This window comes from Nonomuraea sp. NPDC049684 (assembly GCF_044465345.1).
Classification (GTDB): Bacteria; Actinomycetota; Actinomycetes; order Streptosporangiales; family Streptosporangiaceae; genus Nonomuraea.
Genome location: NZ_JBITLO010000024.1, coordinates 113115 through 167261, shown reverse-complemented (window position 1 = coordinate 167261; position 54147 = coordinate 113115). Strand labels below are relative to the sequence as shown.

Below are 54147 nucleotides of genomic sequence, written 5' to 3'. Positions count from 1 at the left end.
GGAGGTGGTGGCGGCGGCTGCATGGCCGGCCACTGTTGCTGCTGCTGTTGCCCGTGATACTGCGGATAACTCGGCCCCGTTGTCACTTTTGCCCCGAGAGTGCTGGGAAACCCCGAAAGAGGGGAATCGTACCAGTGGCCACATCGCGCGTCTTCGGGGTGGTCGGGTTCTTTGTGGAGTGGTGAGTAGGTGAAGATGATTTCCGGCGACTCGTAGCGCGGTGTTGCCATTTTTCGTGATAATTCACCGCATGATCGCGGGCAGCGTGAGGACGCTTCCACGGCTGGCCATCGCGCTCGCCCTCCTGCCACCCCTGCTCGCCCCGGACACCGCCGCCGGGACGGCGGCACTGACGCCCCACGCGCCGCCGAGGCCGGGGAGCGCGCACGTGGCGCAGGGGCCCGCGAGCACGCATGTGGTGCAGGGGCCCGGGAGCACGCATGTGGCCCCGGAGCCGGTGACCGGGCGCGCCGCGCCCGGCCCGGTACGCATGCCGCACCGCCTCGGCCCCCCGGCGATCACCGGGAAGGCCCCGGCCGAGCAACCGAAGGCTGAGCAACCGAAGGCCGTGAAACCGAAGGCCGTGAAACCCGTCCCGACGAAGAAGATCACCGAGCGGCTCGACCGGTTCCTGGCGGGCCGGCCGGGCCCGGTCACGGCCATGGTCAAGGATCTGACGACCGGCCGCGTCTACCGCTACCACCCGGGCGAACGGCTGATCACCGCCAGCACGGCCAAGGTCCAGATCCTGATGGCGCTGCTGCTCGGGACGCCGTGGCGCGAGCTGCCCGAGTCCGTCAGGCACGACGCCGAGCTCATGATCCGCTACAGCGACAACCACGCGGCCGACCGCCTGTGGTTGCGGATCGGCGGCGCGGCGGGCTTCACCGGGGCCGGCAGGAGGTTCGGGCTCAAGCACACCAGGGGCGTCCCGGGAGACTGCGTCGACCTCTACTGCTGGGGAATTACCGAGACGTCGGTGGACGACCAGGTCCGCCTGATGAAGGCGCTGGTGTCCGGGAAGAGCCCGCTGAAGGTGAAGGAGCGCGCGCGGGTGCTCAGGCTGATGGGCGCGGTCGTTCGCGGCCAGGACTGGGGCGTCTCCGCCGCGGCCTGCGCGGGCGAGCGCGTGCGGCTGAAGAACGGCTGGCTGAAGCGCGTCTCCAACGGGCGCTGGGCCACGGTCAGCGTGGGGCTGATCCGGGGCCGCGGCCACGACTACGCGGTCGCCGTCCTCACCGAGGGCAGCGCCGAGGTGGGGGACGGCATCGCGACCGTCGAGGGCGTCGCCGCGCGGATCATGCGGGACTTCCGGAAGTGCCGGGCGTGACCAGCCGGTAGCCGACGCCGCGCACGGTCTGGATGAGCTGGTCGTCGTTGTCGCCGAGGCGCGCGCGCAGCCGTTTGACGTGCACGGCGATCGTGTTCGTCGAGGTGGTCGCGGCGGCGTGCCACACGTGCCGCATGATCTGCTCGCGGGTGACCGTGCGGTCGGCGTTGCGCATCAGGTACTGCAGCAGCTCGAACTCGCGCAGCGGGAGGTGCACGACGCGGCCCTCGACGCGTACCTGGTAGGCCTGGACGTCCAGTTCGACGCCGCCGACGGCCAGCACCTTGCGGGACTCGGGCGAGGCCGCCTGGATGAACGGCAGCAGTTCCGGCACCCGGTACGGCCGGGCCACGCAGGCCGCCGCCCCCGCCGCGAGCGCGCGTACGGCCTGCTCGGCGTTCCCCTCGCCGACGCCGAGCAGGACGGGCACGGCTCGCGCGAGCCGTACCGCGCGGACGAAGTCGACCGCGTCGATGACCGGGAGCGTGGCCGACACGAGCACCACGTCGGGCTGCAGCGCCCCCGCCTGGAGCAGCCCTTGGGCGCCGTCCGGCGCGCCGGTGACGGCCACGCCCTCGCGTTCCAGCGCCGTGGCCAGGTCATCCACCACGGCGTCGTCGGGGTCGGCGATGAGCAGTACGGGCTTGGTCCGCGTGTCCCCGTTCATCGTGGATGCCGCCTGCTGTGGGGTCATCAGCCGAAGCGTCCCGTGATGTAGTCCTCTGTTGCCTTCTCCGAAGGATTGGTGAACATGCGGGAGGTCTCGTCCATCTCGATGACCTTGCCGGGCTTGCCCTGGGCGGCCAGGTTGAAGAACGCGGTCCGGTCGCTGACCCGGGCGGCCTGCTGCATGTTGTGGGTCACGATCACGATCGTGAACTCTTCCTTGAGCTGGGCCATCAGGTCCTCGATGGCCAGCGTCGAGATCGGGTCGAGCGCCGAGCACGGCTCGTCCATGAGCAGGACCTGCGGCTTGACCGCGATCGCGCGGGCGATGCACAGACGCTGCTGCTGACCGCCGGACAGGCCGGCGCCGGGCTTGTTCAGCCGGTCCTTGACCTCGTTCCAGAGGTTGGCGCCCTTCAGCGACTCCTCCACGATGCCGTCGAGGGTGGACTTGCCGACCCGGCCGTTGAGGCGGAGCCCGGCGGCCACGTTCTCGTAGATCGACATCGTGGGGAACGGGTTGGGGCGCTGGAAGACCATGCCGACCATACGCCGGACCGAGACCGGCTCGACGGTGGGGGCGTACAGGTCTTCTCCGTCGAGCATGACCTTGCCCTCGACGCGGGCGCCGGGGATCACCTCGTGCATGCGGTTGAGCGTGCGCAGGAACGTCGACTTGCCGCATCCGGACGGGCCGATGAACGCGGTGATCGAGCGCGGCTCGATGGTCATCGACACGTCCTCGATCGCCTTGTGCGACCCGTAGTACGCGTCGAGGCCCGAGACCTGGATCTGCTTGGACATTGTGGCGGTTACCCCCTATCGGCCCCTGGCGGGCCTGCGCCACCAGGCGATCAGGCGCGCCACCAGGTTGAGCAGCATGACGATCAGGATCAGCGTGAGGGCTCCGGCCCAGGCGCGGTCGATGGCGGTGTCGTTGGGACGGGCCGCCTGGTCGAAGACGAAGAGCGGAAGGCCCATCTGCGGCCCGCTGAACGGATCGTTGTTGATGGAGTCGGTGAAGAACACCGTGAGCAGCAGCGGCGCGGTCTCGCCGGCCACGCGGGCGACGGCCAGCATGACGCCGGTGACGATGCCGGTGAACGCGGTCGGCAGCACGACCTTCAGGATCGTGCGCCACTTGGCCACGCCCAGCGCGTACGAGGCTTCGCGCAGGTCGTTGGGGACGAGCCGGAGCATCTCCTCGGCCGATCTGACCACGGTCGGCATCATCAGGATCGACAGCGCCAGCGCGCCGGCGAAGCCGGAGAACGGGTTGCCCAGGAAGAGCACCCAGAAGGCGAGGATGAACAGGCCGGAAACGACTGAAGGGACGCCGGTCATGACGTCCACGAAGAAGCTGATGGCCCGGCTCAGGCGGCCGCCGTGGCCGTACTCGACCAGGTAGATGGCGGTGAACAGGCCGATCGGGACCGAGATGAGCGAGGCCAGCAGGACCTGCTCCAACGTGCCGATGATGGCGTGGTAGGCGCCGCCGCCGACGTCGCGGGCGCCGATGTTCCGCATCGAGTGGGTGAGGAACTCCATGTCGAAGCGGGCCAGGCCGTTCGAGATCACCAGCCAGAGGACCGACACGAGCGGCACCACGGCCAGCGCGAACGCCAGGTAGACCAGCCCCTGGACGAACCTGTCCTTGATCCGGCGGCCGGTCGAGATGTGCTGGATGGTCATGCCCCCACCGCCCTGAACTCCTTGCGCCGGTTGATCACCATGCGTGCGCCCATGTTGACCAGCAGCGTGATGACGAACAGCACCAGACCGGAGGCGATCAGCGCGCCCCGGCCGACCTGCGTGGCCTCGCCGAAGCCGTTGGCGATGTTGGCCGCGATGCTGTTGGCGTGCGGGGTGAGGATCTCGAAGCTGATGTCGAAGGTGGCGGGGAAGATCAGCGCGACCGCGATGGTCTCGCCCATCGCGCGGCCGAGGCCGAGCATGGCGGCGCTGATGACGCCGGGCCGGCCGAACGGCAGCACGGCCATCCTGATCATCTCCCAGCGGGTGGCGCCGAGCGCCAGGGCCGCCTCCTCGTTCATCTTCGGGGCCTGGAGGAAGACCTCGCGCGAGATGGCCGCGATGATCGGCAGGATCATGATCGCCAGGACGATGCCGCCGGCGAGCATGGTCTTGCCGCCGATGGCCCCCTCGCCGGAGAACAGCGGGAACCAGCCGAGGTGCTCGTTGAGCCACTGCGACGGCGTGCGCAGCAGCGGCACCAGGAACGTCACGCCCCACAGGCCGTAGACGACGCTGGGCACGGCGGCCAGCAGGTCGACCAGGTAGCCGAGCGGCCCGGCCAGGCGGCGGGGCGCGTAGTGGGAGATGAACAGCGCCACGCCCACCGCGATGGGGGTGGCGATGACCAGCGCGATCGCCGAGCTGAGGACGGTGCCGAAGGCCAGCGCGCCGATGCCGAAGACCTGGCTGCCGTTGGGCTCCCAGATCAGGTCGGTGAAGAAGTTGCCCTTGTTCGCCTGCAGGGCCGGCACGGCCTCGCTGATGAGGAAGACGGCGATGGCCGCCATGATCCCCAGCAGCAGGACGCCGGCGCCGGTGGAGACGAACTTGAAGGGGCCTTCACCATGGCTGCGCCGCGAGGCGGACCGGCGCGTGGCCGGCCCGCCCCCACGGGTACGAACGTTGGTCGTCATGTGCTGCTAGGAGATCGCGCCGACGGCGGTGCGGACCTTGGTGAGCAGCTCGCCCGCGAGCGGGGCGTAGCCGAGGTCCTTCAGCGCGGCCTGGCCCTCGTCGCTGGAGGTGTAGGTGAGGAACTCCTTGACGAGCTTGGCCTGCTCGGGCGCGAGGCCCTTCTCGCAGGTGATCTCGTACGTCACCAGCACGATCGGGTACGCGCCCGCCGTCTTGGTGGCGTAGTCGATGCTCAGCTTGAGGTCGTTGCCGGTGCCGGTGATCTCGGCGGTCTCGACCGTCTTGGCCGCGCTGTCGGCGGTCAGCTCGACGAACTCGCCGGAGCCGTTGGCCACCTTGGCCTTGCTGAGCTGGGAGTTCTCGGCGAAGGAGAGCTCGACGTAGCCGATGGAGCCCTCGGTGCTCTTGACGCTGGCCGCGACCTGGTCCGAGCCCTTGGCGCCCTGGCCCTTGGCCTCGGCGGGCCACGCCTTGGCGGGCTCGTACGGCCAGCCGGCGGTCGCCTTGAGGAACTTGGTGAAGTTGTCGCTGGTGCCCGACTCGTCCGAGCGGTGGAAGGCCGAGATCGGCGTGGACGGGAGCTTGGCGTCGGGGTTGTCGGCCTTGATGGCCGCGTCGTCCCACTTGGTGATCTTGCTGTCGAAGATGCCGCCGATGGTCTTGGGCGACAGCTGCAGGCCGTCCACGCCGGGGAGGTTGTAGACCACCGCGACCGGGCCGGTCACCATCGGGATGTTGATGGCCTTGCCGGTCTTGCACCGGGCGTCGGCCTGGGCGGGCTCGCCCTTGTCGTCCTTGAGAGCGGAGTCCGAACCCGCGAAGTCGACCGTGCCCGCGATGAACGACTGCACACCGGCACCCGAACCGCTCGGCTGGTAGTTCAGGCTCACGCCCGAGTTCTTGGCCTGGAAGTCCTTCTTCCACTGGTCGATCGCGTTGGCCTGGGCCGACGAGCCGGCGGCGTTGATGGTGCCGCTCAGGCCGTTGTCGTTGCCCGCGGCGGGAGCGCTGGCGGAGCTGGTGCCGTCCGTGCCCCCGGAGCTGTTGTTGTCTGTGCCGCACGCAGCGAGCGAGAGCGCGCCGACGACGGCGACGGCGGCGAGCCGGCCTGCATACTTCACGGTTGGGTTCCCCTCACTTGGTCCTTAGTCGTCCATGAAGTTATTCAGGCAAAGTGACTCAGACCCCCCAACAAGGGTGAACGTTCGGTGAACGCGCCTGGTCGTCTCCATCAATTTGACCAGCGAAGATGGGATACATGAGCTATCGCGTGTGTCTCGTGTGCATGGGCAACATCTGCCGTTCCCCGATGGCGGAGGTGGTGCTCCGCCGGACCCTGGAGGAGCGCGGGCTCGGCGGCCGGGTCGTCGTCGAGAGCGCGGGCACCGGCGGCTGGCACGCCGGCAATCCGATGGACGAGCGGGCGCTGGGCATCCTGGCCGAGCACGGTTACGACGGCGCCGCCCACCGCGCCAGGCAGTTCACGCGGGACTGGTTCGACCGCTACGACCTGGTGCTGGCGATGGACCGGGACAACGCGGCCAACCTGCGCCGCCTGGCGCCCGCCGGCGTCGAGGTGCGCCTGTTCCGCTCGTTCGACCCCGGCGCGCCGGACGGCGCCGAGGTGCCCGACCCCTATTACGGTGGCCGCGAGGGTTTCGAGGAGGTGCTGACCATGCTGGAGACGGCCTCCAAGGGCGTGGCCGCGCACATCGCCGATGAGATCGACTGAGGACCTCGGCTCCTCCCACGGCCGGCGGCTGCAGCGCGGCGTGCTGGCGGACGGGCGGCAGGTGTTCGCCAAGATCGGTCCCGCCTCCGGCGTGTTCGCCTCCGAGGCCGCCGGGTTGCGCTGGCTGGGCGAGGCGATCACCGTGCCCGAGGTCGTGGAGGCCGGTCCCGACCGGCTGGTGCTGTCATGGGTGCCGCAGGAGGCGCCCACCGCCGAGGCGGCCCTGCGGTTCGGCCGTGACCTGGCCCGTCTGCACCGCGCCGGGGCGGCCGGGTTCGGCGCGCCGTGGCCCGGGTTCATCGCCGAGCTGCCCATGGACAACTCGCCCGACGGCGACTGGCCGTCCTTCTACGCCTCCCGGCGGGTGCTGCCGTTCCTGCGCCGGGCGCGGCTGCCGGCCGCGGACGTGACGCTGGTCGAGCGGGCCGTGGCGCGGTTCGCCGAGGTGGCCGGGCCGCCGGAGCCGCCCGCCCGCCTCCATGGGGATCTGTGGAGCGGGAACGTGTTGTGGTCGGGCGGCACCGGGGTGCTCGTCGATCCGGCGGCCCACGGCGGGCACCGGGAGACGGATCTGGCCATGCTCGCCCTGTTCGGGCTGCCGTACCTGGATCGGGTGATGGGGGCGTACCAGGAGGAGTTCCCGCTCGCGGCGGGGTGGCGGGCGCGGGTGCCGCTGCACCAGCTCCATCCGCTGCTGGTGCACGTGGTGCTGTACGGAGCCGCCTACCGCGACTCGTTGCTGAATGCGGTCGCCCACGTGTTGTCGCTCTGAACAACCGATAAAGAAAGAGGGGATCCAGCCCCGCGATGCATTTCTCCGCCCAAGGGGAGGAAAGAGGACGGCGGCCGGGTAAAGTTGGCGGATTTCGTATCGGGCGGCCCCGGCCGAAAACTCATTAAGGCGTTTCCTTCTTCCCCCTGAGTCAAAAGGAGGGCGCATGGCGGACGACTCCACGCACGGCGCACTGGCCCTGACCCCGCTGGTCTGGGGCCCGCCCGGAGCCCGGCCCGACGAACGCGGGCTGCGCCAGCTCGGGCAGGCGCTGGCCGAGGTGCTGACGGGTCGCCGCCCGCCGGAGTCGGTGGCCGACCGGCTCACCGGCGGGGCCTACCGCGACCTCGTCAGGGCCGGGCGGATGATCTCCGCCGAGCGGCCGCCGTTCGTCGGGAGCCCCCATGTCAAGGAGCCGAGGGAAGGGGCCGTCGAGATGTGCGTGCTGGTGCACTGCGGCGAGCGCAGCCACGTCCTGGCCGTACGGCTGGAGCGGCACGGGCACCGATGGTTGTGCACCGACTTCGAGACGGCCTGAGGTGAGCCGTCAGGAGATGACCCTGGTGCCGTTGAGCCGGTTGAGCACCTCGTCGTGGAGGGCGCCGTTCGTGCAGACCAGGCTGCCGCCCTCCAGGCCGCGCACGCCGGCGAGGTCGGTCCAGACGCCGCCGGCCTCCTCGACGATCACGGTCAGGGCTGCCATGTCCCACGGCGACAGCTCCGGCTCGGCGGACACGTCGGCCGAGCCCTCGGCGACCATCATGTGCGACCAGAAGTCGCCGTACGCGCGGGTGCGCCAGCAGGCGCGGCCGAGGTCGAGGAAGTTGTCCAGCTTGCCGAGCTCCTCCCAGCCGCCGAAGCTGGAGTAGGAGAAGGAGGCGTCCTCCAGCGCGGTGACCGAGGAGACGCTCATCCTGGTGGCCTTGGCCAGGCTCTTGCCGGTCCAGGCGCCGCCGCCGGTCGCCGCCCACCAGCGACGGCCGAGCGCGGGGGCCGACACCAGGCCGACGACGACCTTGCCGTACTCCATGAGCGCGATCAGCGTGGCCCAGACGGGCACGCCGCGCACGTAGTTCTTGGTGCCGTCGATGGGGTCGATGATCCACGACCGGGCTCCCTGCCCGGTCGTGCCGAACTCCTCGCCCACCACCGCGTCGCGCGGCCGGGCCCGGCGCAGCGTGCCGCGGATGGCCTCCTCGACGGCGCGGTCGGCGTCGCTGACCGGCGTCAGGTCGGGCTTGGTCTCGACCTTGAGGTCGACCGCCTTGAAGCGCCGCATGGTCAGGTCGTCGGCGGCGTCCGCCATGACGTGAGCGAGGCGTAGATCGTCGTTGTAACCCTGCACGGTCAGCCACGCTATCGCGTCGGTCGTGCCGGACATCAGTCGCCGGCGCCCTTTTTCTGGTAACTCCCTTTTCGGCTACTGACCAGTAACATGTCTCCTATGTCCACTGATGTAGGTGCCTTCCTTCTCGAAACCGTTCCATTCGCCCGGACGCTGGGAATCGTGTTCGACTCGGTCGAGGACGGCCGGGCGGAATGCCGGCTGCCCGACCGGCCCGAGCTGCACAACCACGTGGCCGGGCCGCACGCGGGCACGCTGTTCACCCTGGCCGAGTCAGCGTCGGGCGCGGCGGTGCTGTCCAGGTTCGGCGACCAGCTCAGCCGCAGCGTGCCGCTGCCCACGACGGCGACCATCGAGTTCCGGAAGGTGGCCCTGGGGGAGGTGCGGGCCGAGGCGCGCGTGGCCGCCACCAGGGAGGAGGTCGTCGGCAAGCTGGACGCCGGCCAGCGGCCGGTCTTCGACGTGCTGGTCGACATACGGGACGCGGCCGGCACCCTGGTCTCCGGCCTCACCGTCACCTGGACCCTGCGCCCCAACCGGCCCTGAACCGGCCGCGGATCAGGCGGCCGGCTCGTCGGGGGCGCCCTCGCGGCTGGACAGCAGGCGGCGCAGCGACTCAAGGCGCGCCGGGTCGGCGTTGCCCGCGGCCGCCCAGGCGTCGAGCGCGCAGCCGTCGCCGAGGTGGGTGCAGCCCTTCGGGCAGGTGACCGTGCCCTCCACCAGGTCGGGGAAGGCGGCCAGCACGGTCTCGACCGACACGTGGGCCAGGCCGAAGCTGCGCACCCCCGGCGTGTCGATGATCCAGCCGCCCTCGGGCAGCTCCAGCGCGACGGCCGAGGTGGAGGTGTGCCGGCCGCGGCCGGTGACCGCGTTGACGTGCGAGACCGCGCGGTTGGCGTCCGGCACCAGGGCGTTGACCAGGGTGGACTTGCCCACGCCCGAATGGCCCACCAGCACGCTGATGCGGCCGGCCAGGTGGTCGCGCAGCTCGTCGAGGGAGCCGCCCTTGTGGACCACGATGTGCGGCACGCCCAGCGGCTCGTACAGGGCGACCAGCTCGTCCGGCGGGGCGAGGTCGGACTTGGTCAGGCAGAGCAGGGCGTCGATCTCGGCGTCGAACGCCGCCACCAGGATCCGGTCGATCATCCGGGGCCGGGGCGGCGGGTCGGCCAGCGCCGTGACGATCACGAGCTGGTCGGCGTTGGCCACGACCGGGCGCTCGATGCCGTCGGTGTCGTCGGTGTCGTCGGCCGAGCGGCGCAACATCGAGGTGCGCGGCTCCACCCGGACCACCCTGGCCAGGGTGTCGGGGCGGCCCGACACGTCGCCGACCAGGGCCACCCGGTCGCCGACCACGATGCCCTTGCGGCCCAGCTCGCGGGCCTTCATGGCGACCACGAGCCGGCGCTGCTGCTGCTTGCGCCTGTGGCCGCGCTCGGGCTCGACCAGGGTGGTGTAGCGGCCGCGGTCGACGGCGACCACGAAGCCCTCCACGGCGTCCTCATGCGCGGGACGGATGCGGGTGCGCGGGCGCGAGCCCTTGCCCGGCCTGACCCGTACGTCGTCCTCGTCGTACTCCCGCTTTCTCAGCGGTCCGCTCCCATGCGCTCGCTTCCTCTCACGCCGGACCCTTCTGCGAAGTGCCCCCGCCGCCTGCCGCGAAACGCGCGATCATCGCCGCTCATCGGGACTCCAGCATCGCCGCCCACATCTGGACGAACTCGGGCAACGTCTTGGCTGTCGTCGCGATGTTCTCCACCTCCACGCCCGGCACGGCGAGGCCGATCACGGCTCCGGCCGTGGCCATGCGGTGGTCGTCGTAGCTGTGGAACACGCCGCCGTGCAGCGGGCGCGGACGGATGATCAGGCCGTCGGCCGTCTCCTCCGCGTCGCCGCCGAGGGCGTTGATCTCGGCGGCCAGCGCGGCCAGCCGGTCGGTCTCGTGGCCGCGCAGGTGGCCGACCCCGCGGATGCGGCTCGGCGTGGTGGCCAGGGCGGCCAGCGCGGCGATCGTGGGGGTCAGCTCGCCCACCTCGTGCAGGTCGGCGTCGAGGCCCTTGACCTCGCCCGTGCCGGTGACGACCAGGTCGTCGCCGTCGCGGGTCACCGTGGCGCCCATGGTGGTGAGCAGGCCGCGCAGCGCGTCGCCCGGCTGGGTGGTCTCCGCCGGCCAGCAGGGGACGGTGACCGTGCCGCCCGTGACCAGCGCGGCGGCCAGGAACGGCGCCGCGTTGGACAGGTCGGGCTCGACCGTCATGTCCCTGGCCGCGATCGGGCCCGGTTCGACCCGCCACACGTCGCGCTCGGTGTCGTCGACCTTGACCCCGGCCTCGCGCAGCATGTGGACGGTCATCTCGATGTGCGGCTGGGAGGGCACCGGCGGGCCGACGTGCCGGATCGTCACGCCCTTGGCGAACCGCGCCGCCGTCAGCATCAGCCCCGAGACGAACTGCGAGGAGCCGGAGGCGTCGATCGTGACCTCGCCGCCGGTCAGCGGGCCGGTGATGGTGAACGGGAGCGCGTCGTTGTCGATGCGCGCCCCGAGCGCGCGCAGGGCGTCGAGGATCGGGCCCATCGGACGCCTGCGGGCGTAGGGGTCGCCGTCGAAGAAGACCGGCCCGTCGGCCAGCGCCGCCATCGGCGGGACGAACCGCATGACCGTGCCCGCCAGCCCGGCGTCGATGCGCGCGCCGCCGCGGACCGGGCCCGGCCGCACCTCCCAGTCGACCGCGTCGGTGGTCTCGCGCACGGCCGTCAGCGTGGCGCCGAGCGCGCGCAGGGCCGACACCATGAGGTCGGCGTCGCGGCTGCGCAGCGCCTGCCGGACGACGCCCGGACCGTCGGCCAGCGCGGCGAGCAGCAGCGCCCGGTTGGTGACGGACTTGGAGCCGGGCAGGCGGACGGAGGCGTTGACGGGCGTGTCGGCCGTCGGCGCGGGCCAGTGCTGAGCGGGCATGTCCAAAGCCTACTGGCCCTGGTACGGCGCGTTCACGGCCTGTGGACGACGCGTCGCCCTTCCGCCGGGCCGCGCCGCCCCGGCCGGACGCGTCGGCCTTCCGCCGAGGCGAGCCGAGTCGCACCGGCCGGAGGCGAAGCCGCGAGCGACCCTCCGGCGTATGGCAATGTGGGGACATGTGCGGTAGATACGCCTCGGCGCGCAAGAAGCACGAGCTGCTGGAGGAGTTCCAGGTCGAGCTCGACGGCGAGCCCGACAAGGAGCTGGGCGCCGACTTCAACGTCGCCCCCACCAAGAACGTCTACGCGGTCATGAGCCGCTCCTCCAAGGAGGACGAGCACCCGGTCCGGCAGCTCAGGATCGTCAAGTGGGGCCTCGTGCCCGTCTGGGCCAAGGATCCGTCGATCGGCTCCCGGCTGATCAACGCCAGGGCCGAGACGCTGGCCGAGAAGCCGTCGTTCCGGCAGGCGTTCGCCAAGCGCAGGTGCCTGATCCCGGCCGACGGCTACTTCGAGTGGATGGCCGTCGAGGGCGAGAAGAAGAAGCAGCCGTACTTCATCCACCCGGCCGACGGCGGCGTGCTGGCCATGGCGGGCCTGTACGAGTTCTGGAAGGACCGCACCCGCGACGACGACGACCCGCTCAAGTGGCTGGTCACCTGCACGGTCATCACCACGGACGCCGAAGACCAGCTCGGCCGCATCCACGACAGGATGCCGATGATGATCGAGCGCGACCGCTGGGCCGACTGGCTCGACCCGGGCCTCACCGACACCGAGCGCGCCTCACGACTCCTGGTGCCCGCGGAGGCCGGGAGGCTGGCGGCATATCCCGTTTCTACTGATGTCAATAATGTCCGGAACAATGGGCCGGATCTCATCAAACCGCTTCCCGATGAGGAGGAAGCCGGCCTTTTCTAAAGGTGTAAGAAGCATGGTAAGTGGGCATTCGGTGAGGAAAGCGATGCGACCGTTCACTCGGTGTCACCGCCACAACATGCCCCTAATTGCGCCGGGCGGGACAACCGGGGAGTCCTAGCCGCGGGCTTCCCCCTTTTCACCCGGAGGTGCGGATTCGTGGACGTCACGACCGCTCGTAAGCGGCTCGAAGACATGCTCGCGGAGCTGGACCGCTCGATCGGGGTCCTCCAGGGCGACCCCGTCGCGATCCGCGAGCACTCGGCGGCCGACGCGGGCTCCGACCTCACCGACGCCGACCGCGCGCAGGCCATGCTCACCGTGGCGACCGCGCAACGCCGCGCGGTGACCGAGGCGATCAGGCGCCTGGACGAAGGCGCGTACGGCCGGTGCGTCGACTGCGACCAGCCGGTGCCCGAGGGCCGGCTGGAGGCCCGCCCGGAGGCCGCCCGCTGCGTGCAGTGCCAGGGAAGGCGCGAACGCCGCCGCTGACCGGCCGCCGCGGCCGAAGGCCGCCGGACACGGAGAACGGCGGCCCTCGACGAGCCGGGCGGCGGCTCAGCTCTTGCGGGCGCTGGCCACCAGGTGGATGCCCACCGTGTCGTCGTCGTCGGGATGGGCGTCGAGCTCGGTGCGCACGAGCCAGGTCAGGGCCCGCCCGTCGGACCCGAGCACGTGGTCCACCGTGGACGGCGACAGCACCGTGCGCGGCCGCATCCACTCCACCTCCAGCCCGGCCCCCATCAGCAGCTCGCGGAGCTGGCCGCTGCTGAAGCAGCGCGTGATGCTGCCGTCGGGCCAGGGCACCAGCATGACCTCGCCGGTCTGCCGCAGGTGCTGCCACTGCTCCTGCTCGGCCAGGATCGCCATGCCGAGCACCAGCGAGTCGACGCACACCAGCGCCCGCCCGCCCGGACGCAGCACCCTGGCCACGTCGCTCATCGCCGACTCGGCCATGAGCTCGATCGACATCGCCCGTTCCTCGGCGAGCACCGCGTCGACGCTCTCATCGGGGAGAAAGGCCAGATCGTCGGCGCGTACGTGCCGAACCCGGTCGGCGTCCCGCAAACGGGACTGCGCGTCCACGGTCCGGCGGAAGTCGAGCACTTCGATCACCCGGTGTCCCGCCCTCGCGGCCTGGCCGGACCAGCGTCCGCGGCCGCCGGACAGATCGAGGATCACCGACGGCTCGCCGGGGAGCCAGCGGTTCAGTTGCTCGGCGGCGACGGCGTTGTAGAAGGTCCAGTACGGCCCGAGCGTCCCAGAGCCGTTCAGTTCCTCGGCCGGAATGGGCAGCACACGCGACTCCTGAGTTCCGGAAAAAGGGCTACCAGCCGGTACGTATGGACGTTCCCCGCACCGGGTCCTCTGTACCTTCTATCTTGCGGGAACAGACAAGGGCGCGGGCGTGTTGCGACGAGCATGCTCACATTGGAAAGACCGCGCCCCGATGACCAGGAGGTCATCGGCCAGCGGGTATTCTCCCCTGAGTACGGTGTACCGCCACAGCCGGCCACCGGTGATCTTAGGGGGGTGGGTCCGGTGCCCGCGACAGGCGCGGAGACTCTGGAGCAGCGCAGCGAGCGGTTCGAGCGCGACGTCATGCCGTATCTCGAACAGCTCTACTCCGCCGCGCTCCGGATGACCCGGAATCCAGCGGACGCGGAGGACCTGCTTCAGGAGACCTTCGCCAAGGCGTTCGCGTCGTTCCACCAGTTCCAGGAGGGCACGAACCTCAAGGCGTGGCTCTACCGGATCCTGACGAACACGTTCATCAACAGCTACCGCAAGAAGCAGCGTGAGCCCAAGCAGTCCGGCACCGAGGAGATCGAGGACTGGCAGCTCGCGCGCGCCGAGTCCCACACCTCGAGCGGGCTGAAGTCGGCCGAGGTCGAGGCGCTGGAGCACCTCCCCGACGGCGACATCAAGCAGGCGCTCGCGGCGCTGCCGGAAGAGTTCAGGATCGCCGTCTACCTCGCCGACGTCGAAGGCTTCCCCTACAAGGAGATCGCCGACATCATGGGCACTCCCATCGGCACCGTGATGTCCAGGCTGCATCGGGGACGCAGGCAGCTCCGGGGCCTCCTTGAGGACTACGCCCGCGAGCGCGGCCTGGTCCCCTCGGAGGGATCGAAATGAGCTGTGGCAACCCGCACGACACCGACTGTCGCGAGGTGCTGGACAAGGTCTACGCCTACCTCGACGGCGAGCTGACCGATGGTGACGTCTCCGACATCCGCGTGCATCTCGACGAGTGCAGCCCGTGCCTGAAGGAGTACGACCTCGACAAGGCGGTCAAGGCGCTCGTGGCCAAGCACTGCGGCTGCGACCCCGTCCCCGCCGATCTGCGTTCCAAGGTGCTGGCGCGGATCGAGCAGGTGAGGTCGGAGCTGGCCGACTAGGATTCACGCCATGCGCGTCCTAGTCACCGGTGGTGCCGGTTTCATCGGGTCGAATCTCGTCGACCGCCTGCTCGCGGACGGACACGAGGTCGTGGCCGTAGACGACCTGTCCTCCGGCAGCAGGGACAACCTGGTCAACGCCGCCGAGAGCGACCGTTTCAGCCTGCACGTCCTCGACGTGCGCGACCCGGCGATCATCGGGCTGGCGGCCGAGCTGCGGCCCGAGGTCATCTGCCACCTGGCCGCCCAGATCAGCGTACGCAAGAGCGTCGCCGACCCCGTGCACGACGCCCGGCTCAACGTCGAGGGCACCGCGTCGGTGCTGACGGCGGCCAAGGAGGGCACCACGCGCAAGGTGGTGTTCGCCTCGTCGGTGGCGGTCTACGGCCGGCCCGCCACGATCCCCGTGCCCGGCGACGCGCCCACCGACCCGCGATCGCCGTACGCGGCCTCCAAGCTGAGCGCCGAGATCTACCTGGCGACCTTCCGCGCCCTGTACGGCCTGGAGTACACCACGCTGGTGCTCTCCAACGTCTACGGCCCCCGCCAGTCGCCCGACGGCGAGGCCGGCGTCGTGTCGATCTTCACCGACGCCCTGCTCAACGGCACCCCCACCGTCCTCTACGGCGACGGCACCCAGACCCGCGACTACGTCTACGTCGACGACGTGGTCGACGGCTTCGTCCGGGCCTGCGGCAGCGAGGGCAACGGCCGCCGCTTCAACCTCGGCACCGGCATCCAGACCACCGACAGGCGCCTGCACTCGCTGATCGCCGACGCCGCCGGGGCCCAGGACAAGCCGGGCTTCGCGCAGCCGCGCCTCGGCGACCTGCCGGCGATGGCCGTCGATCCGGTGCCCGCCCACGAGGGGCTCCGCTGGGAGCCGCGCACCGACCTGCCGACCGGCGTGAAGAGCACCGTGGCCTGGGCGCGGAGTCGCGCCAGGTAGTTGCTTGATTACACTTTGCTTGCGATTTCCCGCTCGGCCCGTACGGTGACGTCCTGTTCTGTAGCGTGAGCTCCAGAAGTCGACGTGGAGGCATGTGGGATGTTGAAGGACAGGTTCACCCGGTCGCTCGCCGCCGTCATCGTGGTCGCCTCGATGGTGGCCCTGGCCGGCATCGGCGCGCTTCCGCCAGGGGTTTCCTGGACCTGACCGCCGTAGGGGGCCGCAATGCGTGACCTGCCCTGGCCCGCGAGGGTCTACCTGGTCGCCGTGATCGCGGCGGCGGCCGCTCTCATCGGGCACAGCGCGATCGTCTCCGGCCCGCTCGTGGCGCCGGAGAATCTCGACATCCTGCTGGTGCTCGCGCTGCTCTTCCTGGTGTGCGAGTCGATGCCGACGCTGCTCAACGTGGAGCAGTTCGCGGTGTCGGTGAGCTTCTCGGCGTCGCTGGCCGCGGTCGTGCTGATCGGGCCGGAGGGCGCGGCGCTGGTGGGGCTCACCGCCGCGGTCAGCGTGCGCCCGGGGCTGCCGCTGATCAAGCGGCTGTTCAACGGCGCCCAGTTCGCCATCTGCGGCTACGCCTCCGGCTGGGTGTACGAGTGGCTGCACGGCGCGGTCGGGGTGCCGCGGGTCAACGAGTTCGACAGCCTCATCGGCCCCTACGCCGCCGCGACCGCCGTGTTCGTGCCGCTCAACATCGTGCTCACGCTGACCATGATCAGCCTGGCCACCAGCGTGCGGGCCACGGAGGTGCCGCTGCGCGGCATGGTCCAGTTCCTGCTGTCCTATCTCGGTTACGGCACGTTCGGGCTGCTGGTGGCCGGGTTGTGGGCGACCGTGCAGTCGATCTCGGCGGTGCTGGTGCTGATGCCGCTGTTCGTGGCCCGGTGGGCGTTCGGCCAGTACCACGCCCAGCAGCGCTCCTACGACGCCACCATCGCCGCGCTGTGCCAGGCCGTCGAGACCAAGGACTACTACACCCGGGGCCACTGCACGCGCGTCTCGCTCGCCTCCAGCATGATCGCCGAGGAGATCGGCATGCGGCTCGAACGCCTGCGCGCCATCCGCTACGCCGGCATGCTGCACGACGTCGGCAAGCTGGGCGTGCCCACGAAGGTGCTGCAGAAGGACGGCCCGCTCACCGAGGGGGAGCTCGCCGCGATCCAGCTCCATCCGATGCGCGGGCTGGAGATCGTGCGCGGCATCGGCTTCCTCGACGAGGCCTACGCCGGGATCATGCACCACCACGAGCGCCACGACGGCACCGGCTACCCGATGGGCCTGGCCGGCGACGAGATCCCCGAGTTCGCCAAGGTGATCGCGGTGGCCGACGCGTTCGACTCGATGACCTCCGACCGTTCCTACCGGGGGGCGCGCCCGGTCGAGGTGGCCGTGGAGGAGCTGCGCAAGTGCTCCGGCACGCACTTCGACCCGGTCATGGTGGCCGCGTTCATCCGGGCGCTGGAACGCAATCCCTGGCAGCCGCCGCGCCGGGTCGAGGCGCCGCCGCCCGACGCCGCCGAGGCGACGATCAAGGACCATGACGACCCGACGATGCCGATCCAGGTCGTGAGCGGGCCATGACCACCACCGAGCGCGTCCGGCGCGCCGACCGGGCACAGGCCGCCGTCCTGCGCCGGCTCGACTCCGGCCAGTTGCTGCTGATCTGCGCGGCCGGGCTGGTCGCCGTCGCGGGGGTGGCGCACACGGCGGCCGTGGGGCTCGACCGTCCCGAGATCGCCATCGGGTTCGGGGCGTTGATCGCGGTCGGCGAGCTGGCCCGGCTGACCATGCCGGGCAACAGGGAGGTCGCGCCCATCGGCGCCGCCGCGGCGCTCGGCTACACGCTGCTGCTCGACCTCAGCCAGAACCAGTTGCGCCACTCCGCGCTGCAGGTCGTGGCCGTGATCGCGGCCGGGATGATCGCGGGCGCGCTGCCCCACCTGGCCGTCGGCCGGCCGCCGCGGCTCGACGCGATGGCCCGCCGCCTGCTCACCGGCGCGCTGCTGGCCTTCGCCTTCCGCCCGCTGGCCGACCCGCTCTACCAGCTCACCAAGCCGCCGCCGGGCGCCCACACCTGGTGGCCGGCGCTCGTGGTGATGGTCTCGCTGATCACGGTGACGCTGCTGGTCGACGTGCTGATCGCGGCGCTGCTGCGGGCCGAGCGGCTGCGCACCGCGTTCCGGGTGGCGGTGCGCGACGAGATCAACATGGCGTTCCCGCTGGGCGCGGCGGTGGCCGCCTCCGGCGTGCTGCTCGCGCTCGCCACGCACAGCATGGACCTGGTGGCGCTGCTGGTGTTCGCCGCGCCGCTGCTGGTCACGCAGGTGGCCTTCCGCAAGTACGCCGGCATCCGCGCCACCTACCTGCAGACCGTCCGCGCCCTGTCGCGGGTCACCGAGGTCGGCGGCTACGTCGAGCCCGGCCACTCGCGCAGGGTGTCCCGGCTGGCCGTGGCGGTCGGCCGAGAGCTGGGCATGGCCGAGCCCGAGCTGCTGGAGCTGGAGTACGCGGCCCTCATGCACGACATCGGCCAGCTCTCGCTGCGCGACCCCATCCCGGGCGGCGCCACCGTGCTGGCCGATCCGGAGCAGGCCCGGCGCATCGCCGAACTGGGGGCCGAGGTGATCAGGCAGACGGGGGTGCTCGACCGGGTGGCCGAGGTGGTCCGGCGGCAGTGCGACGAGATCGCCGACGACCCGCCGCTGTCCAGCCGCATCATCAGGGTCGCCAACGCCTACGACGACCTGGTGGGTCCGTCCACCGATCGCGACCGGTCGGGGGCGGCGCTGGAGCGCATCGGGCTCACGGCGGGCAGCGCGTACGACGCCGCCGCCCTCGACGCCCTGACCCGGGTGGTGGGCAGAGGCCGCGTGTAGCCGATTGCCCACAATTGTGGGGTTCCTACAGATGATTCTCCGCTGATCGGTACTTCACGAGAAAAGGGACGAGCAGACCCCGGTCATAGGGTGGTCCGCGTGATTGCTGAGACGCTCGGACCCGTTCTGATCGCCAACCGGGGGGAGATCGCCCGGCGGATCATCCGTACGGTCAGGCGGATGGGGCTGCGTGCCGTCGCCGTGCACTCCGAGGCCGACGCCGGGCTGCCGTTCGTGCGCGAGGCCGACGAGGCGGTGCTGATCGGCCCGGCCGACCCCGCGCGGAGCTATCTCGACCCCGCCAGGGTGCTGGAGGCGGCCCGCGCCACGGGAGCGGGCGCGGTGCACCCCGGTTACGGCTTCCTGTCGGAGAACGCCGCGTTCGCGCGGGCGGTGATCGAGGCCGGGCTGGTGTGGATCGGGCCGTCGCCGGAGTCCATCGACCGGATGGGCGACAAGATCAACGCCAGGAACCTCATGGAGCAGGCGGGCGTGCCCGTCGCCGCGGGCACCAGGGAACCGGTCACCGACCTGGTCGCGGCGCTCGACGCGGCCGAGCTGATCGGCTACCCGGTCATGGTCAAGACCGCCGGCGGCGGTGGCGGGATCGGCATGAGCGTGGCCCGTGACGACGCCGGGCTGGCCAAGGCGTTCGAGCAGGCGGCCAGGGCGGCGGCCAGGTTCGCCGCGGCGGCCGCGGCGGGCGGCGCGGGCGACGCGCTGGCCGGGCCCGCGGTCCTGCTGGAGCGCTACGTCGAACGCGCCCGCCACGTCGAGGTGCAGATCCTCGGCCTGCCCGACGGCCGGGTGCTGGCCCTGGGCGAGCGCGACTGCTCGGTGCAGCGCCGCCACCAGAAGGTCGTCGAGGAGTCGCCGTCCCCCGGCATCGGCCCCGAGCTGCGCGAACGCATGCTGGCCGCGGCCGTGCGGGCCGGCCAGGCCGTCGGCTATCTCGGCGCGGGCACGGTCGAGTGTCTGGTCGACGCCGACGCCCAGGACTTCGTGTTCCTGGAGATGAACACCAGGCTCCAGGTCGAGCACCCGGTCACCGAGCTGGTCACCGGCCTGGACCTGGTGGAGCTGCAACTGCGCGTGGCCGCCGGGGAGAGCCCGCAGATCACGGTGGCGCCCGAGGGGCACGCGATCGAGTTCCGGATCTACGCCGAGGACCCCCGACGCTTCCTGCCCGGACCCGGCCGGATCACCACCTGGGACGAGCCCGCCGGCGACGGCATCCGCGTCGACTCCGGCTACGCGGCGGGCGACACGGTGACCATGTTCTACGACCCGCTGATGGCCAAGCTGTGCGTGGTCGGGGCCGACCGTACCGAGGCGCTGGAGCTGGGCCGCAAGGCGGTCGCGGAGTTCACCGTCGAGGGGCCGAAGAGCAATCTGCCCTTCTGTGCCGAGCTGCTGGAGAACCCGGCATTCGTCGCGGGAGACTACGACACGGGTCTGGTCGGGCGAATGCGGCCCTGACCCGGTCGACATTGTTGGTGACGTCGGAACAGGAGAGCGCCGGTGGCCGAGGTACGCGCCGAGATGGTGGCGAACGTGTGGAAAGTGGTCGTCCGGGAGGGCGAGACGGTCTCTGAGGGGGACACGCTGGTCATCCTTGAGTCGATGAAGATGGAGATCCCCGTGCTCGCCGAGGACGGGGGCGTGGTGTCGCAGCTCAAGGTGGCCGAGGGCGACGTGATCCAGGAGGGCGACCTGATCGCCGTCATCGACTGAGGCGGGCCAGGAACCTGGCGCGGTCGACGACCATCCGCTCGACCGTGCCGCGGCCCACGAGCGTGCCGTGCCGGTCGCGGGCCTCGAAGGCGAAGACCAGGCGCCGGCCGTCGACGCCGGTGAGCTCCGCGGTGAGCTCGACGTGGTCGCCGACGGCGCTGGCGGCCAGGTGTTCGAGCTCGACCCGGGTGCCGACGGACGTCTCGCCCTCGGCCAGGTGCGGGCGCACGGCCTCGACGGTGGCCCGTTCGGCCAGCGCGAGCAGCCTGGGCGTGGCCAGCACGGGCACGTCGCCGCTGCCGGCTCGCTCGGCTGTGTCGGATCTCTCGACCATGGTGAGCAGTTGCGAGCGGAGGCCAGGTGAGAGCGTCATGGGGGTCAGCCTACCGAGGGCGGTTCTGATCTCCGGGAAACGCGGACAACACCGCCCATAAGGCTCCAGGATAGGGTTTGTACGGCTTGCGGCATATGAGTGGCATATGGGGCTCCTGAGACAGGTACACTCTCGGAGTTTCCGTGACCACTGTGTTACCTCACCGCGACAAAAGTTCGCTTTGTTGGAGAACCGCGGGGTGGGCGAGGTTACCGATGTAGGGGGGTAGCGGGGGAGTCATGGTGGCCCAAGGCACGACGCTGGCGGGGCGGTATCGACTGGATACCCGCATCGGCGCCGGCGGCATGGGCGAGGTGTGGCGAGGCGAGGACATCGTGCTCGCCCGCACCGTCGCCGTCAAAGTGCTGCTCCCAGGCCGCATGGATGATCGGGGGTTCGTCGCCAGGTTCCAGGGGGAAGCCAGGGCGATGGCCACGATCAACCATTCCGGCGTGGTCGACGTCTACGACTACGGGGTGAGCGGCGACACCGTCTACCTCGTGATGAAGTTCGTGGACGGAGAGCCGCTCGACCGGCTCCTGGCCCGGCTCGGCCGGATCCCGCCGCAGGCGGCCATGGAGCTCATCGCGCAGGCCGCCTCGGCCCTGCAGGCGGTGCACGACCAGGGAATCGTGCACCGCGACGTCAAACCGGGCAACCTGCTCGTCCAGCGCGACGGCACGCTGGTGCTCACCGACTTCGGCATCGCCCGTTCCGACCTGGCCAACCGGCTGACCGACGCCGGCATGGTGCTCGGCACGGCCGCCTACTGCGCGCCCGAGCAGGCCGAGGGCGCGCCCGTCACCCCGGCCGTGGACATCTACGCGCTCGGCGTGGTGGCCTACGAGTGCCTGCTGGGACAGCGGCCGTTCGACGGTGACAGCGCGGTCACGATCGCGCTCAAGCACATCCGCGAGGCCCCGCCGCCACTGCCCGCCGACATCCCGCCGCAGATCCGGACGCTGGTCGAGGTGGCGCTGTCGAAGGACCCCGCCCGGCGGTTCCCGACGGCGAAGGCCATGAGCGAGGCGGCCCGCGCGGCCGGGCAGGGCCAGGCGATCACGCCGGTGGCCGAGATCGCGCCGCCGGCCACGGGCGCCACGATGGCCGCGCCGCCCGAGTCGTACCAGACCGGCGCCTACCAGGCGGGCCACTCCCAGCCGACGGGCGCCCACCAGCCGCCCCCCTACCCGGGAGGGCAGCCGCCGGCCGGGGCCGGCGCGTTCCAGACCGGAGCGCACCTGCCGGCCTCGGCGGAGGAGACCACCGCCGCCGTCGGCGAGCGCCGCCCGGGCGGCCGCCGCGCCGCCAAGGCGCCGCGCCGGACCGGCCTGGTCGTCGGCCTCGCGGTCGCGGTGGTGCTCGGCGTGGGCGCGGGGGCGGTGGCGCTGACGGGCATGGTGCCCGGCGCGCCGACGCCGACCGTCACGGCCTCCAACAACGGCAACAGCGACGACATCCCCGGCCCTACGAAGAGCGGTCCCAAGAAGCCCAAGCCTTCGCCGACGCCTTCCACGAAGCCGCCCACGACGCCCACCAGGCCGCCCACGCATCCTCCGAGCGAGGAGCCGTCGGAGCCCGAGGAGGAGCCGACGACCACGCCCACCACCACCCCGACCACCACGAAGGAGCCGACCAAGTCGCCGTCGAGCACGCCGACGCCGACGGTCAAGAAGATCACGGTGCCCAAGGTCGCCGGGCTGCCCTTCCTCAAGGGGCAGGAGATGGTCGAGGCCGCGGGGCTGCAGGTGCACGTCCGCGACTCGTCCGTGACCACCGACGACCCCGCCTGCCGCAGGATCACCAAGACGGTGCCGGCCGGCGGCACGGTGGTCCCTGAGACGAAGGTGGTCACGCTCTACATCATCGACGGCATCTGCACGACGCCGACGCCGTCGCCGTCCCCCACGGCGACGCCGAAGTCGTAGAGGTCAGATGCCCGTGGTGTTGCGGGGGTAGGCGATCTGCGGGTCGGTGGCGATGTTCACCATGTACGGGATGCCGGAGTCGAACGCCCTGCGCAGCGCCGGCCCGATCTCCGACGGCTTGGTGACCAGCTCGCCGCCGCCGCCCAGCGCGGTGACGACCTGGTCGTAGCGGCACTGCGGCTGGAGGTCGGCGGCCACGTCGTAGCCGTACAGGAACCGCATGGGGTGCTTCTCCAGGCCCCACATGCCGTTGTTGCCGCAGATCATGACGACCGGCAGCCGGTGGCGGACGAGGGTGTCGACGTCCATCAGGGAGAAGCCGGCGGCGCCGTCGCCGAGCAGGAGCACGACCTGCGAGGACGGGCGGGCCAGGCGGGCGGCGATGGAGTAGCCGAGCCCGGTGCCCAGGCACCCGTACGGGCCGGGGTCGAGCCAGTTGCCCGGCTGCCTGGGCTCGACGTACTTGCCGGCGTAGGAGACGAAGTCGCCGCCGTCGCCGATCACCACGGCGTCGTCGGCCAGGACCTTGCCCAGCTCGCCGTAGATGCGCATGGGGTGGATCGGGTCGGTGTCGGCGGCCAGCAGCTCGGCGTCGTCCTCGATCGCCGCGGCGGCGGCCTCGGACAGCGTCGACAGCCAGGAGGCGTACGAGCTGGGCTTGACCCCCGCGTCGCCGCAGGCGGCGCCGAGGCTCCACAACACCACCGACAGGTCGCCCGCGGCCTTGGCGGCGGGCTGCATGTGGGTGGCGAGCTGCGAGGGCGCGTCGGCGATGTGCACGACGCGGGCCAGGGGCGCGCCGTTCTTGCCGCCGAATGAGCCGTAGCCGAGCCGGAAGTCGAGCGGGGTGCCGATCACGACGACCAGGTCGGCCTGGGAGAAGGCCAGGCTGCGGGCGCGGGTGACGAGCAGCTCGTGCCCGGCGGGCAGGATGCCGCGGCCCTGGCCGTTGGGGATGACCGGCAGCCGCCAGGTCTCGGCGAAGTCGCGCGCGGCCTCCTCGGCCCGGTCCATCCACACGTCGGAGCCGTAGACCAGCACCGGACGCTCGGCCTCCGACAGCAGCCGGGCGATGGCGGCCAGGTCGTCGGGGTCGGGCTCCAGCGGCGAGGGCGACTGCGTGTGCACCTCGTGGGCGGGCGAGGGGGCGAACAGGTGGTCCATGTAGAAGTCGAGGAAGACCGGGCCGCGCTGGGGCGCGACGGCGGTGCGGAAGGCCGACTCGACGTCCTGGCCGACCGAGTCGGCGCCGGAGGCGGTGAACGACAGCTTGGTGATCGGGCCGAGCAGCGGCGGGTGGTCCATCTCCTGCAGGGCGCCGCTGCCCCAGCGCGACTGCGGCGCGCGGCCGCCCATGACGACCACCGGCGAGCCGTTGAAGTGCGCGGTCGCGATGCCGCTGACGCCGTTGGTGATGCCAGGCCCGGCGGTCAGCACGGCCAGGCCGGGCTTCCTGGTCAGCCGGGCCGTCGCCTCGGCGGCGAAGACCGCGCTCTGTTCGTGGCGTACGTCGAGGATGCGCATGCCCTCGTGGACCGCGCCGTCGTACAGCGGGAAGACGTGGCCTCCCGAGAGCGTGAACATGGTCTCGACGCCGTAGGCCTTGGACACGGCGACGGCGACGTCACCGGCGTGCTTCGCAGACTCCATGCCGGGAACTTACCAACCAGTGATAAGAGTAAACAGATCTTAAGGCTCGCGTCCGGCCGCCGCCGGCGCGACCCCGGCACCCGGCCGGGCTTCAGTGTCCGCAGCAGACGCTGACCGAGCCGAGCGGCGCCCGCGCCTCGATCTTCCGGGGCGCGCCCTTCACCGCGTCGACCTCCACCTCGGTACGGCGGCCCTCGGTCGTCACGTCGTAGATCTCCGGCGGTAGCCGCAGGTCGACGTCTCCGGTGGCCCGCGCTACCGCCCTGACCGCGAGGGGCGGGCTGACGAAGTCGAGCCGGACGTCGCCCGAGCCGGTCTCGACGTCGGCCTGGCCGCCGAGCATCGAGTGGCCGGAGACGGACCCGGAACCCGACCTGGCCCAGACCTCGCCGGTGACCCCGTCGGCCCGCACGTTCCCCGACACGGTCGTCAGCCGCACGGCGCCGACCACGTTGCTGACCCCGAGGTCGCCGACGGTCGTCCGGGCCTCGACGCCGGTCTCGAAGGGCACCAGCAGCGTGTAGTCCGCCCGGCACACCGGTCCGTCCGGCCGGGAGGCGGTTCCGCACCGGATGTCCAGCCGCAGGGTGTCGCCGTTCCAGTCCTCGGTGATCACCGGCCGGTCGATCGAGGTCCAGCCCACTGACCGGTAGATCGTCAGCTCTCCCGCGGGGCCCGGCACGATCTCGACGTTCACCTCGCCGCTGCCCGTGGTGACCTTCAGCGTGTCCAGCGCGAACGGGACCGTCCTGGCCCGCGTCTCCTGCGGCGCGGTGGCGCGGGCGAACCCGTTCCAGACCAGCAGGACGGACAGCAGCAGGGCGGCCACCGTCGCCACGGCCCCCGCCGTCAGCCAGATGGTCCTCACGGCATGCTCCTGATCTTGAGGAACTGCAGGACGGCGAGGACCCGGCGGTGATCGCCCTCGGCGGGGGACAGGTCGAGCTTGGTGAAGATGTTGCCGATGTGCTTGCCCACCGCCCCCTCGCTGAGCACGAGGGCCTGGCCGATGCCGGCGTTCGAGCGGCCCTCGGCCATGAGCTTGAGCACCTCGTGCTCGCGGGGCGTCAGCCGTTCCAGCGGGTCGCTGTCGCCGCGCAGCAGGAGCTGGGCGACGACCTCGGGGTCGAGGGCGGTGCCGCCGCCGGCGACCCTGCGCAGGGCGTCGATGAACTCGGCCACGTCGGCCACCCGGTCCTTGAGCAGGTAGCCGACGCCGCCGGTCGCCGTGGCCAGCAGGCGGGCGGCGTAGCGTTCCTCGACGTACTGGGAGAGCACCAGCACGGCCAGGCCGGCATGCTGGCGGCGCAGCACGAGAGCCGCGCGCAGCCCCTCGTCGGTGTGCGTGGGCGGCATCCGGACGTCGGTGATCACCAGCTCCGGCCGGTGCTCCTCGACGGCCCGCAGCAGGCCCTCGGCGTCGTCCACGGCCGCCACCACCCGCATGCCGGACGCGTCGAGCAGCCTGATCAGCCCCTCGCGCAGCAGGACGGAGTCCTCGGCCAGCACTACTCGCACGGCAGTTCCACCTCGATCGCGGTCGGCCCGCCGAACGGGCTGGACAGGCGCAGCGTCCCGTCCACGGAGTCGATGCGCTGGGCCAGGCCGCGCAGGCCGGTGCCGCCGTCGAGCCGGGCGCCGCCGCAGCCGTCGTCGTGGACGAGCACGTGCAGGCGGCCGCGCTCGCGCCGGACCGTCACCTCGGCCCTGGTAGCGGCGGAGTGTTTGGCTATGTTGGTCAGTGCTTCGGACACGATGAAGAAGGCCACCGCCTCGATGGTCGGGGAGGCGCGCCGGTCGATGTCGACGCGCAGGCGTACGGGGAGCGGGGCGCGGGCCGCGACGCCGGACAGCGCCGCGTCGAGCCCCTGGTCGTTGAGCACGGCCGGATGCAGGCCGCGGACGAAGTCGCGCAGCTCCTTGAGCGCCTGCTTGGCCTCCTCGTGGGCCCGCTCGATCGCCTCGCGGGCGGGCTCGGGCAGGTCGGTGAGGGTGGCCCTGGCCAGGCCGAGGTTCATGGCGAGCGAGACCAGGCGCTGCTGGGCGCCGTCGTGCAGGTCGCGCTCGATCCTGCGGCGCTCGGCGTCGGCGGCGTCGATCACGCCGGCCCGGCTCTCGGTCAGCGTCTCGATGCGCTGTCCCAGCTCGGTGCGGCTGGGCCCGAGCAGGGTGCGCGCCACCGACAGGTCCAGCGCCGCCATGCCCCTGGCCAGGACCGGGGCGAGCAGCAGCAGCGCCAGTCCGGTCGCCATGGAGATCCCCACGACGACCGGGTCGCGCAGATCGACGAGGAACACCAGCGGCGGCGCCTGCACCCGCGGCGGCACGAACGACAGCAGCCCGACCACGGCCCCGCCCCACGCCAGCGCGACGAGGAAGGCCGCCGCCGCGCCCACGAAGGGCGACAGCAGGTGGTAGGCGATCTGCCGCCAGGTGGCCGCCCTGCGCCAGCCGGCCGGCGCCACCGGCGGCGGGATGCGGACGTCGAGGAAGGCCGCGAACCTGGACCGCTGCACCCGGGTGAACACCGGGACGCCGCGCCGCAGCACCGGCGGGGCCACGGCCAGCATCAGCGTGAGCCCGCCGAGCACCACGGCGACCGGCAGCCCGATCATCACGTGGGACGTGTCGAGCCAGGCACGCGCCGACCAGGGACGGGGGACTTTCATGCGTCAAAGGTATTGACCCACCAGACCCCCACGAAATGGGCCTGGTGTGCCGGTGGACGGTAGAGCTAGCCCCACCCCCGAACAATTGCCGCGCACCGGACATCTCACTCCCCAGCAGACCAAGAGGAGGCTCGCATGTTCGCAGCAGGGGTCGCCGCGCTGACGGCCGCGTCCACGCTCCTGGGCGGGTTGCCGCCCGACATGTTGTCCCTGGAGAAGCACCCGCCCGCCAGGCAGTGGGAGACCTACACCGTCAAGAACTCCGCCACGCAGCCGCTCCGGCTCGACCCCTGCCTGTCCTACCGGCGGCGGGACGGCGGCCGGCTGGAGGCGCGGGCCGTCCTGTACTCCAGCGAGGACGAGATGAAGTACGAGCAGCTCGTCGTCTACCGGAGCGTCCGGCACGCCAAGGACGCCATGCGCGTCCTGCGCGCGGACCTGCGGCGCTGCGCCGACGTGGGCAAGGGCGTCAACCGCCGCCGCTACTTCACCAAGCCCCTGGCCGTGGGCGACGACGGCCTGCGCGCCGGCGGCCGGTTCTTCGAGAGCGGCGAGCACGCGGTCGCGGTCAGGCGCGGCGCGGCCCTCTACATCGCCGGCGAGTCGGCCTGGCCCACCAAGAGCCTGCCGCTCAAGGGCTTCCGGGGGCTGATCGACCAGGCGCGCCGGATGACCGTCAAGGTCTGCCGCCTGCCCGAGGCCGCCTGCTAGAGCACCCCCACCCGCCGCTTGAAGGCGGACGGGTCGAAGGAACCGCCCAGCGTGACGCCCAGCCCCTCGCGCGCCAGCCGGGCGAACGCCTCGCGGCCGAGTCGCCCGGCCCCTTCGGGCAGCACTCCCGCCAGCGGCCGCGCGGCCAGCATCTCCAGGTCGGCGACGGTGCTCCGCTCGGTGATCCCGGCCTCCCGCGGCCAGCGCCCGATCACCACGCCCGCCGGGTCGAGCCCCCGGTGCGCCAGCGCCTCCAGGGTCAGCGCCGTATGGTTGAGCGCCCCGATCCCGGCCCCCGCCACGACCAGCACCTGCGCGCCCACCAGCCGGGCCAGGTCGGCGATCGTCGCGCCGTCCTCGTCGAAGCGCACCAGCAGGCCGCCGGCGCCCTCCACGACGACCAGCCGGTTGCTCTCGGCCAGCTCCTCGACGAACCGGGCGGCGGCGGTCAGCGACACCGGCGGCACCCCGGCCACCCGCGCTGCGGCGGCCGGGGAGAGCGGCTCGGCGAAACGCGCCAGCTCGAACGTGGTGCTCGCCCCGGAGAGCCGGATCACCTCGTCGAGGTCGTGCCCGCCGCCGGTCTGCGCCGGCTTCACCACGGCGACGGACGCCCCCCGCTCCCTGGCCAGGGCGGCCACCGCGGCCGTGACGACGGTCTTGCCCACGCCGAAGTCGGTTCCGGACACGACGAGAACGCTCATCGTCCCAGCCTAGAAGCCGCCGCCCGCCGTCCCGGTCAGGGACGCCGCAGGCGCGTGACGAACTTGTACCGGTCGCCGCGGTAGAGGGACTGCGCCCACTCCACCGGGTTGCCGTCGGCGTCGAAGGCGTGGCGGGTCAGCAGCAGCATCGGCAGGCCGACGTCCACGCCGAGGGCCTTGGCGTCGTACGGGGTGGCGAGGACGGTCTCGATGATCTCCTCGGCGTCCGTGAGCCGTACGTTGTAGGCGTTGTGCAGCGTCTCGTACAGGGAGGCGTGCACCTCCAGCTCCCGCCGCAGGCGGGGGAAGCGCCGGGCGGACAGGTGGGTGGTGTCGATCGAGACCGGCTCGCCGTTGGCCAGCCGGAGCCGGTGGATGCGCAGCACCCGGCCGCCGGGGTTGATGGCCAGCCGCCGCGCCAGGGCCTCGTCCGCGGTGATGTAGCCGATCTCCAGGATCTTCGTGTCCGGCTCCAGGCCCGCCGTGCGCAGGTCGCCGATGTAGGAGGTGAGCTGGAGCACCTGCGCCACCTTCGGCTGGGCCACGAACGTGCCCTTGCCCTGGATGCGCAGCAGCCGGCCCTCCACGACCAGCTCGGTCAGCGCCTGGCGGACGGTGGTGCGCGAGGTCTCGAACCGCACGGCCAGCGTGCGCTCGGGAGGCAGGGCGGTGCCCGCGGGCAGGCTCTTGGTGAGCTCCAGAAGACTGCGTTTCACGTCGTAGTACTTGGGAACGCGGGGGCCGTCGTCGGTCACGCTCTCACCTTCACTTCTGGCACGGCGGTGAGGGCGTGTCTGATCACCGCGAGATCATCGGAACTCATATCGGCCCGAGCGGTCAACCACCTGGGAGGACGGCATATCCGCACGGAGCGCGCACACCGCCAAGTACGCGCGAATCCGGGCAGCTCAGACTGATTGTGAAGGATATCCACAGCTGCGTGCGCGATCGCAACCGAGGCCGGTGTCAGGCCCGCGTCGTCGAGGAGCCACCCGCCCGTGTCGATCACCTCCGGCAATGCCCGTGAAGCGCCGTCATGGGGATCGAGCGATCCCGCCGTGTGACGGTTCTCACAGTACGAGATTCCCCGAAAGAGGCGCCGGGTGCACGGCGACGCACCCGTGCCGCGTCCTTCCTGGCCGGGAGCTGCGCATTCGATCAGGGGGTCGGTTTGGCTGTTGGCGGCGAAAGCACGCATGATGCACTCGTGCCGACTCTCAGCGACCTCGTCGCCCGCCACACCGCACTCGACGAGGCGGACCTCGACTGGCTGCACTCGCTGGTCTCCGACTGGCAGCTGCTGGCCGACCTGTCCTTCGCCGACCTCATCCTGTGGGCGCCGCTGCTCGGTGAGAACGGCTGGATCGCCATCGCCCAGATGCGCCCCACCACCGGCCCCACCGTCTACCACGACGACATCGTCGGCAGCGTGGCCGCCAAGGGCGAGCGCCACCTCATCGACACCGCCTGGAACGAGCGCCGCATCTGCCGCGAGGGCGATCCCGACTGGTCCACGGGCGTCCCGGTGCGCGAGGAGACGATCCCGGTGCGCCGGGCGGTCGACAACGGCGAGGGCCGCTTCCTCGGGGTGATCCAGCGCTCCACGAACCTGTCCTCGGCCCGCACGCCGTCCCGGCTGGAGCTGACCTACCTGCAGAGCGCCTCCGACCTGGCGCAGATGGTCGCCGAGGGGCGCTTCCCGTTCTCGGGGGAGGAGCCGATCCTGGTCCGCTCGCCGCGCGTCGGCGACGGCCTGCTGCGGCTCGACCGGGCCGGACGGGTCACCTACGCCTCGCCCAACGCGTTGTCGGCCTACCGGCGGCTGGGCCTGCACGCCGACCTGGTCGGCGCCGAGCTGGGCCGGGTGACGGCGACGCTGTGCTACTCCGACGAGCCGATCAACGAAGACCTGATGATCGTGGCCAGCGGGCGCGCGGCCAAGGAGACCGAGGTCGAGTCGGGCGGCACGATCGTGCAGCTCAGAGCCATCCCGCTGATCGTCGGCGGCGGCCGCATCGGCGCGCTCGTCCTCATAAGGGACGTCACCGAGCTGCGGCGGCGCGAGCGCGAGCTGATGACCAAGGACGCCACGATCCGCGAGATCCACCACCGCGTGAAGAACAACCTCCAGACGGTCGCCGCGCTGCTGCGGCTCCAGGCGCGGCGGCTCCAGGTGCCCGAGGGCCGCGAGGCGCTGGAGGAGGCCGTGCGCCGCGTCGGCTCGATCGCCATCGTGCACGAGACGCTGTCGCACGCGCCGGAGGAGTTCGTCGACTTCGACGAGATCGCCGACCGGGTGATCGCGATGGCGGGCGAGGTGTCGGCGGCCGAGGCGGCGGTCACGCCGCGCCGGGTGGGCGCGTTCGGCGTGCTGCCCTCGCTCATCGCCACGCCGCTGGCCATGGCGCTGACCGAGCTGTTGCAGAACGCGTTGCAGCACGGGCGCCCCAAGCGGATGGAGGTGCTGGTCGAGCCCGCCCCCGACCGGCTGAACGTCACCGTCTGGGACGACGGGCGCGGCCTTCCCGCCGACTTCGACCTCGACAAGTCCACCAGTCTGGGGCTGCAGATCGTCCGCACGCTGGTGGAGGGGGAGCTGTCGGGCAAGCTCACGATCGAGCCGCGGGAGGGCGGCGGCACGCACGTCGGGTTGTCGATCCCGTTGCCGTCCGCCTGAGAGTCCGCCGGGCCGGGCGACCGTCTTCGAGGGCGGCGCCCGGTCCGTGCGAGCCTGGCCGCCGCGTGCGCGACGCGGCGGGGTCTTGGCGGAAACGTCGATCACGCCAAGCTGGGCGGCTCCTGCGGGGAAGGCAGGGTCGAGCGGAGGTGAACAGATCAGGCGAGATGGATCAGGGGGCAGATCAGGCGGAGGCGCGGGCGCGGGCGCGGGCGGTGCGGCGCTTGAGTGCGCGGCGCTCGTCCTCGCTCAGGCCGCCCCAGACGCCGGCGTCCTGTCCGGACTCCAGCGCCCACTTCAGGCAGGCGTCGACGGCCGGGCAGGACCGGCAGACCTGCTTGGCCTCTTCGATCTGCATCAGGGCAGGGCCGGTGTTGCCGATCGGGAAGAACAGCTCGGGGTCCACGTCACGGCAGGCAGCTCGGTGGCGCCAGTCCATGCGTCCACTCCTTAGTAGATGGAACCTTTGGTCGGCTCCGTGCGGCTACTACTTTGTGAAGAGTTTCACTAACTCGCGCGAACAATTACCCGGATCCAGGTGTTGGACCGGGGTTGTCCGCCTGACGACCGGAGGGCCTTGGGGTTGTTAAAGGTCCTACGTTCCGACGTCAGTCTTGAGCCTTCCAGCCACGGAGAGTGCACGCAAGGGGGTTGGGGCGAAGTTTTGGCGGTTATGGATGTCGGATGCGTCACACAATGACCGAATGTAACCAGCTAGACCAGAACTTGTAACGCGTTCGGGGTAGACCGGAACGTTACGGATTCGCGTTCGCCCAGGTAGTCCCCGTCCAGCTGGAAGGCCACGGGACGGTCGGCGGCGAGGGTGAACTCGGCCTCGTCGTGCAACTGGACGAGGTGTTTCCCGGACGGGACGGCGTCACTCTCCGTGAGGATCTGCCGGATCAGCCCGGCGATCTGGACGGGCCCCATCCGCCGCAGCCCGAGCAGGTCGAGCCCGGTCTCGAAGCTCGCCCACGGCGTCGGCGTCACCGGCTTGGCCCCCAGGTACGTCCACGGCGAGGTGTTGGAGATGATCGCCATGAACACGCCCTCGGCGGCCGGGATGCCCGGCCCGGTCAGGGTCATCGGCGCGTGCCGTTTGTCCGTGGCCAGATAGTGCCGCAGAGCCGTGTTCACATACCGGGCGGGAGTTGCCTTGCGCCCCGTGCCCCGCAGGCCCTCCACGGCCCGTACGACCTCGGCGTCGTACCCCATGCCCGCGCAGAACGTGAAGTACCGGCTCTCTCCCTCCCAGAGCGCGTGACCCAGGCCCACGGTCCGGCGGCGGTCCTCTCTCAGCGCCTCCAGGACCGCGCCGGTGGCCTCGACCGGGTCGTTCGGCAGGCCGAGGGAGCGGGCGAACACGTTCGCGCTGCCGCCGGGGATCACGATGAGGCCGGGACGGCCCGAGCTCGGATCGTCGGCCGGCGGGACGTCGTGGCCGTTGACCGGGTTGAGCAGGCCGTTGACCGTCTCGTTGATCGTGCCGTCGCCGCCGAGCACCGCGACCACGTCGAAGCCCTTGGCGCGGGCCGTGGCCGCCAGCGTCGCGGCGTGCCCCCGGTAGCCGGTCTCCTCCACCGACAGCTCCACGGCCGCGCCCAGCGCGCGGATCAACACGTCCCTCGTGCGGGCGTTGGTGGTGGTGGCCTTGGGATTGACCAGCAACATTGCGCGCATATCGCCAGCGTAGTCGCTGATCGCCGACCCGCTCGGGGTGGGGGAACATCCCCGGCCGGACCGGACCCGGGGGCGGATAGGGTTCAGCTGTGTCGAAGCGTCCGTGGAGTTTGCTCGTCGCCGCCGTCGTCGTGGCCCTGGAGGGGCTCATCGCGCTCGGGCTCGGGATCTACGTCGCGGTGGAGTCGGTGGTGAGCACACCTGACAGTCTCACCACGGCCATCGCGGAGTCGGCCTTCGGGCTGCTGATCGGGGCCGGGCTGCTCTGGGTCGCCTGGGGCGGCCTGCTGCGGGCAGAGCGGTGGGGGAGGTCGCCGGGCGTGCTGGCACAGATCTTCCTGCTGCCCGTCGGGGTCACGCTCATCCAGTCGGACCAGCCACTGATCGGCGTGCCGCTGATCGTGGTCGCCCTGACCGGGCTGGTGGCGCTGCTCGCGCCCCCCACCACCCATGCTCTCTACGGGGACGGTTAGTCCTCCGCGGTCAGCCCCTCGCGCAACTGGGCGAGGGTACGGGCCAGCAACCGGGACACGTGCATCTGCGAGATGCCCAGCTCGGTCGCGATCTGCGACTGCGTCATGTTCCCGAAGAACCGCAGCAGCAGGATGCGCTTCTCACGCGGCGGCAGCCGTTCGAGCAGCGGCTTGAGCGACTCGCGGTACTCGACGCCCTCCAGCGACTCGTCGACGATGCCCAGCGAGTCGGACACCGCGGGGGCGTCGTCGTCGCCGGAGTCGGGCGCGTCGAGGGACACCGTGGAGTAGGCGTTGGCCGACTCCAGGCCCTCCAGCACTTCCTCCTCGGTCATCTTGAGGTAGGAGGCCAGCTCGGCGACCGTGGGCGCGCGGCCCTCGCGCTGCGACAGGTCGCTGATCGCCTTCGTCAGCGAGAGCTTCAGCTCCTGCAGGCGGCGCGGCACCCGGACCGCCCAGCCCTTGTCGCGGAAGTGCCGCTTGATCTCGCCGACGATGGTGGGCGTGGCGTAGGTGGAGAACTCCACCCCGCGCTTGAGATCGAACCGGTCGATCGACTTGATCAGCCCGATCGTGGCGACCTGGGTGAGGTCGTCGAGCCACTCGCCGCGGTTGCGGAAGCGGCGGGCCAGGTATTCGACCAGCGGAAGGTGAAGCTCGACCAGCTCGTCCCTGATGCGCTGGCGTCGCGGTTCCTCGGGACCCAGCTCGGCCAGCTCGGCGAAGAGCAAGCGGGCGCGAACCCTGTCGGGCACGGCGTGTTCGCTGGTGGCCATGGCTCCAGTCCTTTCCGTCACGCCGGCCTCGCTGCGCCTCGGCGCTTACGCAGGACGATCGCCATGCGGTCGGGGGAGTCGGTCACGGCGTCGACGTCGTCGGCCAGGGCGGTCAGCACCATCCAGGCGAAGTCGTCGCGCTTGGGGGCGGAGCTGCCGACGGTGGCCACCTCGACGCTGACCTTCATCACGTCGCCGGTCAGCTCGAACTCGGCGGTCAGGTCGGTGCCCGGAACCGCCTCGCTCAGCAACATGGCGCACGCCTCGTCGACCGCGATGCGCAGATCTTCGATCTCGTCCAGGGTGAAGTCAAGCCGGGCGGCCAGGCCGGCGGTGGCCGTGCGCAGCACCGACAGGTAAGCACTCGCGGCGGGGAGCCTGATGCTCACCACGTCGCGGATGCCCGCTACACCCTCCGCACGCGTCTCGGTTTCCTCGGTCACGTTCCTCCTCGCGTTTCCGACGCCAACTGCAACTTACCGCCCCCGGGAGGTCCTTGGCGGATTCAGACTCGCCATCAACGGAAAAGGCTCTGTGCGGTCTGGACCGCACAGAGCCTTTTATGCCGTTTAGGCGGCCTTGGTCTCCCAGAAGATCTTGGAGATCTCGTCGATCTTGGCCAGGAGCTCGTCGGCCTTGCCGCCGTCGACGGTGCCCTTGGCGGCCGCGGCGCCGGCCAGCTTGGTGGCCTCCCAGAAGAGCTGGTGCAGCTGGGGGTACTGCTCCAGGTGCGGCGGCTTGAAGTAGTCGGTCCAGAGCACCCACAGGTGGTGCTTGACCAGCTCGGCCCGCTGCTCCTTGATGATGAGCGCGCGGGTGCGGAAGACCGGGTCGTCGCTGGCCTCGTACTTCTCCATGATCGCCTTGACCGACTCGGCCTCGATCCGGGCCTGGGCGGGGTCGTAGACCCCACAGGGCAGGTCGCAGTGGGCAGAAGCGACATGCTTGGGTCGTAGCAGTCGTGCGAGCATCAGAAAGTCCTTCCTTGATGCTGAATCAGCTTGGTCCACAACCGACCTTACTCGGGTCCCAACGCCTGTGGAGTAGGGGGTCTCTGCCCATGAGAGTGCGTGTCGAGGGCGATTCGATGCGTCCGGCGCTGGTCCCCGGCGACTGGCTCCTGGTCCGCCGGGGAGCCGCCGTCCATCCGGGTGACCTCGTCGTGGCCCGGCTGCCCGGCGACCCCGATCAGCTCATCGTGAAACGCGCCCAGTGGCACGGCGAGGGCGGCTGGTGGCTGGAGAGCGACAACCAGCGCGCCGGCGGCCGCCGCGACAGCTGGGACTTCGGGCCGGTCGAGGAGATCGTCGGGCGCGTCGTGCTGCGTTACTGGCCGCTGGTACGCCGCAGATGACCACGCCGACGCCCCCTCAGCCCTCCTGGGCGCTCCTGCGGCGCCGGTAGGCCGCCACGTTGGCGCGCGTGGCGCAGCGGGGGGAGCAGTAGCGGCGGGAGCGGTTGGAGGAGGTGTCGAGGAAGGCGCGGGCGCAGCGCGGCTCGTGGCAGCGGCCCAGCCGGTCGGCGCCCACCTCGGCGACGACGGCCGCCAGGCCCATCACCGCGCTGGCGGCGGAGTCCTCGGCCAGGTGGAGGTGCCAGCCCTGGCCGTCGTGGTCCGACAGCCGCGGGTGCACCGGATAGCGCACGAGCAGGGCGTTGAGGCGCTCGGCGACGGCGTGCGCGTCGCCCGCGACGTCGAACACGGCGGCCAGCTCGGCGCGCAGGGCGGTGAGCTCAGGGGGAGGGGCGGGATCGTTGATCAGGCGGACCGCCCACTCTGCGTAAGAGGTCAGGTCCATGCGGGAGTATTACACGAGTCGCCGGGCCCCCGGCGCCTCCGGGGGCCCGCACGGCTCACTCCTCCGGGTGCAGCACCCGGTGCAGGAACGCGCGGGTGCGCTCCTGCTGCGGATCGCCGATCACCTGGGCGGGCTCGCCGTCCTCGACGACGACGCCGCCGTCCATGAAGACCACCCGGTCGGCCACCTGGCGGGCGAAGCCCATCTCGTGGGTGACCACGAGCATGGTCATGCCCTCCTCGGCCAGCTTGCGCATGACCGTGAGCACGTCGCCGACCAGCTCCGGGTCGAGCGCGGAGGTGGGCTCGTCGAACAGCATCAGGTCGGGGTTCATGGCCAGCGCCCTGGCGATGGCCACCCGCTGCTGCTGCCCGCCGGAGAGCTGGGTGGGGTAGGAGTCGCACTTGGCGCCGACGCCCACCTTCTCCAGGTTCTCCCGGGCCACGACCTCGGCCTCCCGCCTGCCGCGCTTCAGCACGCGCTGCTGGGCGATCATGACGTTCTGCAGCGCGGTCATGTGCGGGAACAGGTTGAACTGCTGGAAGACCATCCCGATGCGGCGTCGTACGGCGTCGATGTCCACGTCGGGGTCGGTCACCTCCACGCCCTGCACGAACACCTTGCCCTTGGTGGGCTCCTCCAGCAGGTTCACGCAGCGCAGCAGCGTGGACTTGCCCGAGCCGGACGGCCCGATGACGCACACCACCTGGCCCGGCTCGACCGTCATGTCGATGCCCTTGAGCACTTCGTTCCTGCCGAAGTACTTGTGCAGCTCTCGTAGCTCGATGGCGTGCGTCATTGGCTCCTCCGCTTACGCCCCTCAAGCCGGGACGCGAGGTAGCCCAGCGGGATCGTGACGATCAGGTACGTCACGCCGGCGACCATGATGGGCGTGGCGTTGGCGTACTGGGAGGCCAGGTCGTTGCCGAACTTGGCCAGCTCGACGTACTCGCCGGAGACGCCCAGGAACAGCACCAGCGACGAGTCCTTGAGCAGGGACACGAACTGGTTGGTGGTCGGCGGGATGACCATGCGGATGGCCTGCGGGATGACCACCGTCACCTGCGCCCTGGTCGCGGACATGCCGAGCGACCTGGCGGCCTCCGTCTGGCCCTTGGGGACCGCCTGCAGGCCCGCCCGGAAGACCTCCGCCTGGTAGGCGGCGCCGACCAGGCCGAGGCCCAGGATGCCCTGTCCGTACGTGCCGAACGGCACCTCGAACCCGGGCAGCGCCAGCGGCAGGAAGGTGATCATCAGGAAGATGAGCAGCGCTGGCAGGCCGCGGAAGATCTCGATGTAGATGGTCGCGATCCACCGGTACGGCCGCACCTGCGACAACCGCATGAGCGCGAGCAGCAGCCCGAGCACGAACGAGAAGACGAAACCGCCCACCGTGTAGATGATCGTGTTGCGCAGCGCGATCGTGAACAGGTCGGGCAGGGCCTGCTTGGCCACGTCGACCTTGGCGAAGTTCTGGGCGAGGCTGGCCCAGTCGGCGTACAGGACGACAGCGACGAGCGCGGCGGCCAGCACGACGTACTGGACGGCCCGCGTGATCCGCTGTTTCTTCCGAGGGCTGAGCCCGGTACGGCCGGGCTCAGCGATCTTCGGCTGGTCGGCCATGGATCAGCCCAGCTCGCCGGGCTTCTTGCCGAACCACTTCACGTAGATCTTCTCGTAGTTGCCGTCCTGCTTGGCCTTGGTGATCTCTTCGTTGATCGTCTTGAGCAGGGTCGGGTCGGCGCCCTTCTTCAGGCCGATGCCGTACTGCTCGCCGGTGTCCAGGCTGGCGATCAGCTCGAACTTCTCGGCGATCTCGGGCTTCTTCAGCCAGGTCAGCACCACGGGAAGGTCCTGGACGATCACGTCGGCCTGCCCGGCCTGCAGGGCCAGCAGCTCCTTGGCCGAGTCGGCGTACTCGGTGGGGTTGAAGCCCTGCTTCTTGACGTAGTCGAGGCCCGTCGTGCTGGCCTGCGCGCCCAGCTTGAGGTTCTTGGCCTTGACGTCCTCAAGGGACTTGGCGCCCGAGCCCTTCTTGGCCAGCAGCGCCTGGGTGGCGTCGAAGTAGGGCTCGGAGAAGTCGATGTTCTGCTTGCGCTCGTCGGTGATCGTCATGCCGGCGGCGGCCACGTCGCACTTGCCCGCGGCCATGGCGGCGCCACTCTTGATCACCGCGAAGTCGATGTCCACGATGTTCTGGGTCACGCCGAGCTTCTTGGCGGCGAGGTCGACGATGTCCACGTCGAACCCGACGATCTTGCCGCTGTCGTCCTTGAACTGGAACGGCTCGTACGGGATGTTCGTGCAGACCGTGAGCTTGCCGGGCTGGACGAGCTTCACGCCGCCGGCCGCGGAGGCGCTCGCGCCGGTCGTGCTGCCGGAGGAGCCTCCGGTGTCGCTGCCACAGGCGCTGAGGGCGAGAGCGGCGGTCAGGGCGAGCGCGCCGACAGCGTAGCCACGGCGGCCCTTGGGGCTGAGGGCCATGTACGGCCTCCTCGAAAGAGTTATGCCACGTAACTTGCGTTTTGTGCAGTTTAAATGGGGTTTAGCTGCGGTCCGTCATCCCGCGTTTAACAATGCGTCAACGGAACGGCGTCGGCTCCGACACCATCGACCATCTCACCATGTGGCACTATGGGGAGACGGGTGACCCCCGTAACCCCTCAGAGACGACCGACGAGGGGGAGCTTGGCAGCTACCGAAGCCAGCCCACTCGCGCTCGTACGCCGAAGGTCTCTTCCGCTCCGATGAATACAGGGGTCGCTGTGTCTGCCACGCCCGCTTCTGCTTCCGTCGAACCGCTCGACCTCGATCCGGCCTTCGCGCTCCACCGCGGGGGCAAGCTGGAGGTCCGCTCGACCATTCCCGTCCGCGACGCCGACGACCTGTCGCTCGCCTACACGCCCGGCGTCGCCCGGGTCTGCACCGCCATCGCCGAGACGCCTTCGCTGGTCAACGACTACACCTGGGTCTCCAACGTGGTCGCCGTCGTCACCGACGGCACCGCCGTGCTCGGCCTGGGCGACATCGGGCCGTCGGCCGCCATGCCGGTCATGGAGGGCAAGGCGCTGCTGTTCAAGGAGTTCGGCAACGTCGACGCCGTCCCGATCTGCCTCGACTGCACCGACGTCGACGCGCTCGTCGAGACCGTCGTGCGCCTCGCGCCGTCGTTCGGCGGCGTCAACCTGGAGGACATCAGCGCCCCGCGCTGCTTCGAGGTCGAGGACCGGCTGCGCGACCTGCTCGACATCCCCGTCTTCCACGACGACCAGCACGGCACCGCCATCGTCGCCCTGGCCGCCCTGCGCAACGCCGCCCGCCTGACCGGCCGCGCGCTCGGCGACCTGCGGGCCGTCGTGGCCGGCGCGGGCGCGTCCGGCGTCGCCGTCACCCGCATCCTGCTGGGCGCCGGCATCGGCGACATCGCGGTCGCCGACTCCAAGGGCATGATCTACGAGGGCCGCGAAGGGCTCAACCCGGTCAAGGAGGCCCTGGCCCGCGAGACCAACCGGGCCGGCCACACCGGCTCCACCGAGGAGGCCCTGGCCGGCGCCGACGTCTTCCTCGGGCTGTCCGGCTCGACCGTCTCCGAGGCGGCCATCGCGTCCATGGCGCCAGACGCCATCGTCTTCGCGCTGTCCAACCCCACCCCGGAGGTCCATCCCGAGGTGGCCGCCAGGCACGCCAGGGTGGTCGCCACCGGGCGCTCCGACTTCCCCAACCAGATCAACAACGTCCTGGCCTTCCCGGGGGTCTTCCGCGGCGCCCTCGACGTGCGGGCCACGACGATCACCGAGAACATGAAGGTGGCCGCCGCCGAGGCGCTGGCCGCCGTCGTCGGCGACGACCTCTCGGCCACGTACGTCATCCCGAGCCCGTTCGACCGGCGGGTGGCCCCCGCGGTGACCGCCGCCGTGGCCGCCCAGGCCCGCGCCGACGGCGTCGCGCGCGCCTGATCCACCGTCACGAGCGGGGGCCGGTCGGCCCCCGCTCGCTCGTTCTCCCGCTTCCGCCCAGGTCAGAGGGCATTGCGGTTTCCCGCCCGCCGCATGGGTAGGTGAGTTCCCCGTCCAGGTGAGCCGGTTCCAGATCCTGAGCCCGAGCAGGACTGGCGAAGGGATTGCGATGGAGTTCGCGTGACCTTTGGGAACTGTCGAAAACCCTTTACGCAACGTGCTATAAAAATAGCTCTCTGTAAGGATGTGGGCGCCGACTCCTGTGACGAGGAGAGCGATGGAACGCGAGCCTAACCGACTGCTCCAGCAGCTCATCGCGGAGGCGGGTTTCTCCCACAAGGGATTGGCCAGGCGCCTCAACGACCTGGGAGCCGCGCGCGGCACCCCGGGTCTGAAGTACGACCACAGCTCTGTGCTGCGGTGGATCGGGGGTCAGAAGCCACGGGATCCCGTCCCGTGCCTGCTCACGGAGATATTCGCGCTGCGGCTCGGCCGCCCGGTGAGCTCGGAGGACCTGGGCATGCCGACCAACGTCACGCCCCTCGATCTCGGTCAGGAGTTCACCCACACGTGGCAGGAGGGGGTCGCGACCGTGACGGCGTTGTGGCGGGCCGACGTGGAGAGGCGGAGGTTTCTGATCGACTCCACCTTCGCGATCGGCGCAGGATCCGTCGGAGCCATCCGCTGGCTGACGGCGCCTCCAGAAGGGCGTCCCAGCGGCACCGGGGCGCGCCGGGTGGGCAGGGCCGACATCGCCGCGATCCACGAGGTGACCCGGTCCTTCGGCGAGCTCGACAACCGCTTCGGCAGCGGCCGGGTGCGCTCGTCCGTCGTGAAGTACCTCGACACCGCCGTCTCCCCCCTGCTGAAAGACGGCAGCTACGGGGAGTCCACCGGCAAGCAACTGGCCGTCGCGGCCGCCGAGCTGACCCGCCTGGCCGGCTGGATGGCCTACGACATGGAGCAGCACGGCCTGGCCCAGCGCTACCTCATCCAGGCCCTCCGCCTGGCCAGGGGCGCCGACGACCACACCCTGGGCGGCGAGATCCTGGCCGGCATGGCCCACCAGGCGATCTACATGGGCCAGCCGGCCCACGCCCTCGACCTGGCCAGGGCCGCCCAGCTCGCGGCCCGGCGGGCCGGCGTCCAGACCCTGCTGGCCTCCGCGCAGGTCCTGGAGGCCCACGCGCACGCGGGCCTCGGCGACCCCAGATCCTGCGGGGCCTCCCTGCACCAGGCCGAGCTGGCCTTCGACGCCCGCAGGCCCACCGAGGAGCCGCGCTGGCTCAGCTACTTCGACGAGGCCTACCTGTCGGCCAAGTTCGCCCACTGCTTCCGCGACCTGGGGGAGGGCGAGCGCACGGTGCGGCTGGCGCGGCGCTCCCTCGACATGGACACCCGGTACGTGCGGGGGCGGATGTTCAACCTGTCCCTGCTGGCGGCCGGGCTGCTGGAGAGCGGCGAGCTGGAGGAGGCCTGCCAGGCGGCGGGCAACGCGCTGGCGCTGGCGGGGGAGCTGCAGTCGGCGCGGTCCCGGTCGTACGCGGCGGACCTGCGGCGGCGGTTGGAGCCGTACAAGAACGAGCGGGCCGTGATGGCGTTGCGGGAGCGTACGCGCGAGCTCACGTCCGTGTGACGGCTCCGGGACCGGTTCCGGGGTGGCTTCCGGGGCCGGTTTCCGGGTGGTTTGCGGGTGGTTTCCGAGGCCGGTCTCCGGGCGGTTTGCGGGACCGGTTCTGGGGTGGCTTTTCTGGCGGGTGAAGCCCCGGGCCGCCCTTCGGCGGGCCCGGGGCTTCGGCGTCGTCAGTTGAGCAGTTCGCCGTTCGGGCCGACGATGCTCTTGGTCTCGGCGTAGTTGGCCTTGTTGTAGACGTCGGCCACCTCGCCGTCGAAGTAGGCGGAGCTGACGAAGTCGATCCGGTCGTTGCCGTCCTGGTCGTGGAACATGCTCGTCACGCCGTTGACGTAACCGGTGCGCTTGCCGTTGTCGTACTTCATGAGCCAGGGGCCGCCGTCGGCGCCGGGGGTCATGGAGCACTTGAGCACCTGGTGCTCCTCGACCCGGAAGGTGTTGACCTGGTACGTCTTGGTGCCGGTCGTGCCGGAGCACCACTTGGGGGTCACGCCGGTGTAGGGCTTGTCGCCGTCGGGGTGGGGGGCGGCGGGGTAGCCGAAGACGGTGACCTTCTGGCCGCGCGGCTGGTTCCACGCGAACCCCTGCCCACCGACGACGTCCCCGAGCCGACCCATGTCCTTGGCGACGCCGATGAAGTAGTGGTCGCGGAAGTAGCGGACCGTCTTGCCCGCCTTGACCCACTGCTTGATGTAGTAGTGCGTCTCGAACCAGCCGGTCTCGTTGCCGTTGGCGTCCTTGGTGACGGTGAGCTTGCCGAGAACCTTGCCGTCCGCCTTGTCAGCCGCGAGCTTCTTGTACGCCTCCTGGCTGATGGACGTGGGGCCGACCTTCTCGTACTGCTCGCCGTTCTTGTCGTCCGCCGTGCCCTTCGGGGCCTTGTCGTAGTCGGCTTCGGTGACCTCGACCTTGGTCAGGGCTTTGTCGCCCTTGTAGTCATGGCCGACCTTCTCCGGGGTGACGTCGAAGTCCTTCGACCAGTACGGTCCCGCGGAGCCGTACTTCTCGCGACCGGTGTCGTACTCGTCCTTCTTGACCTCTTCCTGGTCGATCCACTTGTCCCCGCCCCACGCGGTGAACTCGCTCTTGCTGACCTCTTTGCTGCCGGTCAACGAGAAGCCGTTGTGGACCGCGACGAAGGCGAAGTCGCCGTCATAGTCGTCGTAGGTGTCGAGGTCGTAGGCCGTGAAGGCGTAGGCGCCGACGTAGACGCCCCAAGGAGCCTTGCCCTGGTAGTAGCCGGGCACGAAGATCCACTTGGCGTAGACGTCCTTGCCGGTCTCGTACACGCAGTGGCCGGCGGTCGCCACGAGGTTGCGGTGGCGGGCCTGGATGGAGGTGGCCGAGCACCAGCGGTAGCGGCCCGCGTGGTCGACGAAGAACACCTTGCCGATGGTCTTGGGCAGGTTGACGTTCTTGCTGGCCGTGGGCTTCGGCGTGCCGGTGGGAGCGGTCAGGCCGGGCTTGCCGTCGGGGGCGCCGTCCTTGCTCTGCGTGGCGACCAGCTTGGAGACGTTCTTGGCGTCCCAGTAGTACTGCGTCGCCTTGCGCAGGGCCGCGCCGTTCGCGCCCAGCCAGAACTTGGCGGTGCTGTACGCGTCGGCGGGCTTGGGCATCAGGTTGTCGCTGACCCAGTCGGGGGCGGCGCTGGACGGCTGGGCAAGGAGTGCGGCGCTCAAGCCGGCGGCGGCGAGGGGGATGAGCAGGCGCTTCAAGGGAGGCTCCACGAAGTTGTCAAGAAGGGCGTCAAAACCCTATCGACCCTCTTGTCGCTCTGGTAAGGGATCGTCTCAGTTTTCGCCAGAAAAGGCCGAAGGGCCCGGCAAATGCCGAGCCCTTCGGGTGAAGCTAGGTTGAGCGGAGGTTTGGACCCTCAGCCCGGTTTCCGTCCGAAGATCAGCTGTCGGCCTTCGGAAGGATGGTGCCCGACCACACGTTCGCCGCGGCGGCGTAGACCGAGTTGGTCTCACCGTCGAAGTACGGCGAGGACATGTAGTCCCAGCGGTCGTTGCCGTCCGTGTCGTACAGAACGCTGGTCACGCCGTTGACGTAGCCCATGCGCTTGGCGTTGCTGTACTTGAGGAGCCACGGGGCGCCGTTGTAGCCGCCGGTGACGGCGCACTTCAGCGACACGTGCTCTTCGATCTTCAGGCTCGGGACCTTGGTCGCCTTCGCGCCGGTCTTGCCGTAGCACCACTTCGGCGTAACGCCGGAGTAGGGCTTGGAGCCGTCGGGGTGCTTGGCGTAGGGGTAGCCGAAGGTACGGACGTACTTACCGGTCGGCTGGTTCCACGCGAAGCCCTGGCCGCCGACGTTGTCGCCGAGGCGACCGGCGTCGGTGAGCGCGTACTCCTTGACGAAGTAGCTCTCCACCCAGTAGCGGGTCTGAGCGGTGCTCTTGACCCACTTCTTGATGTAGAACTGCTGCTTGAACCAGGCGGTGACGTTGCCGTTGGCGTCCTTGGTGACGGTGAGCTCACCGAGGAACTTGCCGTCGCCCTTGTCCTTGACCAGCTGGTCGTAGTCTTCCTTGCTGATCGAGATCGGCTTGCCGGTCATGCCGACGAACTTGGCGTTGTTCTCGAGGCTGTCGGGAGCAGCGTCGTACGTGCTCTTGGTGACCTCGACGCCGGTCAGCTTGACACCCTTGTAGCCCTCGGGAGCGAGGTACTTCGTGATGTTCTCAGCCGCGTCGGACGGCTTCGCAACCGTCTCGATCTTGGGGTCGACAGCCTTGGACTTGAACGGGCCGTTCTCGCCGTACTGCTTGACACCGGCCGCGTACTCTTCCGCGGTGATCGTCTTCTCGTCGACGTACTTCGGACCCTTGTAGGCCTCGTACTCGCTCTTGTTGACCTGCGAGACCTTGCCCGCAGCGCCGTGGACACCGTTGTAGACGGTGACGAACGCGTAGTCGCGGTCGAAGTCCTCGTAGTTCGAGAAGTCGTAGTGCGTGAAGGCCTGCTTGCCGACGTAGATGCCCCACGGGGTCTTGCCCTGGTAGTAACCCGGGACGAACACCCAGCGGGAGACGACCTCGTCGTTGGCGGCGATGTCGTACACGCAGTGACCAGCCGTCGCAACCAGGTTGCGGTAGTTCGACTGGATGGAGGTGCCGGAGCACCAGTACAGCTTGCCGTCGCGACCCTCGAAGAACACCTTGCCGATGGACTTCGGCAGGTTCACGTTCTGCGACTTGACCGTGGTGGTCTTCTCGGCGCCGATCGGCGGGGTGGAGCCGGGCTTGCCGTCAGCGACGTACCCGCCCTTCTGCACGATCTTCTTGACGTCCTTGTTGTCCCAGTAGTAGGCCGTGGCCTGCCGCAGGGCAGCGTTGTCGGACTTGGTCCAGAAGTCCAGGATCTCGGCGGCCTTCTGCTGGCTGGCAGCCAGAGCAGCAGCGTCGACGTCCGGGTCGGCCTGGGCGGCACCGGCGAGACCGGCAGCCAGCAGACCAGTGGCCAGAATGGCGCCACCGGCGGGGAGGAGGATGCGCTTCAAGGTAACTCCTTGCGCTGTCGTGGAACGCCTCTTGCGTCCCATGCGTCAGTAAAGGGATAGCCAGGAACATACAGTGTCGATCTTGAGCTCGGGTAGCCGCTTTGAGAGGAAAAGATGCGACAAGCCGGGCGTTATCGTTCTGTGATGTTTAGGTCCCTGTTGCGTAGGAGTCGGCGGAAGTCGGGCTTCAGGCTGTTTGCCCTGATCAACATAAAGAAGGTGTGAGCCGGTTCAGCGGGGCTCGCGGTCGTCCTTGATCCGGGCCGCTCGGGGAGTGTGACGCAGATCACATTAGGTTGATGGCACCGTTTCGGCGTCGCATGCGTCCAAACGCCTTCACATTCCGGCCCGGAAAGGCCGAAGGGCCCGGCGGATGCCGGGCCCTTCGGTTGCTGACGGTTCATACGAGCGGTCAGGACCGCCCGTCGGAAGCCGTCATTCAGACGATCTTGCCGGACCAAACGTTGGCAGCGGCCTTGTAGACGACGTTCGTCTCACCGTCGAAGTACGGCGAGGAGATGTAGTCCACGCGGTTGTTGCCGTCCTGGTCGTTGAAGGTGCTGGTGACACCGTTCAGGTAGCCCAGGCGCTTGGCGTTGCTGTACTTGAGGAGCCAAGGGCCACCGTCGGCGCCCTCGGTCATGGCGCACTTGAGCGCCACGTGCTCCTCGATCTTCTTGGCGGCCGAACCGACCAGCTTCTTGGTGGTCTTGCCGTAGCACCACTTCGGCGTGACGCCGGTGTAGTTCTTGTGACCGTCAGGGTGCGCCGAGGCCGGGTAGCCGAACACGCGGACGTCCTTGCCGGTGGGCTGGTTCCACGCGAAGCCCTGGCCGCCGACGTTGTCGCCGAGGCGGCCGTAGTCCTTGGCGGAGATGTCGACGACGTAGTAGTCCTCGACCCAGTACTTGATCTGAGCGGTGGACTTGATCCACTTCTTGATGAAGAACTGCTGCTTGAACCAGGCGATCTCGGACTTGCCGTCCTTGCCGAGCTGGGCGCGGACCTCGCCCATGAACTTGCCGTCAGCCTTGGCGGCCTTCAGCGAGTCGTAGTCCTCCTTGCTGATGGGGACCTCGGTGCTCAGGCGCTCGAACTTGGCGTTGTTGTCGAACCCGGTCGGAGCCGCGGTGTACTGCGACTTGTAGACCTCGGCGCCGGTGAGCTGGACACCCTTGGTGGGGCCCTCGCCCTTGATGTAGGCGTCGACGTTCTTGGCCGTCACGTCATCCGGCTTGGCAACGGTCTCGACCTTGGGGTCGACAGCCTTCGACTTGAAGGGGCCGTCCTGGCCGTACTTCTCGTAGCCGGCGTCGAACTCTTCCTTGGTGATCGTCTTCTCTTCGACGTAGCCGACGCCGCCCTTGGCCACGTGCGACTTGTACTCGCTCGGCGTGACCTTGGTGGTCTTGCCGCTGAGCGAGACGCCGTTGTACACGGTCACGAACGCGTAGTCGCGGTCGTAGTCCTCGTACACGTCGAAGTCGTAGTGGGTGAAGGCCTGCTTGCCCACGTAGATGCCCCACGGAGCCTTGCCCTGGTAGTAACCGGGGACGAAGACCCACTTGGACATGACGTCGGCGTTGGCGCCGGTGTCGTAGACGCAGTGGCCGGCCGTGGCGACCAGGTTGCGGTACTTCGACTGGAGCGAGGTGGCGGAGCACCACTTCTTCTCGCCCTTGCCGTTGACGAAGAACACCTTGCCGATGGTCTTCGGCATGTTGACGTTCTGCGTCTTGGCGGTGGTCTTCTTCTCCTCACCAATCGGGGCAGTGGTGCCCGGCTTGGTGTCGGCGCTGTAGCCGCCCTTGCTCTGCAGCTTGGCGACGTCCGCCTTGTCCCAGACGTTGGACTCGGTGGCGGCCCGGAGGGCGGCACCGTTGTTCTCGGCCCAGAACTGGGCGATCGCCTTCGCGTTGGCCGCGCTCGCCGCCATCGCGTCGGTGGAGATGTCGCTGTCGGCCGAGGCCGTACCGGCGAGGCCGGCGGCCAGGAGGCCGGTAGCCAGGATGGCGCCACCGGCGGGGATGAGGATGCGCTTCAAGGGAACTGCTCCTTGGTCTGTCGTGGGTCGCAACATGCGTCCCATGCGTCAGTAAAGGGATAGCAAGGAACATAGCCAGTGATCTCCGCAGGTGAAAGCCGTTCTGAGGGGATCGGTAAGGGGCGTTTCCCCCGTTACCGTGCTGTTATCTGTCAGAGGCTTTGTCGTGACGTTACCGGAAGGTGATGTTTTCGCTGGCCCTGGAGGGGATTTGGCGGTCGGGACGAAAGTTCCGTTAGCGGGTGGTTGCGCTGTGTGATCGGATGAATGTGATCTAGATCACAGGAACCGTTTTGGAGTCCCATCCGTCTAACTCGGCCTGCCACTCACAGGTGATCTTCAGGTTCGTGTCAGGATCCCTCAGAATTCGACAATCTGCCCGATTCTGTGGGTGGCTTCGGCGCAACCTGCCCCGCGTGCTATATGGCTGTCTGGGGTATTTGTCGTTTTTGGGCATGGCGAAGCGAGGGGCGGCGGCAGCCGCGACCCGGGAGCGTCAGGGGAGAAGGATGGTGCGCACCGTCCGCCAGGAGGCTGCGTCGGCTGCGTTCAGCAGGCCCGGCTTGGGGAGGGACGGGCTGTACGGGGTGGCGTCGAGGTGGCGGGCGGCGCCGCCGGCCTCCGTCAGCAGCAGGACGCCCGGCGCGTGGTCCCAGGGGAGCGTCCGGTGGAACAGCAGGAAGTCCTGGTCGCCGTTCAGGAGGCGGGGATAGTCGACGCCGGCGCACTTCGTCCCCGGGGTGAGGGCGGCGAAGCGGGGTTCGGCCGCCGCCACGTGGGCCTTGGCGCCGTCGTCCAGGAAGCGGGTGAGGACGGCGCCGCGCAGCCGGGCGGGGTCGGCGGGAGGCGCGGCGCGGTGCACGGGGATGCCGTTCCGCCAGGCGCCGGAGCCGAGCTCGGCGACGTAGACGTCGTCCTCGGCCGGCCGCACGATCCAGGACGCCACCGTCTGGCCCGACCGGACCAGGGCGGCCATCACCGCGTACTCGGGGCGGCCCGCGACGAAGTTGGCCGTGCCGTCCAGGGGGTCGACCAGCCAGGCGGTGGGGGCGTCGTGCAGGGCGGACAGCAGCGCGGGGTCGGCGGAGGCCGCCTCCTCGCCGACGACGGGGGCGTCCAGGAGGTCGCGGAGGCGGCGGCTGATCAGCTCCTCGGCCTCGCGGTCGGCCACGGTGACCACTTCGCCCGGCGCCTTCTCCGAGACGTCCCCGGCGGCGAGGGCGCGGAACCGGGGGAGGATCGCGATCTCGGCGGTCTCGCGGAGGATGTCGGTCACCGCGTCGATCAGCATGGGTCTCACCCTAGACATCGGGTGCTATGGGGCTGAATGCGGCCTTCGTCCGTTGGGGCGGTTGATCGGGCATGGATGGGAGACGTGCCGGTTCGGGCAGCAGATCACGCCGGTCGTCAGGAACCGGCCGCTCTGGAGCCATTCGCCCCACTGCACGTCGACGCCTCGGGGGAGCAGGTCGAGGGCCGTCGCCAGTCGTTCCCCGAGAGGGATCCCCTCGGGCGGTTGGAGCTGGTCGCGCGTCTTGCCGTACTCGGCCGCCAGCCACCTGGTCGCCGGCTCGGGGGTCTCGAACGTGGCCGCGATGCGCGTCGCCGGCTTGGCCAGCCAGTCGCCCGTACGCATCGGGGGGAGCGGCGAGGCGGGGAACTCGGGGGAGCCGGGGCGGCGTTCGGCCTCTCTTGCGCGCTCGGCGCCGCTGCCGGTCCACAGGTAGGCGTGCCAGTGCATGGTGCTCTCCTGTGGACGGCGGCGCCGCCCCTGCTCGTTTCGGTCCTGGGGCCTTGATTTCGGGCAGGGGCCGGCTGTGGCGGGCTCGGCTAGATGGTGGCGATTCCGGCGGCGCGCAGTTCGGTGCCGGTGAAGCGGAGCGTCCCGGCGTCGGGGTTCTTGGAGTCGCGGAGCGCGTAGGCGTCGTCGATGCCGGGGATCTGGGCGATCAGGACGCAGGTCTCCACGTGCTCGCCCTGTGGGCCGTCGCCGCGGAGCTGGGTGAAGGGCACGTCATCGAGGCTGCCGCCGTACAGGTCTGTCATGAGTGCTTCCTTTCGTCTCGTCAGCGGCCCGCGGGGGGGATCGCCGGGAAGATACAAGCACTAGACATGATAGGACCTCTCCATACCTTGAACGAGGTAGTCATTTGTCCTCGTAGGTTCTGCGTCCCTTAGCGTTTTTCTATGGCCTTGGTGGACAAAAGCGATCGCATCGACCATGTCGGGCCGAACCTGGTGTGGCGGCAGGTGGCGGAGGACGTCGAGAACGACATCGCCTCCGGCCTGCTGGCTCCCGGCGCCAAGCTGCCCGCCGAGCTGGAGCTGGCGAGCCAGTACGGCGTCTCCCGGGTGACGGTCCGCCGCGCGGTCAAGGATCTGGCGGAGCGCGGCCTGCTGGTCGTCGTCCACGGGCGGGGGACGTTCGTGTCGCGCGGTTCCGCGTGAGGGCTGGCGCGGGAGATCGCCACGGGGGCGCATGCAGCCCCGGACGTCGGCGAGCTGACGATCGCGTTCGAGCGCACCAGCGCGTCGAAGTGTCCGGTCAGCTTCGACGTGCACGGGTACTTCCAGGGGCTGCCGCCGGGCGAGCAGACGATCCAGTACAGCCTCGTCGGCGCAGGGGAGTGGAAGACGCTCGTCGTGCCGGCCAAGTGGCTGATCGTCCACCGGGCGTTGTTGGAGACCGTCACGTGGGAGTCGGCGCCGGAGCCGGGTGAGTACTCGGTGCAGATCGAGCTCAACCAGGCCGACGGCCCGTCGCCCGTACGGCCAGTGGGGGCCCGATTGCCGAGCTGGCGGCCGACGCGCAGCCTGGCCATCGAGGTCCAGACCATGACCGGCGGTCAGCTCAAGGCTCTGCTGGCCACGCCCAATCCGGCAGGCTGGGTGCTGACCCCGTCCGCCGGGCTGCGCTACACCCTCGGCGGCGGGAAGGTCATGTCGATGACGCTCGACGGGGCGCCGGTGAGCGCCACGCAGGAGATCAAGGTCGCGGGCGCCTGGAGCCTCATCGCGGGCTTCGACGGCTGGCCGCGCTGGGAGGGGGCGACCACGTACACCGGCGGGCCGGACGACACCGGGGCGCTGGCGAGCTACCTGGCCGCTCATTCGCCGGTGACGGCGCCGGCGGGCGACCACGTCACCGTCCGCTAGTCAGCGGGCCGGCCGTGCGGCCGTCGTGGTCACCGGCTGCGGACGCGGGGACGGCGTGGTCACCGGCTGCGGACGCGGGGACGGCGTGGTCACCAGCTGCGGACGCGGGGGCGGCGGCGCATGCGTTCCAGCATCGCCTCGTTGAAGGCCGCGGACACGGACGCGAACTCGCCGTTCTCGACGGCTCGGTCGACGTACGCCTTGACGTGGGGGTCGAGGGTGATGGTGACCTCCGGGGCCGTCGTGGCGGGAGCGGTCGCGGGCTCGTCCTGGTCCTCGGTCATACCGACATCTTGCGCCACAAGGGCTGGCGAATCACGCCCCGAAACGCTGCGGATTCGACAGACGGCACCAGGGCCGTGGCCACGGCTTCGCGGGGGAGCAGGTGGGGACAGGCGGGGACAGGTGAGGGCCCCGGCGGCAAGGAGCAACGCCGGGGCCCTCTCTCCCCTGGTGAGGGCTTACTTGTAGAGCTCTCCGTTAGGCCCCACGATCTTCCCCGACGGGAAGTTGGTGGCCGCCTTGTACACGGCCGCCGTCTCGCCGTCGAAGTACGGCGAGGTGATGTAGTCGATGCGGTCGTTGCCGTCCTGGTCCGCGAAGGTGCTGGTGACACCGTTCACGTAGCCGAGGCGCTTGGCGTTGCTGTAGTTCAGCAGCCACGGCCCGCCGTCGTAGCCGGGGGTGACGGCGCACTTCAGGCCGACGTGCTCCTCGATCTTGAGCCAGGACGCGCCCACGGTCTTGGCCGTCGTCTTGCCGTAGCAGTGCTTCGGCGTGACGCCGCTGTACGGCTTGTTGCCGTCGGGGTGCGGGGCCGCCGGGTAGCCGAAGGTGCGGACGAACTTGCCCGTCGGCTGGTTCCAGGCGAAGCCCTGGCCGCCCACGGCGTCGCCGAGCCGGCCGGCGTCCTTGGACAGCAGGATGTAGTAGTGGCCGCCCCAGGCGCGCTTCGGGCCGCTGAAGCGCTCGAAGTCCTTGCGGTCCACCTGCTTCACGCCGTCGAACTGGATGCCGTTGTAGACGGTGACGAACGCGTAGTCGCGGTCGTAGTCCTCGTAGTTGTCGAAGTCGTAGTGGGTGAAGGCCTGCTTGCCCACGTAGATGCCCCAGGGGGCCTTGCCCTGGTAGTAGCCCGGGACGAAGACCCAGTTGGACAGCGTGTCGCTGTTGCTGTCCGTGTCGTACACGCAGTGGCCGGCGGTGGCGACCAGGTTGCGGTTGCCCGACTGGATGGAGGTGGCCGAGCACCAGCGGAACTTGCCGGAGCCGTCGACGAAGAAGACCTTGCCGATGCTCTTGGGCAGGTTCACGTTCTGGGACGCGCCGGCCTTCTGGGCGCCGGTCGGCGCGGTCATGCCGGGACGGCCGTCGGGGTCGTAGCCGCCCTTGGAGACGACCTTCCGCACTTCCTTGGAGTCCCAGGTGTACTGCGTGGCCTGGCGGAGGGCGGCGCCGTTGGAGGCGATCCAGAAGGAGGCGATCGAGGCGGCCTGGGAGTTGCTGCCGGCCATCGGGTCGTTGGAGACACCGCCGTCGGCCTGGGCGGTGGCGGAGAGCCCGGCGGCCAGAAGGCCGGTCGCCACGACCGCGCCGCCGACGGGGAGGAGGATTCGCTTCAAGGTAACTCCAAGTTGCGCTGAGAGGAGGCGCCTCTTGCACCCCGAAATTCAGCAAACGGACGACCCGGAACCTATACCGCTGACTGGGCGAATGGAAATTTTCGGTAGATCGTGTCAGCGCTCCCAGGCGTCCCCGTTACCGTACCGAGATCAATGGATCGGCTGATCACGTCCCGTGATCACCTGGTTGCATGTGACTTACGTCACATTTGACGGCGTGGTGAGCGCGGCGGCGCGTCGGTAGACCTCTGCGGTGGTCGTGTCGAAGTACGGCGACGACACCGCGTCGTAGGCGCCCTTGGCGTCCACGTTCCAGGTCAGGCTGTTGACGCCGTTCAGCTCGCCGAGCCCGCGGGCCGCGTCGTAGTCCACCAGCCAGGGGCCGCCGCTGGCGCCGGGGCTGAAGGCGCACGGCTGGAGCCGGACGCCCTTCTGCAGGTCGAGCGCGGGAGCCACGGTCCAGTACGTGACGCTGCCCTGGCAGGACCGCAGCGTCTTGCCGTCGAAGGGACGGGTGCCGTCGGGCTGCACGCCGGCCGGGAAGCCGAACGCCGTCATGGTGGCGGCCGCCGGCTTCCTGTTGATCTCCAGTCCCTGGCCGCCCACGTTGTCCTGGAGCCGGCCGACGTCCTTCATCGTGTACGTGCCGTCCTTGGCCTGCTCCCAGACGAATCCGCGGTGCACGGTGACGAACGCGTAGTCGAAGTCGTAGTCGCCCTTGCCGGACCAGTCCTCGTGCATGCTGAGCGCGGCGCCCACGTAGATGCCGTCGGGCGTCTCGCCGTTGGGGCCGGGGTTGGGGACGAAGATCCAGTACTCGGCGGCCTTGGCCTGGCGGGAGTCGTACGCGCAGTGGCCGGCCGTGGCCACGACGCTGCGGTTCCGTGAGGCGACCGCGCTGGCCGAGCACCAGTACTGCTTGGCGCCGAACTTGAAGAAGACCTTGCCCATGGTCTTGCCGGCGCCGCCCCGCTTGGGCGGCACGGGCGCCATGCCCTGCGTCGCGGACGTCCGCCGCGCCGTGGTCACGGGCGAGGCGGGCCCGGAGACGGCGCCGGCCGAGGACGTCGGGGCGGCCTGCGCGCCCGGCGTGGCGGGGCTGTAGCTGTCGGCCTGCTTGAGCTGGTCGGGACGCCAGTAGTCGGCGACCTTCTTCATGTCGGCGGCGGTCCTGGCCAGCGTGACGCCGAAGACCCGGCTCGCCGGCGCGGCGTTCGCGATCCCCGTGAAGGCAGGCAGCAACAGCAGCGCGCCGCCCAGGGCGGCCGCCGCCAGTTGCCTGGCCCGGGAGATCATGAAATGCCTTTCTTAGGGTCGTAAGGGTGGATTTTTCCAGATCAACTGCCTGTATTGCAGCCCGGATAGAGATTCGTTACCTGATCAAGAGTGCACCGTGTGCGATAAGGACACCATCAGCCGATCCCTCCCGATACGCGTAAATGATCACGCGTGTCGGTCGTTGCCGCAGGTCAGAGGGCTGATAGAGGCTGCGCCTATGCACCGAATTCTCTGTGTCGCCGCGCTTTCCTGCGCCGCATTCGCCGCCGCTCCAGTGGCGAACGCCACGACCGGACCGCCCGATGTCCGGACGTCGCACAAGGACCAAAGGCTTTTCCGGATCAGCGTCGGAGATCGGCAGGGCGTGCTGGAGTGCACCCCCGGCCGGGTCGCGCCGGGGCAGGTCGCGGCCTGTTCCGCTCTCGAACAGGTGGGCGGGAACCCGGCCCGTCTGAGCGGCCGTACGGGGGTCTCCTGCACCGCCGACTACGAGCCGGTGGACGTACGGGCGGACGGCGTCTGGGACGGCGACCACTACCGCTACTCGCAGACCTTCCCCAACGCCTGCGCCCTCGCCGTCGCCACGGGCCCGGTCTTCCGCGTCTGAAGGACGGTCTGACCGGAACGGGGCTCACCGGGACGGGAAGGCCCCGGATCCCGCCGAGGAGGATCCGGGGCCTGGACTGCCGGGCCGGATCACGGCATGTCGCCGGTCCAGCGGTTGGCGGCGGCCTTGTAGACGTCGTAGGTGTCGGTGTTGAAGTACGGCGACGAGATGTGGTCGTAGCGGTCGTTGCCGTCGGTGTCCCACGCGACGCTGTTCACGCCCACCAGGTAGCCGGTGCGCGAGGAGTTCCGGTAGTCGTAGATGAACGGGCCGCCGCTGGCGCCGGCGGTGAAGGAGCACCTGAAGCCGATCTGCTCCTGCAGGTCGTACCTCCTGGCCTCGGGCATCGGAGCCGTCCTGCCGTAGCACCACTTCATGGTCCGGCCGGTGTACGGCTTGTCGCCGTCGGGGTGCCCGCCGGCCGGGTAGCCGAAGGAGAACACGTTCAGCTTCGTGCTGCGGTTCCAGGTGAAGCCCTGGCCGCCGACGTTGTCACCGAGGCGGCCGGCGTTCCTGACGGTCCAGTGCCACCGGTTGCCGGTCCTCTCCCACCTCACCTTG

59 protein-coding genes (1 of these 59 cut by a window edge) are annotated in these 54147 nt (G+C 70.1%); 24 read left to right on the top strand and 35 right to left on the bottom strand.

Features of this window, described 5'->3' with window-relative positions:
• The first annotated feature begins 265 nt into the window (after positions 1 to 265).
• A complete protein-coding gene (locus ACIBST_RS46345; RefSeq protein ID WP_397179832.1) occupies positions 266 to 1330 on the top strand; it encodes a serine hydrolase in 1065 nt (354 codons plus the stop codon).
• Here ACIBST_RS46345 and ACIBST_RS46340 read toward each other — a convergent pair.
• The 5 genes from ACIBST_RS46340 to pstS are packed head-to-tail and all read right to left on the bottom strand — an operon-like array spanning position 1299 to position 5787.
• Positions 1299 to 2024 carry a response regulator transcription factor gene (locus ACIBST_RS46340; RefSeq protein ID WP_352366039.1) on the bottom strand — a complete coding sequence of 242 codons (726 nt, stop codon included), beginning with the start codon at positions 2022 to 2024 and terminating at the stop codon, positions 1299 to 1301. The genes ACIBST_RS46345 and ACIBST_RS46340 overlap by 32 nt on opposite strands.
• Positions 2024 to 2800 (bottom strand): phosphate ABC transporter ATP-binding protein PstB, encoded by a 777-nt coding sequence (gene pstB, locus ACIBST_RS46335; RefSeq protein ID WP_352322866.1) that lies wholly within the window; start codon positions 2798 to 2800, stop codon positions 2024 to 2026. The genes ACIBST_RS46340 and pstB overlap by 1 nt, the downstream gene beginning before the upstream one ends.
• 15 nt (positions 2801 to 2815) lie before the next feature.
• Positions 2816 to 3688 (bottom strand): phosphate ABC transporter permease PstA, encoded by an 873-nt coding sequence (gene pstA, locus ACIBST_RS46330; RefSeq protein ID WP_397179831.1) that lies wholly within the window; start codon positions 3686 to 3688, stop codon positions 2816 to 2818.
• Entirely contained in the window at positions 3685 to 4665 is a 981-nt protein-coding gene (gene pstC, locus ACIBST_RS46325; protein ID WP_352322868.1) for a phosphate ABC transporter permease subunit PstC, read from the bottom strand. Before pstC ends, pstA begins: the two co-directional genes overlap by 4 nt.
• Positions 4666 to 4671: 6 nt before the next feature.
• The gene (gene pstS, locus ACIBST_RS46320) at positions 4672 to 5787 is read right to left on the bottom strand and encodes a phosphate ABC transporter substrate-binding protein PstS (RefSeq protein WP_397179830.1); all 1116 of its coding nucleotides are present in this window, start codon (positions 5785 to 5787) and stop codon (positions 4672 to 4674) included.
• Positions 5788 to 5924: 137 nt separating this feature from the next.
• On the opposite strand from pstS, the gene ACIBST_RS46315 reads away from it, so the two are divergent.
• The 3 genes from ACIBST_RS46315 to ACIBST_RS46305 all read left to right on the top strand — a co-directional run bounded on the left by ACIBST_RS46315 (position 5925) and on the right by ACIBST_RS46305 (position 7708).
• Entirely contained in the window at positions 5925 to 6398 is a 474-nt protein-coding gene (locus tag ACIBST_RS46315; RefSeq protein WP_397179829.1) for a low molecular weight protein-tyrosine-phosphatase, read from the top strand.
• On the top strand, positions 6385 to 7170 hold the full coding sequence (locus tag ACIBST_RS46310; protein ID WP_397179828.1) for a fructosamine kinase family protein: 786 nt from the start codon (positions 6385 to 6387) through the stop codon (positions 7168 to 7170). The genes ACIBST_RS46315 and ACIBST_RS46310 overlap by 14 nt, the downstream gene beginning before the upstream one ends.
• 166 nt (positions 7171 to 7336) lie before the next feature.
• Positions 7337 to 7708, top strand: a complete 372-nt coding sequence (locus tag ACIBST_RS46305) for an Rv3235 family protein (protein WP_397179827.1) — start codon at positions 7337 to 7339, stop codon at positions 7706 to 7708.
• Positions 7709 to 7717: 9 nt separating this feature from the next.
• Here ACIBST_RS46305 and hisN read toward each other — a convergent pair whose 3' ends face one another.
• Complete coding sequence (gene hisN, locus ACIBST_RS46300) at positions 7718 to 8551, bottom strand: histidinol-phosphatase (RefSeq protein ID WP_397179826.1); 834 nt, start codon at positions 8549 to 8551, stop codon at positions 7718 to 7720.
• Positions 8552 to 8605: 54 nt separating this feature from the next.
• Here hisN and ACIBST_RS46295 point away from each other — a divergent pair, with 54 nt between their 5' ends.
• The gene (locus ACIBST_RS46295; RefSeq protein WP_397179825.1) at positions 8606 to 9061 is read left to right on the top strand and encodes a DUF4442 domain-containing protein; all 456 of its coding nucleotides are present in this window, start codon (positions 8606 to 8608) and stop codon (positions 9059 to 9061) included.
• Positions 9062 to 9073: 12 nt separating this feature from the next.
• Here ACIBST_RS46295 and rsgA read toward each other — a convergent pair whose 3' ends face one another.
• Both rsgA and aroA read right to left on the bottom strand, forming a co-directional pair.
• Positions 9074 to 10105: a ribosome small subunit-dependent GTPase A gene (gene rsgA / locus ACIBST_RS46290; protein WP_397179837.1), complete on the bottom strand. Its 1032-nt coding sequence runs from the start codon at positions 10103 to 10105 to the stop codon at positions 9074 to 9076.
• 91 nt (positions 10106 to 10196) lie between these two features.
• On the bottom strand, positions 10197 to 11471 hold the full coding sequence (aroA, locus tag ACIBST_RS46285) for a 3-phosphoshikimate 1-carboxyvinyltransferase (RefSeq protein WP_397179824.1): 1275 nt from the start codon (positions 11469 to 11471) through the stop codon (positions 10197 to 10199).
• Positions 11472 to 11647: 176 nt separating this feature from the next.
• Between aroA and ACIBST_RS46280 the strand changes: the two genes are divergently transcribed.
• Complete coding sequence (locus tag ACIBST_RS46280; RefSeq protein ID WP_387654916.1) at positions 11648 to 12391, top strand: SOS response-associated peptidase; 744 nt, start codon at positions 11648 to 11650, stop codon at positions 12389 to 12391.
• Positions 12392 to 12547: 156 nt separating this feature from the next.
• The gene (locus ACIBST_RS46275) at positions 12548 to 12880 is read left to right on the top strand and encodes a TraR/DksA family transcriptional regulator (RefSeq protein ID WP_397179823.1); all 333 of its coding nucleotides are present in this window, start codon (positions 12548 to 12550) and stop codon (positions 12878 to 12880) included.
• Between the two features lie 66 nt (positions 12881 to 12946).
• Here ACIBST_RS46275 and ACIBST_RS46270 read toward each other — a convergent pair whose 3' ends face one another.
• On the bottom strand, positions 12947 to 13687 hold the full coding sequence (locus ACIBST_RS46270) for a class I SAM-dependent methyltransferase (protein ID WP_397179822.1): 741 nt from the start codon (positions 13685 to 13687) through the stop codon (positions 12947 to 12949).
• Positions 13688 to 13810: 123 nt separating this feature from the next.
• Between ACIBST_RS46270 and ACIBST_RS46265 the strand changes: the two genes are divergently transcribed.
• The 7 genes from ACIBST_RS46265 to ACIBST_RS46235 all read left to right on the top strand — a co-directional run bounded on the left by ACIBST_RS46265 (position 13811) and on the right by ACIBST_RS46235 (position 20349).
• Positions 13811 to 14527 (top strand): sigma-70 family RNA polymerase sigma factor, encoded by a 717-nt coding sequence (locus ACIBST_RS46265; protein ID WP_387654924.1) that lies wholly within the window; start codon positions 13811 to 13813, stop codon positions 14525 to 14527.
• Positions 14524 to 14790, top strand: coding sequence for a mycothiol system anti-sigma-R factor (gene rsrA / locus ACIBST_RS46260; protein ID WP_352322878.1), 267 nt, complete (start codon positions 14524 to 14526; stop codon positions 14788 to 14790). Before ACIBST_RS46265 ends, rsrA begins: the two co-directional genes overlap by 4 nt.
• Positions 14791 to 14800: 10 nt before the next feature.
• Positions 14801 to 15739, top strand: coding sequence for an NAD-dependent epimerase/dehydratase family protein (locus ACIBST_RS46255; protein ID WP_397179821.1), 939 nt, complete (start codon positions 14801 to 14803; stop codon positions 15737 to 15739).
• 225 nt (positions 15740 to 15964) lie between these two features.
• The gene (locus ACIBST_RS46250) at positions 15965 to 17320 is read left to right on the top strand and encodes an HD-GYP domain-containing protein (RefSeq protein ID WP_397179820.1); all 1356 of its coding nucleotides are present in this window, start codon (positions 15965 to 15967) and stop codon (positions 17318 to 17320) included.
• Positions 17317 to 18615: an HD-GYP domain-containing protein gene (locus ACIBST_RS46245; RefSeq protein ID WP_397179819.1), complete on the top strand. Its 1299-nt coding sequence runs from the start codon at positions 17317 to 17319 to the stop codon at positions 18613 to 18615. The genes ACIBST_RS46250 and ACIBST_RS46245 overlap by 4 nt, the downstream gene beginning before the upstream one ends.
• Before the next feature lie 99 nt (positions 18616 to 18714).
• On the top strand, positions 18715 to 20094 hold the full coding sequence (locus ACIBST_RS46240; protein WP_397179818.1) for an acetyl/propionyl/methylcrotonyl-CoA carboxylase subunit alpha: 1380 nt from the start codon (positions 18715 to 18717) through the stop codon (positions 20092 to 20094).
• Between the two features lie 42 nt (positions 20095 to 20136).
• Positions 20137 to 20349, top strand: coding sequence for a biotin/lipoyl-binding carrier protein (locus tag ACIBST_RS46235; RefSeq protein WP_397179817.1), 213 nt, complete (start codon positions 20137 to 20139; stop codon positions 20347 to 20349).
• On the opposite strand, the gene ACIBST_RS46230 is transcribed toward ACIBST_RS46235, so the two are convergent.
• Positions 20339 to 20722 (bottom strand): thioesterase family protein, encoded by a 384-nt coding sequence (locus ACIBST_RS46230; RefSeq protein WP_397179816.1) that lies wholly within the window; start codon positions 20720 to 20722, stop codon positions 20339 to 20341. The genes ACIBST_RS46235 and ACIBST_RS46230 overlap by 11 nt on opposite strands.
• Positions 20723 to 20961: 239 nt before the next feature.
• Between ACIBST_RS46230 and ACIBST_RS46225 the strand changes: the two genes are divergently transcribed.
• Positions 20962 to 22650, top strand: a complete 1689-nt coding sequence (locus ACIBST_RS46225; protein WP_397179815.1) for a serine/threonine-protein kinase — start codon at positions 20962 to 20964, stop codon at positions 22648 to 22650.
• A gap of 3 nt (positions 22651 to 22653) precedes the next feature.
• On the opposite strand, the gene ACIBST_RS46220 is transcribed toward ACIBST_RS46225, so the two are convergent.
• The 4 genes from ACIBST_RS46220 to ACIBST_RS46205 all read right to left on the bottom strand — a co-directional run bounded on the left by ACIBST_RS46220 (position 22654) and on the right by ACIBST_RS46205 (position 26969).
• Positions 22654 to 24300: an acetolactate synthase gene (locus ACIBST_RS46220; RefSeq protein ID WP_397179814.1), complete on the bottom strand. Its 1647-nt coding sequence runs from the start codon at positions 24298 to 24300 to the stop codon at positions 22654 to 22656.
• Between the two features lie 91 nt (positions 24301 to 24391).
• Positions 24392 to 25168 carry a DUF4097 family beta strand repeat-containing protein gene (locus ACIBST_RS46215; protein WP_397179813.1) on the bottom strand — a complete coding sequence of 259 codons (777 nt, stop codon included), beginning with the start codon at positions 25166 to 25168 and terminating at the stop codon, positions 24392 to 24394.
• Positions 25165 to 25818 carry a response regulator gene (locus ACIBST_RS46210; protein ID WP_397179812.1) on the bottom strand — a complete coding sequence of 218 codons (654 nt, stop codon included), beginning with the start codon at positions 25816 to 25818 and terminating at the stop codon, positions 25165 to 25167. The genes ACIBST_RS46215 and ACIBST_RS46210 overlap by 4 nt, the downstream gene beginning before the upstream one ends.
• Positions 25809 to 26969 carry a histidine kinase gene (locus ACIBST_RS46205; protein ID WP_397179811.1) on the bottom strand — a complete coding sequence of 387 codons (1161 nt, stop codon included), beginning with the start codon at positions 26967 to 26969 and terminating at the stop codon, positions 25809 to 25811. Before ACIBST_RS46205 ends, ACIBST_RS46210 begins: the two co-directional genes overlap by 10 nt.
• A 135-nt stretch (positions 26970 to 27104) precedes the next feature.
• Here ACIBST_RS46205 and ACIBST_RS46200 point away from each other — a divergent pair, with 135 nt between their 5' ends.
• Positions 27105 to 27680, top strand: coding sequence for a hypothetical protein (locus ACIBST_RS46200; RefSeq protein ID WP_397179810.1), 576 nt, complete (start codon positions 27105 to 27107; stop codon positions 27678 to 27680).
• Here the strand turns inward: ACIBST_RS46200 and bioD are convergent.
• Positions 27677 to 28384 carry a dethiobiotin synthase gene (bioD, locus tag ACIBST_RS46195; protein WP_397179809.1) on the bottom strand — a complete coding sequence of 236 codons (708 nt, stop codon included), beginning with the start codon at positions 28382 to 28384 and terminating at the stop codon, positions 27677 to 27679. The genes ACIBST_RS46200 and bioD overlap by 4 nt on opposite strands.
• Before the next feature lie 35 nt (positions 28385 to 28419).
• Positions 28420 to 29139 (bottom strand): GntR family transcriptional regulator, encoded by a 720-nt coding sequence (locus ACIBST_RS46190; protein ID WP_090772855.1) that lies wholly within the window; start codon positions 29137 to 29139, stop codon positions 28420 to 28422.
• A 452-nt stretch (positions 29140 to 29591) separates the two neighbouring features.
• On the opposite strand from ACIBST_RS46190, the gene ACIBST_RS46185 reads away from it, so the two are divergent.
• Positions 29592 to 31061 (top strand): histidine kinase N-terminal domain-containing protein, encoded by a 1470-nt coding sequence (locus ACIBST_RS46185; RefSeq protein ID WP_357985039.1) that lies wholly within the window; start codon positions 29592 to 29594, stop codon positions 31059 to 31061.
• A gap of 184 nt (positions 31062 to 31245) precedes the next feature.
• On the opposite strand, the gene ACIBST_RS46180 is transcribed toward ACIBST_RS46185, so the two are convergent.
• Positions 31246 to 31500 carry a WhiB family transcriptional regulator gene (locus tag ACIBST_RS46180; RefSeq protein ID WP_113705541.1) on the bottom strand — a complete coding sequence of 85 codons (255 nt, stop codon included), beginning with the start codon at positions 31498 to 31500 and terminating at the stop codon, positions 31246 to 31248.
• A gap of 275 nt (positions 31501 to 31775) precedes the next feature.
• Positions 31776 to 32741 (bottom strand): diacylglycerol/lipid kinase family protein, encoded by a 966-nt coding sequence (locus tag ACIBST_RS46175; protein ID WP_397179808.1) that lies wholly within the window; start codon positions 32739 to 32741, stop codon positions 31776 to 31778.
• Positions 32742 to 32830: 89 nt separating this feature from the next.
• Here ACIBST_RS46175 and ACIBST_RS46170 point away from each other — a divergent pair, with 89 nt between their 5' ends.
• Entirely contained in the window at positions 32831 to 33214 is a 384-nt protein-coding gene (locus tag ACIBST_RS46170; RefSeq protein ID WP_397179807.1) for a hypothetical protein, read from the top strand.
• Here ACIBST_RS46170 and ACIBST_RS46165 read toward each other — a convergent pair.
• The 3 genes from ACIBST_RS46165 to sodN form a co-directional block, all read right to left on the bottom strand.
• The gene (locus ACIBST_RS46165) at positions 33211 to 33990 is read right to left on the bottom strand and encodes an RNA polymerase sigma factor SigF (RefSeq protein WP_352322896.1); all 780 of its coding nucleotides are present in this window, start codon (positions 33988 to 33990) and stop codon (positions 33211 to 33213) included. The two genes, ACIBST_RS46170 and ACIBST_RS46165, sit on opposite strands and share 4 nt — an antisense overlap.
• 17 nt (positions 33991 to 34007) lie before the next feature.
• Complete coding sequence (locus ACIBST_RS46160; protein WP_352352342.1) at positions 34008 to 34433, bottom strand: anti-sigma factor; 426 nt, start codon at positions 34431 to 34433, stop codon at positions 34008 to 34010.
• A gap of 126 nt (positions 34434 to 34559) precedes the next feature.
• A complete protein-coding gene (sodN, locus tag ACIBST_RS46155) occupies positions 34560 to 34961 on the bottom strand; it encodes a superoxide dismutase, Ni (RefSeq protein ID WP_352331376.1) in 402 nt (133 codons plus the stop codon).
• Positions 34962 to 35050: 89 nt separating this feature from the next.
• Between sodN and ACIBST_RS46150 the strand changes: the two genes are divergently transcribed.
• The gene (locus tag ACIBST_RS46150) at positions 35051 to 35344 is read left to right on the top strand and encodes a S24 family peptidase (RefSeq protein ID WP_352331378.1); all 294 of its coding nucleotides are present in this window, start codon (positions 35051 to 35053) and stop codon (positions 35342 to 35344) included.
• 16 nt (positions 35345 to 35360) lie between these two features.
• Here the strand turns inward: ACIBST_RS46150 and ACIBST_RS46145 are convergent, their stop codons facing one another.
• Genes ACIBST_RS46145 through ACIBST_RS46130 form a run of 4 tightly spaced genes read right to left on the bottom strand, consistent with a single transcriptional unit; the run spans position 35361 to position 38273 of the window.
• The gene (locus ACIBST_RS46145) at positions 35361 to 35789 is read right to left on the bottom strand and encodes a CGNR zinc finger domain-containing protein (protein WP_397179806.1); all 429 of its coding nucleotides are present in this window, start codon (positions 35787 to 35789) and stop codon (positions 35361 to 35363) included.
• Between the two features lie 55 nt (positions 35790 to 35844).
• Positions 35845 to 36588, bottom strand: coding sequence for an amino acid ABC transporter ATP-binding protein (locus ACIBST_RS46140; RefSeq protein ID WP_397179805.1), 744 nt, complete (start codon positions 36586 to 36588; stop codon positions 35845 to 35847).
• The gene (locus tag ACIBST_RS46135; protein WP_397179804.1) at positions 36585 to 37412 is read right to left on the bottom strand and encodes an amino acid ABC transporter permease; all 828 of its coding nucleotides are present in this window, start codon (positions 37410 to 37412) and stop codon (positions 36585 to 36587) included. Before ACIBST_RS46135 ends, ACIBST_RS46140 begins: the two co-directional genes overlap by 4 nt.
• A gap of 3 nt (positions 37413 to 37415) precedes the next feature.
• Positions 37416 to 38273, bottom strand: coding sequence for an ABC transporter substrate-binding protein (locus tag ACIBST_RS46130; protein WP_364391396.1), 858 nt, complete (start codon positions 38271 to 38273; stop codon positions 37416 to 37418).
• Positions 38274 to 38536: 263 nt separating this feature from the next.
• Here ACIBST_RS46130 and ACIBST_RS46125 point away from each other — a divergent pair, with 263 nt between their 5' ends.
• Positions 38537 to 39745, top strand: coding sequence for an NADP-dependent malic enzyme (locus tag ACIBST_RS46125; RefSeq protein WP_352352337.1), 1209 nt, complete (start codon positions 38537 to 38539; stop codon positions 39743 to 39745).
• Positions 39746 to 40022: 277 nt separating this feature from the next.
• A complete protein-coding gene (locus ACIBST_RS46120) occupies positions 40023 to 41381 on the top strand; it encodes a hypothetical protein (RefSeq protein ID WP_397179803.1) in 1359 nt (452 codons plus the stop codon).
• A gap of 167 nt (positions 41382 to 41548) precedes the next feature.
• Here the strand turns inward: ACIBST_RS46120 and ACIBST_RS46115 are convergent, their stop codons facing one another.
• The 6 genes from ACIBST_RS46115 to ACIBST_RS46090 all read right to left on the bottom strand — a co-directional run bounded on the left by ACIBST_RS46115 (position 41549) and on the right by ACIBST_RS46090 (position 48969).
• Entirely contained in the window at positions 41549 to 43093 is a 1545-nt protein-coding gene (locus ACIBST_RS46115; RefSeq protein WP_397179802.1) for a hypothetical protein, read from the bottom strand.
• Between the two features lie 181 nt (positions 43094 to 43274).
• Positions 43275 to 44879 (bottom strand): hypothetical protein, encoded by a 1605-nt coding sequence (locus ACIBST_RS46110; protein WP_397179801.1) that lies wholly within the window; start codon positions 44877 to 44879, stop codon positions 43275 to 43277.
• A gap of 439 nt (positions 44880 to 45318) precedes the next feature.
• The gene (locus ACIBST_RS46105) at positions 45319 to 46923 is read right to left on the bottom strand and encodes a trypsin-like serine peptidase (protein WP_397179800.1); all 1605 of its coding nucleotides are present in this window, start codon (positions 46921 to 46923) and stop codon (positions 45319 to 45321) included.
• Positions 46924 to 47419: 496 nt separating this feature from the next.
• On the bottom strand, positions 47420 to 48214 hold the full coding sequence (locus ACIBST_RS46100) for an inositol monophosphatase family protein (RefSeq protein WP_397179799.1): 795 nt from the start codon (positions 48212 to 48214) through the stop codon (positions 47420 to 47422).
• A gap of 24 nt (positions 48215 to 48238) precedes the next feature.
• Entirely contained in the window at positions 48239 to 48664 is a 426-nt protein-coding gene (locus tag ACIBST_RS46095; protein ID WP_397179798.1) for a hypothetical protein, read from the bottom strand.
• Positions 48665 to 48753: 89 nt separating this feature from the next.
• Entirely contained in the window at positions 48754 to 48969 is a 216-nt protein-coding gene (locus tag ACIBST_RS46090; RefSeq protein WP_397179797.1) for a DUF397 domain-containing protein, read from the bottom strand.
• A 150-nt stretch (positions 48970 to 49119) separates the two neighbouring features.
• Here ACIBST_RS46090 and ACIBST_RS46085 point away from each other — a divergent pair, with 150 nt between their 5' ends.
• Both ACIBST_RS46085 and ACIBST_RS46080 read left to right on the top strand, forming a co-directional pair.
• Complete coding sequence (locus ACIBST_RS46085; RefSeq protein ID WP_397179796.1) at positions 49120 to 49371, top strand: GntR family transcriptional regulator; 252 nt, start codon at positions 49120 to 49122, stop codon at positions 49369 to 49371.
• A gap of 108 nt (positions 49372 to 49479) precedes the next feature.
• Positions 49480 to 50079 carry a hypothetical protein gene (locus tag ACIBST_RS46080; protein WP_397179795.1) on the top strand — a complete coding sequence of 200 codons (600 nt, stop codon included), beginning with the start codon at positions 49480 to 49482 and terminating at the stop codon, positions 50077 to 50079.
• Between the two features lie 89 nt (positions 50080 to 50168).
• Here ACIBST_RS46080 and ACIBST_RS46075 read toward each other — a convergent pair whose 3' ends face one another.
• The 3 genes from ACIBST_RS46075 to ACIBST_RS46065 form a co-directional block, all read right to left on the bottom strand.
• Positions 50169 to 50363 carry a hypothetical protein gene (locus ACIBST_RS46075; RefSeq protein ID WP_397179794.1) on the bottom strand — a complete coding sequence of 65 codons (195 nt, stop codon included), beginning with the start codon at positions 50361 to 50363 and terminating at the stop codon, positions 50169 to 50171.
• 177 nt (positions 50364 to 50540) lie between these two features.
• Positions 50541 to 51701 (bottom strand): hypothetical protein, encoded by a 1161-nt coding sequence (locus ACIBST_RS46070; protein ID WP_352352326.1) that lies wholly within the window; start codon positions 51699 to 51701, stop codon positions 50541 to 50543.
• Between the two features lie 198 nt (positions 51702 to 51899).
• Positions 51900 to 52997, bottom strand: coding sequence for a trypsin-like serine peptidase (locus ACIBST_RS46065; RefSeq protein ID WP_397179793.1), 1098 nt, complete (start codon positions 52995 to 52997; stop codon positions 51900 to 51902).
• Positions 52998 to 53343: 346 nt separating this feature from the next.
• Between ACIBST_RS46065 and ACIBST_RS46060 the strand changes: the two genes are divergently transcribed.
• Positions 53344 to 53586, top strand: a complete 243-nt coding sequence (locus tag ACIBST_RS46060) for an SSI family serine proteinase inhibitor (RefSeq protein WP_397179792.1) — start codon at positions 53344 to 53346, stop codon at positions 53584 to 53586.
• Between the two features lie 89 nt (positions 53587 to 53675).
• On the opposite strand, the gene ACIBST_RS46055 is transcribed toward ACIBST_RS46060, so the two are convergent.
• Positions 53676 to 54147, bottom strand: partial view of a trypsin-like serine peptidase gene (locus tag ACIBST_RS46055; RefSeq protein ID WP_397179791.1) — the final stretch only. It continues 668 nt past the right edge of the window; 472 of the gene's 1140 nt are visible here — the last part of the coding sequence; its start codon lies beyond the right edge, outside the window; its stop codon occupies positions 53676 to 53678.

Excerpts from the sequence above, each read along its gene's own strand:
- ACIBST_RS46340 (WP_352366039.1), bottom strand. The coding sequence starts at position 2,024 with ATGACCCCACAGCAGGCGGCATCCACGATGAACGGGGACACGCGGACC.
- pstB (WP_352322866.1), bottom strand. The coding sequence starts at position 2,800 with ATGTCCAAGCAGATCCAGGTCTCGGGCCTCGACGCGTACTACGGGTCG.
- pstA (WP_397179831.1), bottom strand. The coding sequence starts at position 3,688 with ATGACCATCCAGCACATCTCGACCGGCCGCCGGATCAAGGACAGGTTC.
- pstC (WP_352322868.1), bottom strand. The coding sequence starts at position 4,665 with ATGACGACCAACGTTCGTACCCGTGGGGGCGGGCCGGCCACGCGCCGG.
- ACIBST_RS46315 (WP_397179829.1), top strand. The coding sequence starts at position 5,925 with ATGAGCTATCGCGTGTGTCTCGTGTGCATGGGCAACATCTGCCGTTCC.
- ACIBST_RS46310 (WP_397179828.1), top strand. The coding sequence starts at position 6,385 with ATGAGATCGACTGAGGACCTCGGCTCCTCCCACGGCCGGCGGCTGCAG.
- ACIBST_RS46305 (WP_397179827.1), top strand. The coding sequence starts at position 7,337 with ATGGCGGACGACTCCACGCACGGCGCACTGGCCCTGACCCCGCTGGTC.
- hisN (WP_397179826.1), bottom strand. The coding sequence starts at position 8,551 with ATGTCCGGCACGACCGACGCGATAGCGTGGCTGACCGTGCAGGGTTAC.
- ACIBST_RS46295 (WP_397179825.1), top strand. The coding sequence starts at position 8,606 with ATGTCTCCTATGTCCACTGATGTAGGTGCCTTCCTTCTCGAAACCGTT.
- aroA (WP_397179824.1), bottom strand. The coding sequence starts at position 11,471 with ATGCCCGCTCAGCACTGGCCCGCGCCGACGGCCGACACGCCCGTCAAC.
- ACIBST_RS46280 (WP_387654916.1), top strand. The coding sequence starts at position 11,648 with ATGTGCGGTAGATACGCCTCGGCGCGCAAGAAGCACGAGCTGCTGGAG.
- ACIBST_RS46265 (WP_387654924.1), top strand. The coding sequence starts at position 13,811 with ATGCTCACATTGGAAAGACCGCGCCCCGATGACCAGGAGGTCATCGGC.
- rsrA (WP_352322878.1), top strand. The coding sequence starts at position 14,524 with ATGAGCTGTGGCAACCCGCACGACACCGACTGTCGCGAGGTGCTGGAC.
- ACIBST_RS46255 (WP_397179821.1), top strand. The coding sequence starts at position 14,801 with ATGCGCGTCCTAGTCACCGGTGGTGCCGGTTTCATCGGGTCGAATCTC.
- ACIBST_RS46250 (WP_397179820.1), top strand. The coding sequence starts at position 15,965 with ATGCGTGACCTGCCCTGGCCCGCGAGGGTCTACCTGGTCGCCGTGATC.
- ACIBST_RS46245 (WP_397179819.1), top strand. The coding sequence starts at position 17,317 with ATGACCACCACCGAGCGCGTCCGGCGCGCCGACCGGGCACAGGCCGCC.
- ACIBST_RS46230 (WP_397179816.1), bottom strand. The coding sequence starts at position 20,722 with ATGACGCTCTCACCTGGCCTCCGCTCGCAACTGCTCACCATGGTCGAG.
- ACIBST_RS46225 (WP_397179815.1), top strand. The coding sequence starts at position 20,962 with ATGGTGGCCCAAGGCACGACGCTGGCGGGGCGGTATCGACTGGATACC.
- ACIBST_RS46220 (WP_397179814.1), bottom strand. The coding sequence starts at position 24,300 with ATGGAGTCTGCGAAGCACGCCGGTGACGTCGCCGTCGCCGTGTCCAAG.
- ACIBST_RS46205 (WP_397179811.1), bottom strand. The coding sequence starts at position 26,969 with ATGAAAGTCCCCCGTCCCTGGTCGGCGCGTGCCTGGCTCGACACGTCC.
- ACIBST_RS46200 (WP_397179810.1), top strand. The coding sequence starts at position 27,105 with ATGTTCGCAGCAGGGGTCGCCGCGCTGACGGCCGCGTCCACGCTCCTG.
- bioD (WP_397179809.1), bottom strand. The coding sequence starts at position 28,384 with ATGAGCGTTCTCGTCGTGTCCGGAACCGACTTCGGCGTGGGCAAGACC.
- ACIBST_RS46180 (WP_113705541.1), bottom strand. The coding sequence starts at position 31,500 with ATGGACTGGCGCCACCGAGCTGCCTGCCGTGACGTGGACCCCGAGCTG.
- ACIBST_RS46175 (WP_397179808.1), bottom strand. The coding sequence starts at position 32,741 with ATGCGCGCAATGTTGCTGGTCAATCCCAAGGCCACCACCACCAACGCC.
- ACIBST_RS46165 (WP_352322896.1), bottom strand. The coding sequence starts at position 33,990 with ATGGCCACCAGCGAACACGCCGTGCCCGACAGGGTTCGCGCCCGCTTG.
- sodN (WP_352331376.1), bottom strand. The coding sequence starts at position 34,961 with ATGCTCGCACGACTGCTACGACCCAAGCATGTCGCTTCTGCCCACTGC.
- ACIBST_RS46150 (WP_352331378.1), top strand. The coding sequence starts at position 35,051 with ATGAGAGTGCGTGTCGAGGGCGATTCGATGCGTCCGGCGCTGGTCCCC.
- ACIBST_RS46145 (WP_397179806.1), bottom strand. The coding sequence starts at position 35,789 with ATGGACCTGACCTCTTACGCAGAGTGGGCGGTCCGCCTGATCAACGAT.
- ACIBST_RS46140 (WP_397179805.1), bottom strand. The coding sequence starts at position 36,588 with ATGACGCACGCCATCGAGCTACGAGAGCTGCACAAGTACTTCGGCAGG.
- ACIBST_RS46135 (WP_397179804.1), bottom strand. The coding sequence starts at position 37,412 with ATGGCCGACCAGCCGAAGATCGCTGAGCCCGGCCGTACCGGGCTCAGC.
- ACIBST_RS46130 (WP_364391396.1), bottom strand. The coding sequence starts at position 38,273 with ATGGCCCTCAGCCCCAAGGGCCGCCGTGGCTACGCTGTCGGCGCGCTC.
- ACIBST_RS46125 (WP_352352337.1), top strand. The coding sequence starts at position 38,537 with ATGAATACAGGGGTCGCTGTGTCTGCCACGCCCGCTTCTGCTTCCGTC.
- ACIBST_RS46120 (WP_397179803.1), top strand. The coding sequence starts at position 40,023 with ATGGAACGCGAGCCTAACCGACTGCTCCAGCAGCTCATCGCGGAGGCG.
- ACIBST_RS46100 (WP_397179799.1), bottom strand. The coding sequence starts at position 48,214 with ATGCTGATCGACGCGGTGACCGACATCCTCCGCGAGACCGCCGAGATC.
- ACIBST_RS46095 (WP_397179798.1), bottom strand. The coding sequence starts at position 48,664 with ATGCACTGGCACGCCTACCTGTGGACCGGCAGCGGCGCCGAGCGCGCA.
- ACIBST_RS46090 (WP_397179797.1), bottom strand. The coding sequence starts at position 48,969 with ATGACAGACCTGTACGGCGGCAGCCTCGATGACGTGCCCTTCACCCAG.
- ACIBST_RS46075 (WP_397179794.1), bottom strand. The coding sequence starts at position 50,363 with ATGACCGAGGACCAGGACGAGCCCGCGACCGCTCCCGCCACGACGGCC.
- ACIBST_RS46065 (WP_397179793.1), bottom strand. The coding sequence starts at position 52,997 with ATGATCTCCCGGGCCAGGCAACTGGCGGCGGCCGCCCTGGGCGGCGCG.